This window comes from Kitasatospora sp. NPDC018058, assembly GCF_044327205.1.
Lineage (GTDB): Bacteria > Actinomycetota > Actinomycetes > Streptomycetales > Streptomycetaceae > Kitasatospora.
Map to the genome: position 1 here is coordinate 56,681 of NZ_JBIRFA010000017.1, position 53,576 is coordinate 110,256.

Genomic DNA, 53,576 nt, shown 5'->3' on the forward strand with positions numbered 1-53,576 from the left:
TTGGCGGCGATCAGCTCGGCGCTGACTCCCTGCGGGACCAGTCCGCCCGGGTAGCGGGCCGCGATCGAGGCGCCGAACGGGTCAGCCCCCGGCGGCACGTTGGACCACATCGGCACTCGGCTCATCGACTCGATCCCGCAGGCCACCACCACGTCGTACGCCCCGGCCGGCCATATTCGCCCCTGCTCGGGCCGCCCGCGCCACTCGCCGGGCGAGTGCTCGCTGGCCTCCACCTCGCCCCACGGCAGCAGCCGCTCCCCGCCGTCCGCCCCGACCAGCGCCAGCCCGCCCATGTGGACCCGCGCGGACCGCAGCCCGGGAGCGCGCCGCGGCCGCCCGTAACCGGTGGTGGCGAGCACCGCCGCGGCGGCCACCACAGGGGCGGGCCACCACTCGCCGAGCGCCAGGCAGAGCGCCTCCGCGAGGACCGCCGCCGCGGCGTCCGCCCAGGTCCGCGCCCGCCAGGGCATCGGCCGGAAGCCCCGGTGCACCCGCACCACCGGCCCGAGCGGCCCGAGCGACCCGGCCGGCCCGCGCCGGGCCTGGCCGCTCTCCGGCATGAGCGACCGCGCCCACACCGGCGACCACACCATCGCCACTCGGCCTCCTTGCCCTCGGTGGTCTCCCCAAGCGGAATCACGACTGTCGGAACACCGGCATCAACGCCCGACCGGCTCCGGGAACAGTGCCAATCGACACCTTTTGGCCCGAAACGGTCGGACCGTGTCCCGTTCCACCCCGAGAGGAGTCGATCAGCGCCCCGCCGCGCCGGCCCCGAGCTGCAGCCGCCGAAGCAGCGCCGTCCCGACCGCGTCCACCGACCGCCGGGTATTGACCAGTACCGCCACCCCCACCTGCTTCTCCGGATCGAACGCGACGAAGGAGCTGAACCCGCCCGTGCCCCCGTTGTGCCACAGCTGCAGATGGCCGCCCTGCCGGCTGTGCAGCCGGTGGCCGAGCCAGCCGAGGTGCGTCCAGGCGAACGGGTTGACCCGGTGCCGGGTCTCCCGGGTGAAGATGATCGCGGGCGCCAGCGGCCCGTCCGGCTCGCGCTCGGCGGACAGCTGGGCCCGCAGGAGCATCACGAGGTCGGCGGCCGTGGACCGGAGCCCGCCCATGCCCGGTATCGCCGCCAAGTCCCAGTACGGCACCGGCCGCCCGCCCGGTGTGTGCCCCCGCGCCAGCCGTCCGGACCGTTCCTCACCCGGCCGCAGGCAGGTGTCGGCCAGCCCCAGCGGCCCGCAGACCTCGCGCGCCACCAGCTCCCCGTACCCGGCGCCGACCCGCCGGGCGAGGGCCAGCCCGAGCAGTCCGGCCCCGAGGTTGGAGTAGCGGAAGCTGCGCCCGGGCACGGCCCGCAACCGCGTCCTGGCGAGCCCGTCCAACACCGCCTCCACGGTGCAACGGGCGTACGGATCAGGCTTGTTGGGTGTGAGCAGCGCCCGCACCGCCATGCCCCTCGGCAGCCGGGGGAGACCCGAGGTGTGGGTGGCGAGGTGCCGAAGGACGATCGGCTGCCCGCCCCGGACCGGGACGGCCACGGCGTCGTCGAGCACCTCCGCGAGCGGCTCGTCGAGCCGCACCGCGCCGTCGAGGGCCAACCGCGCGAGCAGGAGTGAGGTGAACACCTTGGTGACGGAACCGACTTCGAACAGGGTGTGCGGACCGGGCACACCGCCGCCCGGGCCGGTCCGCCCGGCGCCGCGGATCTCCACGTCGCCGTCGGCCAGCCCGGCGACCACCGCGCCGACGTGCTGGCCCGCGAGCCGGTCGGCGGCCTGTTGTACGAGACTGGCGAGTTCTTCCATGGCTGTGAGCCTAGGCCGCCCCGACCTGCGAAATCGTCCGCCCCGAAGCCGATTTCGACAGCCTCCCGCTGCTCCTCCGGGCGTACGGGGCGCTATCCTCCGCATCGTATGGACGTCGCAGCGTGCTCCTCGCCGGATCGGCGGAGGCGGGCTACGACTCCCCGAGCGCCGCCCGCAGCCGGGCCGCGACCTCCACCGCTACCGCCTCGTCCGGGTACTTCCCCCGCGGCCAGAAGAACCCGCGCAGCCCGTCCTTGGGGTTCCGCGGCACCACGTGGACGTGCAGATGCGGCACCGACTGGCTGATCCGGTTGTTCGCCGCCACGAAACTGCCCGCCGCGCCCAGCCCCCGCTCGACGGCCGCCGCCACCCGCTGCACCCGCAGGAAGAACGGTCCGACCTCGGCGGGCGGGAGGTCCGCCAGGGTCCGGTGGTGGGCACGCGGTACGACCAGCACATGGCCGGGGAACAGCGGCCGGCGGTCCAGGAAGGCCACCGCCGCCTCGTCGTCCAGCACCCGGTGCGCGGGCTCCTCGCCCGCCACCACCGCACAGAACACGCAGTCCATCCGTCCATTCAAGCGACCGGCGGAGGCCCCGGCACCCCCGCAGGCCCCGGGTCCGCCCGACGGCGCCCGTCCGGCCGCCGACCGGGTGCGCTCGCCCCCGCACCGGTACGCGCTCTCCCCACGCGTACCGCTACGCGCGCCCCTACTCGTACCGGTACAGCAGCGCCTCCCGCTCCGCCTGCTCGATCATCTCGATCGTCAGCGACTCGTCCCGCAGGTGCGACAGCGTGATCTCCGCCGAGCTCGGCTGCGCGTCCTTGGCCAGCCAGTTCCCCGGCTTCCACGCCGACCCGCGCAGGAGGGCCTTCGGGCAGTGCGCGTACACCTCCTCCACCGCCACCACGATCGCGCTGCGCGGCGGCTTGCCGACCGCCGTCAGCTGCCGCAGCAGCTCCGGGTCGGTCGAGACGCAGGCCCGTCCGTTGACCCGCAGGGTGGTGTCCCGACCCGGTACGACGAAGAGCAGCCCGACCCGGCCGTTCTCCAGGATGTTGTGCAGCGTGTCCAGGCGCTTGTTCCCGGTCGCGTCCGGTATGGCCAGGGTCTGCTCGTCGAGCACCGAGACCAGCCCGGCCGGCCCGCCGCGCGGGGAGACGTCGCAGCGCCCGGCGGCGTCGGAGCTGGCGACGAACACCAGCGAGGAGCACGCGATCAGCCGCTGCGCGGCCTCGTGCAGCCGGTCCACCTGCTTGCGGCGCGCGTGGTCACCCGGCTGCTCGTAGATCTCGCGCAGCTGGTCGGGGTTGGTGAGGGCCTCCGCGCTGAGGGCGGCGAACAGCCTGTTCGGCGTGGCCGTAGCGGTGGTTGACGGAACGGCAGCATCCGGTGTGGTGGTCATACCGGGAATCTACGGGACCCGGGGGAGCCGAGCCGGAGTCCTTCGCCACACCCCCGGCCCGCGGTCCGCGACCGGCTCCGTCCCGCACCGCCTCCCCGGCCGCTCCCCCCGGCTTCCCCAGCTCTTCGCGAAAGGGCCGCGGTACCCCTCCCCACCAGCGGTTTTCCGCTGATAATGGGGCCAGGGACTCCAGCCAGCCGGAGGTGGTGGTCGTGATCGTCAGAATCTGGACCGGGCAGGTCGTGTCCGATCGCTTCGAGGAGTTCTGCACGCACCTGACCTCTCAGCTGATTCCGCAGCTGGGGCGTACGGACGGCTGTCTCGGCGGCGAGCTGCTGCGCTCGGTGACCGAGGGAGGGCACCGGGTGCTCGTGGTGAGTCGCTGGCGGGATGAGGAGGCCCTGCGCGGGTACGCCGGGCCGATGTGGCGGATCCGGCCGGTCTGCTCGGAGGGCGAGATGTGCTTTCTCGCGCACCCCCCGGTGGTCACCCACTTCATGCCGATCACCGCACCCGCCATGCTCTGAACCGCCGGCCTCGGATACCGGGGCTCCGCGTACCGGGGCTTCACACCGGCCGAACGCCGGGGCCCTACGCCGACAACGGCACCGGGTGGATCTCGTCCGCCGGGTGCCCGGTACGGTCGTGGACCCGTAGCACCGCTTCCTTGGTCGGCGCCTCGGACAGGCAGTACACCGTGCCCGAGTCCGGGTCCGCCCACGCGTGCTCGAAGTGGACGCCTTCCTCGCCCTCGATCGCCAGGTCAGCGGCGTGGGCCGCCTTGAGCTGCTCCGCCGTGATCCCCTTCATCCCGTGGTGGGTGTCCATGAACTTCGCCATCGCCCTCGCCTCCGAACGTTCCGGTCCCCACCACCAGCCTCGTCCTCGGTGTGTGACGGCGCCACCAGGCGGCGTGGCCGCAGCGCCGGACGGGCCCCGCCACACCACGGGACCGGTCGGCCCGGAAGCAGCGTCCGTCACTGCGCGGCGCATTCCCCGCACCAATCGTGAAACAGGCCACAGTCGAAGACCCTCCCTGGACGCGCGTCGCTCGTGGCAGAATGACGTCAACAGCAGTGACGTTCAGCGCACTCCGGGGTCGGTGAAAATCCGAACCGGCGGTTACAGTCCGCGACCCGTCCGCAGCCAGCGGCCGGTTGACCAGGTGAAATTCCTGGACCGACGGTTAAAGTCCGGATGGGAGGCGTGCGCGGGCGGACGAAGAGCAGTACCCGTGGTCCATCGAAACCGGACCGGACCGCGGTCAGGTGAACGGCGGGAGAGGTGTCTCCCGGGCCGGGCGAGCGATCTCCCGGCGGCCCCCGGTACCCCGGCGACGGGTCGTGCCCACGGGTTCGTCCACCGTTGCCCGTCCGTGTCATCTCCCTCTGCCGCCCCGGAGTCCGCGCCCCAAGCGCGAGGAGACCCGGGTGTTCACCGGCATCATCGAAGAGCTCGGCGAGGTCGTGTCGATCGAGGAGATCGGCGACTCCTCGCGAATCCGCCTGCGCGGCCCGGTGGTCTGTTCCGGTGCGCGGCACGGCGACTCCATCGCGGTCAACGGCGTCTGCCTGACCGTCGTCGACAGCCCCGAGCAACTGGCCGCCGAGACCGGCGAGTTCAGCGCCGACGTGATGGCCGAGACGCTGCACCGTTCCAGCCTGGGCGAGTTGAAGCCCGGTTCCCGGGTCAACCTGGAGCGCGCCATGGCGCTCGGCGCCCGCCTCGGCGGCCACCTGGTGCAGGGCCATGTCGACGCCACCGGGCGGCTGTTGAGCCGCGAGCCCGGCGAGCGCGACGCGGACGGCAACCTGCGCTGGGAGGTGCTGCGCTTCTCGCTGCCGGAGTCCATCTCCCGCTACCTGGTGGAGAAGGGCTCGATCACGGTCGACGGCGTCAGCCTCACCGTGGTGGAGGCCGCTCGCGACAGCTTCACCGTCAGTCTCATCCCGGCCACCCTCGCGCTGACCACGCTCGGCGCCAAGACGGCTGGCGAGAGCGTCAACCTGGAGGTGGACGTGCTCGCCAAGTACGTGGAGCGGCTGCTCGAATCGCGCGCCCTCCCGACCCTGCCGAACCTCGATCACATCACGGGGGAGTCGAAGTGAGCTGGCTCAGCGGAGAGGCGTTCACCGTCCTCGGTGAACACGTGAAGTGGGCCGACATGATCGGCAACCTGCTCGGGTTCGGCGGCCTCGCGCTCGGCTGGCGCCGCTCGGTCTGGAGCTGGCCGGTGCAGCTCCTGTCCGGCGTCGTGCTGATCACCGCCTACCTCGGGGGCCACGTCCCCGGCCTGATCGGCAAGCAGCTGATCGTCATCGCCACCGCCGCCTGGGGCTGGGCGCAGTGGCGCCGCGGCCGCCGCGACACCGGTGCCATCGCCGTACGGTTCGCCAGCTGGCCCGAGCGGGCTGCCCTGGTGGCCGGCACCGCGGTCGGCACCGTCGCCCTGGCGACGCTGTTCACCGCCTACCCCAGCCTGTCCTGGAGCCCCTGGTCGGACGCCTACATCTTCGTCGGCACGCTCGCCGCGATGATCGCCCAGGCGCGCGGCTGGCTGGAGTTCTGGTTCGCCTGGATCGCCGTCGACGCGGTCGGCGTCCCCCTCGCCTTCAACAGCGGTTACACCTTCTCCGGCCTCACCTACTCGATCTACTTCGTCCTGGTGCTGCTCGGCCTGCGCTCCTGGTGGCTGAGCACCCGTGAGCCGCGAGTCACGTCCACCAACGTCCCGCAGGGAGTCACGGCATGACCGAGAACCAGACCTTCGAGAGCGGCGCCGGCGAAGAGCTGGTCCTCGACCCCGTCGAGCGGGCGATCGCCGACATCGCGCTCGGCCGCGCGGTGATCGTGGTCGACGACGAGGACCGCGAGAACGAGGGCGACATCGTCTTCGCCGCCTCCGCGGCCACCCCCGAGCTGATGGCCTTCACCATCCGCTACAGCTCCGGCGTGATCTGCGCCCCGATGACCGGGGAGGAGCTGGACCGCCTCAAGCTCCCGCCGATGACCCAGGTCAACGAGGACCGCAAGGGCACCGCCTACACCGTCTCGGTGGACGCCCGTGAGGGGGTCGACACCGGCATCTCCGCCGCCGACCGCGCCCGTACGGTACGGCTGCTCTCCTCGCCCGGCACCGAGCCCGGCGACCTCACCCGCCCCGGGCACGTCTTCCCGCTGCGCGCCGTCGAGGGCGGCGTGCTGGTGCGCCCCGGTCACACCGAGGCCGCCGTCGACCTGGCCCGTCTCGCCGGGCTGGCGCCGGCCGGCGCGATCGCCGAGGTGGTCAACGATGACGGCAGCATGGCCCGGCTTCCCGAACTGGTCGCCTTCGCCCGTGAGCACGGCCTCGCGATCATCTCCATCGAGGACCTGATCGCCTACCGCCGCCGCACCGAGCTGCACGTCGACCGGGCCGCCACCACCGCCCTGCCCACCGCGCACGGCGAGTTCACCGCGGTCGGCTACAAGGGCACCATCGACGGCGTCGAGCACATCGCCCTGGTGGCCGGCGGCCTCGGCGCCGACGGACACCTGCCGGACGGCGAGGACGTCCTGGTGCGGGTCCACTCCGAGTGCCTGACCGGCGACGTCTTCGGCTCGCTGCGCTGCGACTGCGGCCCGCAGCTGGAGGCCTCGCTGCAGCGGGTCGCCGAGGCCGGCCGCGGCGTGGTGCTCTACCTGCGCGGCCACGAGGGCCGGGGGATCGGCCTGGCCCACAAGCTGCGCGCGTACGAGCTGCAGGAGCAGGGGCGCGACACCGTCGACGCCAACCTGGACCTCGGCCTGCCCGCCGACGCCCGTGACTACAGCATCGCGGCGCAGATGCTGGTGGACCTCGGCGTCCGCTCGCTCACCCTGCTGACCAACAACCCGCAGAAGCTGACCGCGCTCACCGAGCACGGCCTCAAGGTCAAGGGGCGCGAGGCGGTCGAGATCGCGCCCGGCGAGCACAACCTGCGCTACCTGCGCACCAAGCGCGACCGGATGGGCCACGACCTGCCCGGCCTGGGCTCCTGAAGCACCCCACCAACCACAGGAAGTAGGAAGACATGAGCGGCCACGGAGCCCCCGAGCTGACCATCGACGGCGTCGCCGACCTCAAGGTCGCGGTCATCGCCGCCCAGTGGCACGACACGGTGATGAACGGCCTGCTGGACGGCGCCCACCGCGCGCTCAAGGAGCTGGGCATCGCCGAGCCGACCGTGCTGCGCGTCCCCGGCACCTTCGAGCTGCCGGTCGCCGCCAAGCGACTCGCCGACCGCGGCTACGACGCCGTGATCGCCCTGGGCGTGGTGATCCGCGGCGGCACCCCGCACTTCGACTACGTCTGCCAGGCGGCCACCGTCGGCCTCACCCAGGTCAGCGTCGACACCGGCGTCCCGGTCGGCTTCGGCGTGCTGACCTGCGACAACGAGGAGCAGGCCCTCGACCGGGCCGGTCTGCCGGGCTCCGCCGAGGACAAGGGCCACGAGGCCGTCACCGCCGCCGTCGCCACTGCCGCGGTGCTGCGCGCCGCGCGCTGACGGCAGCCCGCGCGGTCCCGGACCGTGGACGTCCACCGGACCGTCCACGGTCCGGGACCGTTTACCGTCCGTCCGCCCGCACGCCGTAAGGTGGCCCCATCATGGCTTCGAAGACATTCGAGGAGCTCTTCGCCGAGCTCCAGCAGAAGGCCGCCACCGGCGACCCCTCGTCCTCCCGTACCGCGCAGCTCGTCCAGCAGGGCGTCCATGCGATCGGCAAGAAGGTCGTCGAGGAGGCCGCCGAGGTCTGGATGGCCGCCGAGTTCCAGTCGGACGAGCAGACGGCTGAGGAGATCTCGCAGCTCCTGTACCACCTTCAGGTGATGATGATCGCCCGCGGGCTGACGCTCGACGACGTCTACAAGTACCTCTAAACCCTCAAGCTCCCCGAGCACACCCCTCCCAACAGGTAAGGAAGCAACCTCCCATGCTGCGCATCGCCGTCCCCAACAAGGGTTCTCTCTCGGGTCCCGCGGCGGAGATGCTCCATGAGGCCGGCTACCGCCAGCGGAAGGATCCCAAGGAGCTCGTACTCGTCGACCCGAACAACGACGTCGAGTTCTTCTTCCTGCGCCCGCGCGACATCGCCGTCTACGTCGGCTCCGGCCGTCTCGACGTCGGCATCACCGGCCGCGACCTGCTGCTGGACTCGCACTCCAACGCGGAGGAGGTGCTCGCCCTCGGCTTCGCCGGGTCGACCTTCCGCTTCGCCCGCCCCGAGGGCGTGGACGTCGAGGACGTGAAGGGCCTGGAGGGCCTGCGGATCGCGACCTCCTACACCGGTCTGGTCGAGCAGCACCTCGCCGACCACGGCGTGAAGGCGACGGTCACCAAGCTGGACGGCGCGGTCGAGACCGCGGTGCAGCTGGGCGTCGCCGACGTCATCGCCGACGTGGTGGAGACCGGCACCAGCCTGCGCAACGCGGGCCTGGAGGTCTTCGGCGACCCGATCCTGATCTCGGACGCCGTGGTGATCCGCCCCAAGGGCGCGGGCGAGGACCCGCGGGTGGAGCAGTTCCTGCGCCGCCTGCAGGGCGTGCTGGTGGCCCGCCGCTACGTGCTGATGGACTACGACATCCGCGCGGAGAAGGTCGGCGCCGCCGTGGCGCTCACCCCCGGCCTGGAGTCGCCGACGGTCTCCCCGCTGCACACCGAGGGCTGGGTGGCCGTCCGCTCGATGGTGCTCCGCAAGGAGGCCCAGCGGATCATGGACGACCTGTGGGGCATCGGTGCCCGGGCCATCCTGGTCACCAACATCCACGCCTGCCGCCTCTGACCTGCCCGAACGGGCCGTCCGGAAGGCGGGCCCGGACGACCTGCCCGTCAGGCCGCGAGTGAAGAACGGTTCAATAGGGGCGGGGACGCCGACCGGCGTCCCCGCCCTTCGCCGTCGGCACTCCGCGTGCCGCGCGCCGCCACCAGAACCACCGGAGACCCCACGTGTCCACGCCGCCCGTCCAGTTCCCCGTCACCTGGGCGCCCCGCCGCACCCGCGCGGTCCTGCTGCCGGTCTGCGCCCTGCTGGTGGTGCTGTTCGCCGTGCTGGCCCTGCTGCTCCCGGCGAACTGGCAGCTCAACGACCGGATCATGATGATCGTCAGCGGTGTGCTGTTCGCCTGCGTGGGGCTGATGCTGGCCCGCCCCCGGGTGACCGCGGACGCGGAGGGCGTGACGGTGGTCAACTTCGTCCGCAGCCGCCGGCTCGCCTGGGCCGAGATCGTCCGGATCAACTTCCGCCAGGGCGACCCGTGGGCCACCCTCGACCTCGCCGACGGCACCTCGCTCGCCGCGGTCGGCATCCAGTCCGGCGTCGGCAAGGCCCAGGCGATCGCGGACGCCCGCGCGCTGCGCGACCTGGTCGAGCACCACAGCCGGGTCTGAACCGGACCACGCCCCGGGCCGGACGACGATCCGCGCCGGACAGCACCGGGACCTGCGGTTCCGCGACCCGGCGGGTCCCGAACACGCTTCCTACCGTCGCCCCGGCATGGTCTACGCTGGTAAAAGCGGGGCAAAACTTCAGCCCTGCCCGCAGGTCGTCCGACAAGAGCCCGACCTGACTCGAACCGACCTGAGGAGTGACACTCCCCCTCGATGGACGATCCGTCCGGTAGTACCTGCGCCGCCTCGCTTCCGACGCCCGGAAGGCAGGCGGCACTGTGATCACCGCCTGGCTGCTGTTGTTCGCGGCCGTCCTCCTGATCCTCGCCAACGGCCTCTTCGTGGCCGCCGAGTTCGCCTTCGTGACCGCCGACCGCGGCGCGGTGGAACGTTCGGCCGAGGCCGGAGACGCCAAGTCCGGCCGGGTCGCCAGGGCCCTGCGGCACCTCTCCTTCGAACTCTCCGGCGCCCAGCTGGGCATCACCGTCACCTCGCTGGTGGTCGGCATGCTCGCCGAGCCGGCCCTGTCGACCCTGCTGCGGCCCGTGATGTCGGGCATCGGCGTGCCCGACCCGGTCGCCCGCGGCGCCGCCGTGGTGGTCGGCATGGTGCTGGCCACCGTCGTGCAGATGGTGATCGGCGAGCTGGTCCCGAAGAACTGGGCGATCGCCCGCCCGCTCCAGGTGGCCCGCTCGGTCGCCGCCCCACACATGGCCTTCTCCTTCGTCTGCCGCCCGCTGATCAGCTTCCTGAACGGCGCCGCCGACAGGACGGTCCGGGCCTTCGGCATCGAGCCGCAGGAGGAGCTGGACCACGCCCGGACCCCGGCCGAGCTGGTCTCGCTGGCCCGCCACTCGGCCAAGGCCGGCGCGATAGACGAGGAGTCGGCGACCCTGTTCGTCCGCACCCTCGGCCTCGGCGAGCTGACCGCCGAGTCCGTGATGACCCCGCGGGTCGACGTCTCCGCCCTTCAACGCGACGCCACCGCCTCCGACGTCGTCAACCTGACCCGGGCCACCGGCCTGTCCCGCTTCCCGGTCTACGCCGACAGCCTGGACGAGGTCACCGGCATCGTGACGCTCAAGGACGCCCTCGCCGTCCCGGCCGCCCGGCGCGGTCTGGTGAAGGTCGGCGCGCTGGCCTCGCCGCCGCTGCTGGTGCCCGAGACCCTGTCCGCCGAGCGGCTGCTCGACCGACTGCGCCGCCTCCAGCCGATGGCCATCGTGGTCGACGAGTACGGCGGCACCGCCGGCGTCGTCACCGTCGAGGACATCGTCGAGGAGATCGTCGGCGAGGTGCAGGACGAGCACGACCCGGCCGACCGCCCCGAGCTGCTCCCGCTGCCGACCGTCGGCGGCCTGCCCGCCTGGGAGGCCGACGGCCGCGCCCGGCTCGACCAGCTGGAGGCCATCGGCCTGAACGCCCCGGACGGCCCGTACGAGACCCTGGCCGGTCTGGTCGCCGACCTGCTCGGCAAGCTCCCCGACGTGGGCGAGCAGGCCGGACTGCCCGGCTGGCGGTTCACCGTGACCGGCGTCGACCGGCACCGCACCAGCCAGGTCCGGGTGGAGCGCACCTCCGCGCCCGCCGTGTTCGGCGAGGACGAGGAGGGCGCCCGATGATCGTGCTGCAACTGGGCCTCGCCATCCTGCTGCTGCTCGGCAACGCGTTCTTCGTCGGCGCCGAGTTCGCCGTCGTGTCGGTGCGCCGCAGCCAGATCGAGCCGCTCGCCGAGGCCGGCCACAAGCGCGCCCGCACCGTGCTGCACGCGCTGTCCAACGTCTCCGCGATGCTGGCCGCCGCCCAGCTGGGCATCACCGTCTGCTCGCTGGGCCTCGGCGCGCTCGCCGAGCCGACCATCGCCGTGCTGCTGGAGGGCCCGTTCCACGCGATCGGCGTCCCGTCCGCACTGATGCACCCGCTCTCGTACGGGATCTCGCTCGCCCTCGTGGTCTTCCTCCACATGGTGATGGGTGAGATGGTGCCGAAGAACATGGCCATGGCCGGCCCGGAGAAGGCCGCGCTCTGGCTCGGCCCGCCGCTGGACCGGCTGGCCCGCTGGCTCACCCCGGTGATCCGGCTGCTGAACGCCTTCGCCAACGGCGTGCTGAAGCTGTTCCGGGTCGAGGCCAAGGACGAGGTCGAGTCGGTGTTCACCACCGAGCAGCTGATGTACCTGCTGGTCGACTCCCGGGACGCCGGCCTGCTCGACGAGGAGCGCCAGGAGCGTCTAGAGGACGCCCTGGAGATGGGCCGCCGCCCGGTCACCGACGTGCTGCTGCGGCCCGAGGAACTGGTCACCGTGGACCCGAAGGCGACCGCCGCCGAGGTCGAGGAGCTCGCCCTGCGCACCGGTTTCTCGCGCTTCCCGGTCACCGACGGCGACCCGGCCGGCCGCGGCTACCTCGGTTACCTCCACCTCAAGGACATCCTCGACGTGGAGGACCCGTCGGCGCCCGTCCCCGCCCGGCTGTGGCGGCCGATCACGGTGCTGCGCGGTGGCCTCCCGCTGGACGACGCCCTCGGCGCGATGCGCCGGGCCACCTGCCACCTGGCCGCCGTGCTGGACCAGGACGGCCGCACGGTGGGCGTAGTGATGCTGGAGGACGTGCTGGAGGAGCTGGTCGGCGAGATGCACGACCCCGACCACCGCACCACCGCCTAGCACACCCCTGGTCGGGACACCTCCGGTCGGTACACCTCCGTTCGCTGACGGCGTGTCCGCCCGTGGCGATTCCGCCCAGAGCGTTCAGCGGTTCCCACGCCGGCCACCCTCGGAGCAGGCTGGTCGGCATGAGACTTCTCCTGCTGGGTGGAACGAAGTTCGTCGGACGCGCCATCGCCGAGGAGGCCCTCGCCCGCGGATGGGAGGTGACGGCCCTCAACCGCGGCACGCAGCCCGCGCCCGAGGGCGTGCGGGTGCTGGTGGGCGACCGTACGGCCGAGGACGGCCTCGCAGCGCTCGCCACGGGGGAGTGGGACGCGGTGGTGGACACCTGGTCCTGGGCCCCGGCGGCGGTGCGCGACAGCGCCCGGCAGCTGTCCGGCCGGGTCGGCCACTACGCGTACATCTCCAGCCGGTCGGTGTACGACTACCCGCTGCGCGCCGGGGCGGACGAGACGGCGCCGGTGGTCCCCTCCTCCCCGGACCTGACCGGCGAGGTGGCCTACGCCGAGGCCAAGCGCGGCGCCGAACTGGCCCTGGACGCGGAGTACGGCGGGCGCGCCCTGCTGGTGCGCGCCGGGCTGATCCTCGGCCCGTACGAGAACATCGGCCGACTGCCCTGGTGGCTCAACCGGATCGCCCGCGGCGGCCCGGTGCTCGCCCCCGGCCCGCGCGAGACGGCACTGCAGTACATCGACGGCCGCGACCTCGCGATCTGGACCCTGGACGCGGTCGCGGCCCGCCTGGCCGGCCCGTACAACGTGGTCAGCCCGGCCGGCCACACCACCATGGGCGGGCTGCTGGCGGCCTGCGTCTCGGCCACCGGTTCGGACGCCGAGCTGCGCTGGACCGACCCGGAGCGGATCATCGCGGCGGGCGTCGAGCCGTGGACCGAGCTGCCGATCTGGCTGGCGCCGGGCGAGCTCCACGACTTCCTGCACGGCGCCTCGGTCGCCCGCGCGGTCGCCGCCGGGCTGCGCTGCCGCCCGGTCACCGAGACGGTCGCGGACACCTGGGCCTGGCTGCGGTCCATCGGCGGCGACGCCCCGCAGCGCGCCGACCGGCCGAACCTCGGGCTCGACCCCGAGCGCGAGGCGAAGCTGCTGCAGGGGTGAGGGGGCGCGGGGAGCCGTTCGGGCCCGGTGTCCTGGGTTCTGTCGTCCTGGGTTCCGGCGGACCCGGCAAGGACCCGAGAGACAGCCCCCTAGCCCCGGCCGTCGATCAGCTCCCCGTAGGCCTGCACCAGGTCCGGCAGCCGCAGCGTGGCCAGGTCCTCCCGGCCCGGCGGCTCGCGCAGCAGCGACAGCCGCAGGTCCCGGTAGGCGCAGGACTTCTCGTACAGGGTGCGGATGAACCGGCCGTTGCCCAGCTCGTCGATCCAGCCCTCGCGCACCACGTGGGTGCAGATGCTGGCCAGCTCCTCGGCGGCGTCCTCGTCCCAGCCGTCGCCGTCCCGGCCGGCCAGCGCCGCGCCGATGGCGGTCAGCTCGTCGGGGCGGTAGCTCGGGAAGTCGACCCGGGTGGTGAAGCGGGAGTTGAGGCCGGGGTTGGTGGCGAGCAGCCGGTTCATCCCCTCGGGGTAGCCGGCCAGGATCACCACCAGCCGGTCCCGGTTGTCCTCGGCCCGCTTCAGCAGCACCTGGAGCGCCTCGTCGCCGTACGCGTCGCCCTTGGTGTAGCCGGAGTTGGAGAGGCTGTACGCCTCGTCGATGAACAGCACGCCGTCCAGCGCGGAGTCGATCAGGTCGTTCGCCTTGACGGCCGTCTGGCCGAGGAACTCGCCGACCAGGTCGGCTCTTTGAGCCTCCACCAGGTGGTCGCCGGAGAGCAGGCCGAGGGCGTGGAAGACCCGGCCGAGGATCCGGGCCACGGTGGTCTTTCCGGTGCCGGAGGGGCCGGAGAAGACGAAGTGCCGCTTCGGCGGCTGGACCGGAAGGCCCTGCTCGGCGCGCAGCCGGCTCATTCTCAACTGGGCCGAGAGCGCCCGCACTTGGCGCTTGACCGGCTCCAGGCCCACCATCAGCGAGAGTTCGGCCAGTGCGGCGTCCAACTCCCGCTCGTCACCCACCGGTTGGGCGGAGGCCGGGGCGGGCGCGCGGCGGGGCTGCGCCTCGCCGCGGACCGGCAGCGGCGCGGGTGCGGCGGGGCCGACCGGGGCGCCCGAACCGGACCGCTCCCCGGCCGCCTGCGACGCCCCGTCGGCCGTCGGCCCGCTCGGAGCGCCGTCCGACACGTCGTCCACCAGACTCGCGTCCACCGAGGGCCCTCCTCCCGACGCGGCGGCCCCAGCCCCGAACTCCTCGCCGTAGAGCGGCCCTTCGGCGTACCCGGTGTCGTTCTGGTATCCCGGGTCGCCGCCCGCCCCGGCGGTCTCCAGCCCGCCCGAGTGCCCGTCCGTCAGCAGCCCGTCCGCGAGCGCGTCCTCCGCCGCGATCGCCGCCAGTCGGGCCGCGGTGTCCATGAACGCCGGATCCGCCCGGTGCACCGCCCGGTACAGCGGAAGCGCCGCCGCGCTGCGCCCGGCCCCCTCGTACGCCCGGGCCAGCCAGTAGCGCAGCTCCTTGCGCTGCGGCTGCTCGGAGCGGCAGCGCGCCAGCGAGGCGGCCAGCGGGGCCTGCGCCTGGGCGCACATGTCCAGCCGCACCCGCGCCATCCCGGCGAACAGCCCGGCCTCGATGCCCAGCAGCGGGTCGTCCAGCAGGTGGTCGGTGTCCCGGATCAACTGCTCCCAGTCCTTGAGCAGGTAGGAGCGGCAGGCGTACAGGAACTGGGCGGACGGGTCCTCGCTGGGCGCCGGGCACTGCTCCAGCGCCCGGTCCAGCTCGGCCAGGTGGCGGCCGTCCAGCCAGTGCGAGGCGTGCGCCAGCGCGAGATCGCGGGCGTCCTCCAGGACGGGCTGCACCCACCAGCCCAGCCAGTACCAGGAGCTGAGCGGTCGCCGGTGCAGCCGCCGCTGTTCGCCGAAGCGCTTCTGGTGGCGGTACATGGCCAGCAGTGCCGCCGAGGTGTCGCTGCGCAGCGCGTGCAGGCCGAGCCAGGCGTCGGCCATGCCGGGGTCCAGCCGGACGGCGGCCCGGAACTCCTCCTCGGCCCGGGCGTAGGCGCCGGCCGTGTAGGCGTCCATGGCGCGCAGCCAGGCGCGGTCGGCGAGCCGGTCCGGGCCGCCCGCCGTACTGTCGGAACTGTCCACCGTCGTCACTCACGCCCCCCGCGGTGTGGCCCGGGGCTCGGCCGGCGGTTCGCCTGAGCGCGGCCGGGCCGGTGGTCGGTAGCCCCCGGGGCGCATATACGCCTGCCAGGAATCGTACCGGCGCAGGGCTGATCCGGAAGGGTGCCGCACAGGGTCAAATGCGATCGCCCGCACGGTCGTTGAGCGGTCGGATGGCTGAAAAACCGAGGTGTGCCGACGGCGGGACGCGCTGCGGGAGGGGACCGGGCGGCGCCCCCGGCTCACGGGGGAACAAGCCGGGGACGCCGGGTCCGAGGCGGCCGGAACGCTGCGTTCCGGCGGCTGAGGAGAACCTAGATCCTGGTGATGTCGCAGGTCAAGGGCTTGTTGAAGGTTCACCGACGGTGCCTGGGAGGATCCGCCCGGTCACCCCGTCCACGCGCGTAGCGGCGTACGGGCGGCTCGGGTCGGCGGCGAAGTGCGCCGCCTCCGCGCGCGCCCAGCCGGCCCAGAACTCAGCCAGTTCCGGACCGTCCCGCTCCTCACCCCGCCGACGGGCCGCGACGGCGTCCAGTTCCATCCAGATCACCCGCGCCAGCCGGGACCGAACGTCCCGGCGCCCGGCGCCGACCCCCTCCACCAGCACCACCGGGGCGGCCGGCACCGCGGCGGTGGTCGCGAAGCGGCGCAGCGTCCAGTCGTACACCCGGTACGCGGCGTCCCGGCCGGCCGCCAGCGGCTCCAGCACCTGCTCGTGCAGCCGCCCGGTCCACTCGAAGGGCTCGGTGTGGGTGGCCAGGTCGTCGAGGTGGACCACCGGAGCCCCGTCGAGCGCCGCCGCCAGCCGCCCGGCGAAGGTGGTCTTGCCGGAGCCCGCGTGCCCGTCCACCGCGACCAGCCGCACCGGCCCGCAGGACGGCGGCAGCGCCCGCAGCTCGGCGGCGAGCGAGGTCAGCGCGTCGCCGGTCGCGGGCGGACGGCGGGAGGGGAGGGTTCCGAAAACAGCCACAACGTCAACCCTACGGTGCCGTAGCCCACCACTGCGGACAGTTCATCTGTGCTGGTCGTGACGCCGGGGCGGGTTTCGGGCATACTCGCTTCGCCACGCCTGTGAACGGCCGTTCACCGCAACCCGGTGCCGGTCGGGCCGACCTGCCACACCCGCGCCGGACCAGCCGACACCCTCGGTCCGGCGCCCGATCGAGGAGGCGACCGCCGCCATGACCCCGTCCCCCGTGAAAGCCGTGGAGCGCCAGCTGCCGAGCGAGGAGGCCCGCGAGCTGTTGAGCCTCACCCGGGACCTGGTCCAGCGCGAACTGCAGCCGCGCGCCGCGGAGGACGAGGCCGCCGACCGCTTCCCCCGGGATGTCTTCCGCACCCTCGGCGAGGCCGGCCTGCTGTCCCTCCCGTACGACGAGAAGTACGGCGGCGGCGAGCAGCCCTACGAGGTGTACCTGCAGGTACTGGAGGAGCTCGCGGCCGGCTGGCTGGCGGTCGGCCTCGGCGTCAGCGTGCACACCCTGTCCTGCCACGCGCTGGCCACCTTCGGCACCGACGAGCAGCGCGACGAGTGGCTGCCCGGCATGCTCTCCGGTGAGCAGCTCGGCGCCTACTGCCTCTCCGAGCCGCAGTCCGGATCGGACGCGGCCGCCCTGCGCACCCGCGCCGACCTGGACGGCGACGAGTACGTCGTCAACGGCACCAAGGCATGGATCACCCACGGCGGACAGGCCGACTTCTACAGCGCCCTGGTGCGCACCGGCGTCGACGGCCCCAAGGGCATCAGCTGCCTGCTCGTCCCCGGTGACCAGCAGGGCCTGTCGGCCGCGCCGCCGGAGCACAAGATGGGCATGCGCTCCTCGCCGACCGCCCAGCTGCACTTCGACGGCGCCCGGGTCTCCCGCGACCGGCTGATCGGCGAGGAGGGGCAGGGCTTCCAGATCGCGCTCGCCGCGCTGGACTCCGGCCGCCTCGGCATCGCGGCCTGTGCGATAGGCGTCGCCCAGGCCGCGCTGGACCTCGCGGTGGACTACGCCCGCACCCGGCGCCAGTTCGGCCGTCCGATCGCCGAATTCCAGGGCCTGTCCTTCATGCTCGCCGACATGGCCACCCAGATCGAGGCCGGCCGCTCGCTCTACCTGGCCGCCGCGCGGCTGCGGGACGCGGGCCGGCCGTTCTCCAAGGAGGCGGCCATGGCCAAGCTGTTCTGCACCGACACCGTGATGCGGGTGACCACCGACGCCGTCCAGGTGCTCGGCGGCTACGGCTACACCCAGGACTTCCCGGCCGAGCGCTTCATGCGCGAGGCCAAGGTGCTGCAGATCGTCGAGGGCACCAACCAGGTCCAGCGCCTGGTGATCGGCCGCCACCTCACGAAGGCCTGACAGGCCTTCCCCGAATACGGCCTCCGGCCGTCACTCCAGGGTGCGGAGTGACGACCGGAGGCATTTCCGATCGAGCGTCAACTCGCCTGCGGCGAGCGGCGGTCAGTGCCGGACCAGCCGCCGGCGCTGCTCCGGGATGACCGGCTTGACCGGGGCGACCTGCCGCGCGGCCTGAGCCGGGACGGCCGCGGTCCGCGCCGGGCGGTGCACCAGCGCGTGCGAGAACGGCTGGGTGCGCCAGTCGAGTCCGCTCGGGAGCTTGAACAGCGCGCCGAACCCGGCCGGGCGGGAGTCCTCCGGGGCCTCCACCTCCGCCAGGTCGTCGGTCAGCGTGCCCGAACCCGGGCAGATCGCGGGGGCGAAGGGGTTCCAGGCGGTGGGCAGCAGGGCGTGCTGCGGGAGCCGCTCCTCATCCGCCACCAGGGCGATCGGACGGCGGCACTCGGGGCAGTGGACCCGGAAGATCTCCCAGGCCTCGGCGTCGCCGGGGTCGCTGTCCGGCGCGTGGTCGACCGCGAGGTCTTCGCGGCCGGTCATATCGTCGGTCTCGTCGGCGCCCAGCACGCGCTGGTCAGTAGCAGGCATGAGGATCCCCCTAGGATCGGGCCCGGCGTGGTCGCCCAGGGCCACAACCAGCACTTCCCTGCGATTCGGGCTCATAACCCTGCGGCGTTGTGCACCGTGATGCACCGGGTGTGTCCTTGGCCACACCGCTCGCCACATGCACCCGGCACTTGCCCGTGTGACACCTGCAATCCCTCCAGTGATCGCCCGCTCGCCTCCGTGCGCTCTTGACCAGGCGCCGACGTTCACCCTCCTTGCCCGCCCTCGGGCCGGAGCGGCCACCCTCCGGCGCTCGTTCCCCGTTCCCCGTTCCCCGCTCGCCGCTCGCCGTTCCCCGCTCGCCGTTCCCCGCTCGCCGCTCGCCGCTCGCCGTTCCCCGCTGGTCGCTCGTCGCTCGTCGCTCTCGGCGCCGGCGCACCCTTCGGCTCGGGCGGTGCGCCACCGTGTGAGCCCCCCGTGCGTTCGAGCGGGTAGGTTTGCGCACTGTGGAGGATCTCGACCAACGCATCGTCCAGCTGCTCCTTGAGGACGGCCGGATGAGCTACACGGACCTGGGCAAGGCCACCGGCCTGTCCACCTCGGCGGTGCACCAGCGGGTGCGCCGCCTCGAACAGCGCGGGGTGATCCGCGGCTACACCGCGATCATCGACCCCGACGCCGTCGACCTGGCGCTGACCGCGTTCATCTCGGTCAAGCCCTTCGACCCCAGCGCGCCCGACGACACCCCGGAGAGACTGGCCGGCCTGCCCGAGATCGAGGCCTGCCACAGCGTCGCCGGCGACGAGAACTACATCCTCAAGGTGCGCGTCGGCGCCCCCGGCGACCTGGAGGACCTGCTCGCCCGCATCCGCAGCGCCGCCGGCGTCTCCACCCGCACCACCGTCGTGCTCTCCACCCCGTACGAGGCCCGACCCCCGAAGCTCTGAAGGCCGGGCCGGACTTCTCGGCGTGAAAGCAAGGTGCAGACTTAGCGGCATGACCGAACGCACCCTCCCCCCTTGCCCGCCCTCGGGCAGGAGGGGCCCACGAACCGTCCTGCTGCGCGGCGGCGCCGTCTACAGCCCCGCCGACCCCTTCGCCACCGCGATGCTCGTGGAGGGCGAACACATCGCCTGGGTCGGCAGCGACGGCGCCGCCGAGGCGTACGCCGCCACCGCCGACGAGATCGTCGAGCTGGACGGTGCCCTGGTCACCCCCGCCTTCGTGGACGCCCACGTCCACGCCACCTCCACCGGCCTGGCGCTCACCGGCCTCGACCTCACCGGCAGCCCCTCGCTGGCCGCCACCCTGGCCGCCGTCACCGCCTTCGTCGAGGCCCGGCCCGAGCCCGGCGGGGTGCTGATCGGCCACGGCTGGGACGAGAGCGGCTGGCCCGAGGGCCGCCCGCCGACGCTCGCCGAACTCGACGCCGCCGCCCGCGGCGCCGCGCTCTACCTCTCCCGCACCGACGTGCACTCCGCGCTCGCCACCACCGCGCTGCGCACCCTCACCGAAGGCCTCACCGAGCGGCCCGGCTTCGACGCCGAGGGCCCGCTCACCAAGGACGCCCACCACGCCGTCCGGCAGACCGCGCTCGCCCACCTCACCCCCGAGCAGCGCCGCCGGGCCCAGCGCGCCATCCTCGACCGCGCCGCGGAACTCGGCATCGGGGCCCTGCACGAGTGCGCCGGCCCGGAGATCTCCTCGGAGGCCGACCTGGCCGCCCTGCTGGAGTTGGCCGCCACCGGCGACGGCCCCGAAGTCTTCGGCTACTGGGGCGAGTCGGGCGGAGTCGAGACGGCGCGCAGGCTCGGCGCCGTGGGCGCCGGCGGCGACCTCTTCGTGGACGGCGCGCTCGGCTCCCGCACCGCCTGCCTGCACACCCCGTACGCCGACGCCGAGCACACCGGCACCGCCTACCTGACCGCCGAGCAGGTCGCCGACCATGTCGTCGCCTGCACCGAGGCCGGGATCCAGGCCGGCTTCCACGCCATCGGCGACGCCGCCCTGGCAGCGGTCGTCGAGGGCGTCCGCGCGGCCGGCGAGCGGGTCGGCGCGGGCCGGGTCAAGGCCCTGCGCCACCGCGTCGAGCACGCCGAGGCGCTGGACGACAAGGCCATCGCCGCCTTCGCCGAACTCGGCCTCACCGCCTCCGTCCAGCCCGCCTTCGACGCCGCCTGGGGCGGCCCGGACGGCATGTACGTGCAGCGCCTCGGCGCCGAGCGGGCCGCCGCCCTCAACCCCTTCGCCGCGCTGCTGCGGGCCGGCGTCCCGCTGGCCTTCGGCTCGGACGCCCCGGTCACCCCGCTCGACCCCTGGGGCACCGTCCGCGCGGCCGCCTTCCACCAGACCCTGGAACACCGGATCTCCGTCCGCGCCGCCTTCACCGCCCACACCCGCGGCGGCTGGCGTGCGATCGGCCGCGACCAGGACGGTGTGCTGGTCCCCGGCGCGGTCGCCAGCTACGCGATCTGGGCCGCCGAGGAACTGGTCGTCCAGGCCCCCGACGCCCGGGTGGCCGGCTGGTCCACCGACCCGCGCTCCGGCACCCCCGGCCTGCCCGACCTCACCCCTGGCCGCGAACTGCCCGCCTGCCTGCGCACCGTGGTCCGCGGCCGCACCGTGCACCGGCGCTAGGACCTGCCCGGCACGATCCGCCGGACAGGCCCCCGACCGGACGCAGCGCTTAATCGGATGAAGGGGCGGGCCGCCGCGTCCTAGGTTGACCACCATGACGACCGAACCGCTGGTGCCCGCCGACTTCACCGTCCCGCGCGAGCTGCTCGCCCCGGAGTTCCGCCTGGAACCGCTGGGCGAGCAGTACAACGCCTCCGACCACGCCGCGTGGACCGGCAGCATCGACCACATCCGCGCCACCCCCGGCTGGGCCGGCCGCGGCTGGCCGCCCGTCGACGGGATGCCCCCGGAGCGGAACCTCGCCGACCTGCGCCGCCACGCCGCCGACTTCGAGGCCCGCACCGGCTTCACCTACACCGTCCTGGAACCGGACCGGGACGAGGTGATCGGCTGCGTCTACATCTACCTGGACCGCGAGGACCCGTCCGTGGTCTCGGTCAGCTCCTGGGTCCGCGCCGACCGTGCCGCGCTGGACGCCCCGCTGTACCGGGCCGTCTCCGCCTGACTCGCCGAGCACTGGCCGCTGGGCGAGGTCCGCTACGCCGAGCGCTGACCCGAGCGCTGACCCGGGCGCCGGTCGGGACGCGGGCAGGCCGGGCGAGGGGTGGCCGGGCGAGGGCCGGCCCCACCACCCTGACCTCCCGTCGCACTGACGTTCCGGGGTACCGTCTTCGGACAGCGTCCGAACAGCAAGCCCCAGGAAGATGGTGCGCCGGTGGCCATGCCCGTCACCCAGGAGCGGTCCGGGACCGCTCCCGAGCCGCAGGACCCGGCCCCCACGCCCGGCCGTGCCGCCCGCGCCCTCGCCAAGGTCCGCGCCGGGCTGCCCCGGACCGGCCTCGCCGCCCTGGCCGGCCTGCTGCTCGCGCTCGCCTTCCCGCCCTTCGACCTCTGGCCGCTGTCCCTGCTCGGCGTCGCCTCGCTCTCGCTGCTCACCCGCGGCCGCACCTTCCGCCAGGGCCTGTGGACGGGCTTCGCCTTCGGTGTGCCGTTCTTCCTGATGCTGCTCAGCTGGCTGCGGGTGGTCGGTTGGGACGCCACGATCGGCCTGTCCATCGTGGAGGCGCTGTTCCTGGCCCTGCTCGGCGGCGCGCTGGCGCTCACTTCCCGGCTGCCCGGCTGGCCGCTCTGGGGAGCCTGTCTGTGGATCACCCAGGAGTGGGCACGCGACCGGCTGCCGCTCGGCGGCTTCCCCTGGGGCCGGCTCGCCTTCGCCAACACCGCCACCCCGTACACCCCGCTGGCCGCGATCGGCGGCGCGCCGCTGGTGACCTTCGCCGTCGCCCTCTCCGGCGCCCTGCTGGCCTGGGCCGCGCTGCGCCTGCGCGGGCCGCGCAAGGCCCCGCAGGCGGCCGCGCTGGCGGCGCTCGGCGCGGTCGCCGCGCTGCTGGCCGGCTACCTCGTCCCGGTGCCCACCGCCGCGGACGACACCGTCAAGGTCGCCATCGTCCAGGGCAACGTGCCCAACCCGGGCATGGACTTCCTGGGCCGCCCGATGATGGTCCTGAACAACCACGCCTCGGCCACCGAGCGCCTCGCCGCCGACATCCAGGCGGGCAAGGTCGCGCGCCCCGACGTCGTGATCTGGCCGGAGAACTCCTCCGATCTGGACCCGTTCAGCGACCCGCTGGCCCGCCAGCGCATCGACGAGGCGGTCCGGGCCGTCGGCGTGCCCACCCTGGTCGGCACCCTGGTGGACGGCCCGGACGCGCAGCACGTCCAGAACGAGGGCATCGTCTGGGACCCGCAGACCGGCCCCGGTGCCTCCTACACCAAGCAGCACCCCGTCCCCTTCGGCGAGTACGTGCCCTTCCGCGCCCAGCTGATGAAGGTGATCACCCGCCTCCAGCGGGTCGCCCGGGACTTCTGGCCCGGCGACCACAACGGCGTCATGCAGCTCGGCCCGGCGAAGATCGGCGACGTGATCTGCTTCGAGGTGGCCTACGACGAGATCGTCCGGGACACCGTGGACAGCGGTGCCCGCGTCCTGGTGGTGCAGACCAACAACGCGACCTACGCCGAGACCGGCCAGCCCGAGCAGCAGCTCGCGATGAGCCGGCTGCGCGCGGTCGAGCACGGCCGGGCCGTCCTGATCGCCGCCACCAGCGGCATCAGCGCGGTGATCGCCCCGGACGGCACGGTCGAGCAGCGCACCCAGGAGCTGACCCCGGCCGAGCTGTCCGCGACCGTCCCGCTGCGCGACGGCACCACGGTGGCCGACCGGGTCGGCGCCGCCCCGGAGTGGACACTGGCGATCGGGGGCCTGCTGGCCTGCGGCGCCGCGGTGCTGGTCGGCCGACGCAAGAAGACCGCCGCCGGAACACCGGCCGCCGGGGAACCGTTGGACCAGGTGGTGCCGTAGCCGGCCCGGACCTTCCGTGCGGCGCGCAGAGCACCGCTTGGAGTGGATTCGTACCGTGACCCAGCAAGCTACCCCCACCCGTCCGGTCCCGCGTAGCAGGCTCCGCCGGGTGCTGCCGCTGCTGATCACCGCCTGGCTGGTGCTGGAGATCTGGCTGCTGGTCCAGGTGGGCTCGTGGCTGGGCGGCGGCACCGTCCTGCTGCTGCTCATAGCCGGCGCGGTGATCGGCGGCTCGCTGATCAAGCGGGCCGGGCTGAAGGCGCTGGCGGCGGCCGTCGAACAGAGCAAGAACCCGCAGTCCCAGCAGCCGCAGACCGGCACCAGCATGACCGTGCTGGCCGGCCTGCTGCTGATCGTCCCCGGCTTCCTGTCGGACCTGATCGCCCTGACACTGCTGTTCCCGCCCACCCGGGCGCTCTGGCGGGCCGCCGGGCGCCGGGTCGCGGACACCGCGCTGCGCAGCACCTCCGCCGTCGGCGCCGACCCGTTCGCGGACGCGGTGCGGCTGCAGGAGCAGATGCGCATCCACCGCCCGGACGGCAAGGTGATCCAGGGCGAGGTGGTCGAGCCGGACGCCGGCCCGCGCGGCCCGCAGGGCCCGGACACCACCTACCGTCCGCCGATCACCGGCTGACCCGGCTGACCCGTTCGGGGGCCGCCCGCCCGGGCGGCCCCCGGTCCGTCACTCGACTCCGTCCTGCGCGAGCTCCGGACGGCGCGAACGTCCCGGGCAACGCGAAAGGGACCCTGGTGACCAGGGTCCCTTTTCGCGTCCTCCCGCCCAGCGGCGGGAGCGAGGTGTGTCAGGCGCTCTTACGGGTGTCCCGCGGGTGCACCGCGAGGTTCATCCCGCCGGAGCGGAGCACGGCCAGCCGTTCGGCCAGCACCTCCTCCAGCTCCTCGCGCGTCCGGCGCTCCATCAGCATGTCCCAATGGGTGCGCGTGGGCTTGACCTTCTTCTCCTCCGGCTCGTCACCGTCGAGAAGTGTCGCTTCCTGGCCACAGAAGCGGCATTCCCAGGTCGGGGGGATCTCCGCCTCGACCGAGAAAGGAACCTCGAATCGGTGTCCGTTCTGACATGCGTACTCGACGGTCTGGCGGGGAGCCAGATCGATACCACGGTCGGTCTCGTAGCTAGTGGCCCCGAGTCGCGTGCCGCGGAGAGCTCGCTCGCTCATGAATCGTGCCTCCCGGGCTTATGGCCCACAGGACTAGTGGTCGCTGTTCTTCGTCGTTCGGTCAACGCTCGGCTTCCGACGAAGATTCCCGTCCCGGGACATGCGTCGTCTGTCGTGCCGCCCCTGTTTGTACCCACCAGCGCCCGATTTGTCACATCTGGCCGGTGATATCACCCCGAGTGTCACCTATTTCACATCCGGTGATCGGTCGGGCTTTCCATGTCGAGCGTACCGGGACGGGATTCGACGGCCGTCGCCGCCCCCGCCCCGGACGGTCAGGAGATCGGTCGGGAACGGATCATCGGCTCGGTCTTGCCGAGGTCGACCGGGTGGGCCGCCGGCGCCCCGTCGGCGGGGATCGTCGGCGCTCGCTCCGGACGGGGCGGGGCGGCGGGGGCCGCCTCGGTCCGGCTGTCGCGGTGCGGCAGCAGGGCGATCACCGCGTCCCGCAGCTGCGGCGGGGCCTCGTCGTCCAGCGGGTCGACGGTGGCGGGCACCTGGAGCCGGACCGGGGCGCCGTTGCCGATCCGGGCGTAGCCGCGGCCGATCGGGGCGTGGGCGGCGGGCACGATGTCCAGCGGCGCGCCGAGCGCGGCGTGGCCCTCGTCGGGCCCGGCCGGGCCGAGCAGTACCCGGGCCCGGGTGGTGGCGCGGACGGTCGGGGTGATCCGGTCCCGGGCCTCCAGGTCGTCGGCGATCACCACGGTGACCCGGGCGGCCCGGCCGTGCCGCAGCGGCAGCTCCAGCAGGTCCTGCGGGTCGGGGCGGCCCTCGGCGTGGGCGAGCTCGCTCAGCTCGGTCGGGTGGTCCAGCAGCAGCCACAACGGCCGGGTGGCGTCCGCGGGCGGGGCGGTGCCGGCGTGCCGGGCGGCGTTCAGCGCGGCCAGTCGGCGGTCGGTCTCGTGGGTGGCCCACTCCAGCGCGGCCAGGGCCCCGTGCAGGCTGGTCTCCACGGTGTGCACCCCGGGCCGGTTCACCAGGCAGGCGTGCTCCCCGGTGCCGGCGCCGTCGATCACCACCAGGTCGGCGTACGGGAGGGCCTGGAGCGCCACCGAGCGGAGCAGGCTGGAGGTGCCGTGGCCGGTGACCCCGAGGGCCAGCAGGTGCGGCTCGGAGGAGCGTGGGCCGGTGCGCCAGACCACGGGCGGCTGCTGGGTGGTGGTGCCGCCCTGACTGACCGGGATGGTGCGGGCGGTGCCGTCCTCGTCGGTGAAGCCGAGCACGATCTCGCCCGGGGCGGCCACGAAGCGCTGGGCCACGATGTCGGTGGGCAGCGGGGCCATCGCGGTGATCCGCAGCCGGTTGGACTCCTCGTCCCAGTCGAAGCGGTACTCCCGGGCCCGCCCGGCCTTGCCCTGGACGACCTGTTCGATCCGGGCCCGGGCGGTCGGTTCGGTGTCGGTGAAGTACGCCGGGTAGCCGAGCTCCAGCCGGCAGAGCCGGCCCTCGCCGTCGAACTCCCAGGAGCTGAAGGCGCTCTTGTAGCTGCCCTCGAAGTGGTACAGCGGGTTGGCGTCCTCGGGCCCGCACAGGTACGGGGTGAGCGCCGAGTAGAGGGCGCTCAGTTTGACGTCGGCGACGTCGGGCGCCGGCGGGGCGGGCGGCGCCTTGGGGGTCCGGCCGGCCCACGCCGCGCTGGCCATCAGGGCGATCAGCGCGAACAGCAGGCCGTGCGGCAGCAGGTAGATGCCGATCAACGTCGCGGCGGTGAGGAACAGCGTCGGGCCGCGGCGTTCCTGCGGGGTGGCCTGCCAGCGGGTCTTGGCCCAGCCGGCCTGGTGGCGCAGGCCCCGGCCGATCACGGCGAGCGGGGCGAACATGTCGGAGGCGTGGTCCCCGGCGGTTCGGGCGACCTCACGGCCCTTGCTGAGATGGCGGTGGAGCGGCATTCCGTGACTCCCCGGGCGAGTGGGACGGGTGGGGTGGGAGGGGACTGCTCGGGTAGCGACGGGGCCCGGGGCGGTGGGATCCGCGCCCGGGCCCGTACGGGGAGTGGCGGTCCTAGAACTTGATGCCGCCGAGCAGGCTCGCCAGGCTGGCGCCGCCTGCCGTGATGCTCGGGGCGATCGAGGAACCGGCGATGTAGAAGCCGAAGAGGGCGCAGACGATGGCGTGCGACATCTTCAGGCCGTCTCTGCGGAAAAACAGAAAGGCGACCGTGCCGAACAGGACGAGCGCGGAGACATTGAGGATCACGTTCTGCTCCTCGGGAGGGGGCGGGGGACAGTGTTACGTAAAGTGCCCCAATCGTGACAAAAAGTAATAGATGATGGAATGGCGCAAATGGGTGGTTCTGCCGTTCAATACCGCCCGGGAGAGCGGACGGGGGTATGCGAACCGGCCGGGGTGGGGGCCTTGTGTCGCAGGGATTCGGTGCGGCTGGGCATTCCCGGCGGGTGGGTGGGAAGTTTCCGGGGGGTCCGAAAGGTTCCCTCGAACGGCTGCGCAACCCGTACGGCCGCGTGTCGTTCCGGTGCGGAACGCCATCCGGAATCCGGACACCCGCTGGCCCGACTTCCCGTCGGCCGCTACGGTGCGGTACGCACGCTCCCCCGTCAGCTCTCAGGAAGGCAGCCCGCCATGACCGATGTCCCCGACGCCGAGGTGATCGCGCTCGCCGGGAAGCTCTTCGACGCCGCCCGGGCCGGTGACACCGCCACCCTGACCGCCGCCGTCGACGCGGGCGTCTCCGCGGACCTCACCAACGGCAGCGGCGACACCCTGGTCATGCTCGCCGCCTACCACGGCCACGCGGCCACCGTCGAGGCGCTGCTCGACCGCGGAGCCGACCCGAACCGGGCCAACGACAAGGGCCAGACCCCGCTGGCCGGGGCCGTCTTCAAGGGCACCGTGGACGTCGTCGACGCCCTGCTGGCCGGCGGCGCCGACCCCGGGGCCGGCTTCCCCTCCGCCGTCGACGCCGCCGCGATGTTCGGCAAGAGCGAGCTGCTCGCCCGGTTCGAGGGCCGCTGAGACGAGGTCGTAGGCTTTTCAACCATGGAGAGCACCGCCACCAAGGACACCGGCACCGTCGAGTTCCGCATCACCGGCTACGCCCACCCCGACGCCCAGGCCCTGTCGGCGGAGGTGCAGCAGGAGTACGTCCGCCGCTACGGGGACCCGGACGAGACCGTGATGCACCCCGAGGACTTCGACGCGCCCGCCGGACTGTTCATGATCGCCTACCTGGGCGGCCGCCCGGTCGCCTGCGGCGGCTGGCGGGCCAAGCAGGCCGGCCCGGACGGGCTGCGCGACGGTGACGCCGAGCTGAAGCGGATGTTCGTGATCCCCGACGTCCGCGGCCGCGGCCTGGCCCGGGCCGTGCTGCGCCGCCTGGAGCAGACCGCCGTCGAGGCCGGGCGCACCCGCTTCATCCTGGAGACCGGCACCGAGCAGCCCGAGGCCATCGCGCTGTACGAGTCCGAGGGCTACGTCGCGATCCGGAAGTTCGGCATCTACAAGGACCACCCGCTGAGCGTCTGCCTCGGCAAAGAGCTCGCCGCGGCGGTCTGATCGCCCGCCGCGCCGGGTAGGCTCCCCGTCGGCCGGAAGGGCCCTGGAGGGGGACGGATGAGCCACCAAGCGCCTGGAGCCGACCGGCTCCCCGACCTGACCCGGCGCGACGGGGAGCTGGACCGGCTGGTCCGGGACGGCGTGCGCACCGTCGGCGCGGGCGCCGTCTGGGCGGTCGGCGACGCCGACGGCACGCTCGGCGGCGGCAGCCACGGAGTGCTCGGGCAGGGCCCGTACGCGGAGTTCACGCCCGGGCCGGACACCCGGTACGACCTTGCCAGCCTCACCAAGATCGTCGCGCTCTGGCCCTGCGCCGGCGCGCTGTGGCAGTCCGGCCGGCTGCCGCTGGAGGAACCGCTCGGCCGCTGGTGGCAGCCCGCCACCGGGCACCCCGCCGGGGCGGTGACGGTCCGGCAACTCCTCGCGCACACCGCCGGAATGCTCCCGTACACCCGCTTCGAGCAGCTCTACGGGCGGGAGCCCGCCGCGATCCGGGCCGGGGTGGTCTCCGCCCCGCTGCACCGCCGACCGGGCACCGCCGTCGAGTACACCGACCGTGCCGCCGTGCTGATGACGTACCTGGTCGAGGACCTCGGCGGTGCGCCGCTGGACGAACTCGCCGTGCGCTGGGTCTGGCGGCCGCTGGGCATGGGCGACACCCGGTACGGGCCGCTCGGCGCCGCGGAGACCGCCCGTACCGCGCCCACCGAGTACGAGGAGTCGGTCGGCGCCCATCTGCGCGGCCTCGTGCACGACCCCTCGGCCCGGCTGCTCGGCGGGGTCTCCGGCAACGCCGGGGCCTTCTCCACCGCCCGCGACCTCGCCCGCTTCCTCACCGCCCTGCTCGCCCCGCCGCCCCGACTGCCCTGGGGCGAAGCGTGGATCACCGAATCACTGCGCGAGCAGACCGGCGGCCTGGCTCCCGCCCGCGGGCTGTCCTGGCTGTACGCCCCCGGCACCGAACCCGCCGAGGGCACCTTCGTCCACTACGGCTTCACCGGCACCGGCTTCTGGGTCTCCCGGCGGCTCGGCCGCTGGGCACTGCTGCTCACCAACAAGGTGCACCACGACCGGACCACCCAGCCGCTCACGGACCTGCGCAACGCCTTCCGGCGAGCGGTGTTCGGGTAGGGCCCGCCTCTCGGGTCCTTGCCCGATCCGACGGAACCCGAGGGACGGGCCCTGGCACTCGATCGGGTGGATCAGGTGCGAACCACCTTTGGTGCGGCGGTGATCGGGCACGGTGGCGGCGACAGGGCGGCACCCGGTGAAGGAGGCGCGATGACGGAGACCTGGACACTCTCGGAAGCGGAGTGGCTGTCCGGGCTGGTGCGCGCCTACATCGGGTGCAGCGTGCTGCTCACCGACGAGCAGGGCAAGGTCCTGCTGCTGAAGCCGGGTTACCGCGACCGGTGGCAGTTCCCCGGCGGCGGGATGGACCCCGGGGAGGCGCCTGCCGAGTGCGCCGCGCGGGAACTGCGCGAGGAGACCGGGCTGGTGGTGGGGGGCGGACTGCGGCTGCTGGTGGTGGAGTGGCGCGAGGCGATCCCCGATCAGGGCCGGTACGCCCACCCCGCCGTGCACTTCATGTTCGACGGCGGCACGGTCGGGGCGGATGCGATCGTCCGCCTCCAGCCCGAGGAGATCGCCGACCACGGCTACTTCACCCCCTCCAAGGCCGCCGCCCTGCTGCACCCCTGCGCGACGCGCCGACTCACCGGGGCCCTGGAGGTCCGGCGGACCGGCACCGCCGCGCTGTTGCACTCGGCGGGGTACGTGGGGTGACCGGGGATCAGATCAGGGTGCTCCAGTAGTACCAGAATCGGTTGAGGACCAGCAGCGCGATCACCGCCGCCCACAGCACCGGCAGCGCCCCGTGGTAGCGCGCCGCCTCCCGGACGACCGCCCGCATCCTCGGGCCGACCGGGATCACGCCCGTCCGCAGGTTGTGCAGGGTGGTGTACCAGAACAGCACCACCACCGTGGCCCACACCACCATGCAGTACGGGCACAGCGCGCCGATGTCGTACAGCGCCTGGTCGATCAGCCAGTGCGTGAAGACGACGCCCAACGCGGTCCCGGCGTGCAGGCCCAGCCAGAACCAGCGCCGGTACGCGGCGCCGGCCAGCAGCCCCGCGCCGATCGCCGCCAGCGCGCCGAAGGCGGCCAGGCCGAGCAGTGGGTTCGGGAAGCCGAACACCTCGGCCTGCTCGGTGCGCATCACCGAACCGCAGCTGATCACCGGGTTGACGTTGCAGCTGGGGACGTAGGACGGGTTCTCCAGGATGCGCAGCTTGTCGAAGGTCAGGACGGCCGAGGCGGCCAGTCCGATCAGCCCGCCGAGGAACAGCAGGACCGCGAACGCCCGGCCGGCGCCGATCGGGGCTCGGCCGGCGGCGTCGGGGGCGGGTTGGGAGAGGTGCACGGTGGTCGCGGCGGTCATGGGCAGCACACTCCGGTGGCTGGCTGGGAGGGGCCGGCCCGGCCGGGAGTTCGGCCGGGCCGGTGGTGCCGTGCGGTGCGAGCCGGGTGGGCCTACTGGAGGCCGGCGGCCTGCTTGACCTGCGCGGTGAACTGCTCCGGCGTCGCGGTGGCGTTGCCGGCGAACAGGTTGATCGGCTTGCCGTCGACCTTGACCGTCGGGGTGCCGGTCACCTGGCTGTTGTTGAACGCGTCGGCGACCTTCGCCGCCCACGGCGCGTAGGTCTTGTCGGTGACCGCCTTCACGAAGGCGTCCGTCTTCAGGCCGGGCACCTGGCCGGCCAGGTCCAGGATGTGGTCGACGTCGCCGAAGCCGTCCTCGCGCTCGTCCGGCTGGTTGGCGTACAGCACGTCGTGGAACGCCTTGAACTTGTCCACGCCCTCGTTCAGCGCGGCGCCGGCGGCGGCCAGCGCGGTGCGCGAGCCCTTGCCGCCGAGGTTCTTGTCCAGGAAGGCCGCCAGGTGGAACTCCACCTTGATCTGGCCGTCCTCGGTGAGCTGCTTGACGGTCTGGCCGTTCGCCGCCTCGAAGTGCTTGCAGACCGGGCAGCGGAAGTCCTCGTACACCTCCATGGTGTGCGGGGCGTCGGCCTTGCCGTAGGTGATCACCGTGCCGTCCGGGCCGGTGGCGTTGGCCGGGACGACCAGCTGGCCCGCGGAGGAGGCCGCGGAGGCCTTGTCGTCCTTCTTCGAACCGTTGACCGCGAGCGCGACACCGCCCGCGAGGGCGAGGACGACGACGGCGGAGACGGTCACGACGATCCGCTGACGGCGCTTGGCCGCCAGCTGCTCGCGGCGCTGGGCCTCCTGGATCCGCTCACGGGCACTGATTCGCTTGGGGGACTGAGCCATGGGGGAGTCAACTCCTGTACGCGGCGCGCGGGTGCGCGCGGGGAGCCGCACACGGGTGCGGCGGGGTCGGTGAACGCGGGAGTCGTGCGCACTGCCTGCGGGCGTACGGGGCCGGTCGGCCGGTACGCGTGTGATGCGGAACTGATCAGCAGGCAGGCGCGAAGGACGGCGGACCACGGCGGGGCGCCGGGCTCAGCACCACGTCCTCGCGGCGCGGCCGCGCACGGTCCGACACCGGCAGCGGCACCCGCAGCACCGGGCGCGCCGGGGCGGGGAGCAGCAGCAGGACCAGCGCCCGCAGCGGGCGGGTCAGCGACTGGCGCAGCGCGCGCAGCGCCCGGGCCAGGCCCGACAGCGCCGCGTCGCCCAGCCGAAGCCAGGCCGAGGCGGCCAGCGCGATCGCCAGGTGCACCACCAGGAGCAGCAGCTGGGTCGCGGCGGGCGCCAACTGCCCGGCGTGCCCCAGCGGGCCGCCCAGCAGTGAGCCGTCCATCGAACCGCCGCCGCAGACCAGCAGGTTCACCCCGCGCGCGGACACGTGCTCGGACAGGACCGGCCCACAGCCGGTCTGGCCCAGGTTGAAGGTGGTGTTGAGCAGCAGCTCGACCGGCACCATCACGGCGGAGATGTGCAGCAGCCGCCGCTCCCCGCCGGCCAGCGCGGCCGCGACCAGGAAGACGACGACACTCGTCGTGGCCACCAGCGACAGCGGTAGCGGGCGACCGGTGATGACCACCTGGCCCAACGCGGCCATCGGCACGGCGAGCGCGGTGAACACCGCGGCCCGCAGGGCCCTGGTCGCATGGGTGGAGGTCGTCACGCTCGGGAGTATGCCATGGCGCTTACACCCGGCACGAGGGCGCGTGGTCGTTCACGCCGGCATGACGCCCCCTCAGCGGCTCCGCGGACGCGACAGAGGCCGCCGCGCGACTAGCCTGGAAGGCGTTCCCGGCGACCCCGACGAGCCAGGCGACCCCGACAAGGGGGTGGACGCACATGGCGAGGCCCGAAACCACGGTGGGACAGGTGCTGCTCGACCGCATCGAGGCCCAGGCGGTGGTGCTGGCCGGACTGGACGACGCCGTCCGGGCGGACGAGCCCGACGCGGTCCACCGGATGCGGGTCGCCTGCCGACGGCTGCGCAGCGCCCTGCGGACCTTCCGCCGTCTCCTCGCCCCCGGCGCCGTCGACGGCCTGGTCGCCGACCTGCGCTGGCTGGGTGCCGCGCTGGGCCGCGCCCGGGACCGTGAGGTGCTCGCCGAGCGGCTGGTGGCCCAGGCCCGCGGGCTGCCGGCCGCGTGCGGACCGGAGCGGGTCGCGGGTGCGCTCCAGCGGTGGGGCGAGGCCGAGTACCGCCGGGTGTGGCCCGAGGTGGTCGCGGCCCTGGACAGCCCCCGTCGTCGGGTCCTGGCCGAGGCCCTGACCACGCTGTTGGCCGACCCGCCGCTGCGGCGCCGGGCCGCCCGCGCGGCCGTCCCCGAGCTGTCCCGGGTCGCCGCCCGCGAACAGCGCCGGACGGCCGAGCGTGTGCGCGCCGCGCTCGCGGCCGACCCGGAGGACCGGGACCGGGCCTTGCACGAGGCCCGCAAGGCCGCCAAGCAGGCCCGCTACGCCGGCGAGGTCGCCGAACCCGCGGTCGGCCCGGCGGCCGAGCGGTACGTGGAGCGGATGAAGGCCGTCCAGGAGGTGCTGGGCGAGCACCAGGACGCGGTGGTCGCCGCGGCGGCCCTCGCCGGCCAGGCGGACACCGGCGGCGAGCCCTTCGCCTACGGCGTGCTCTACGCGGGCCAGCTCGCCGTGGCGGAGACGGCGCGCGGGCGGCTGCCCGAGGTGTGGGCGGGCGCCCGGAAGCGGGAGCTGGCGCGGTTCGGCTAGGGCCGTCGTGCCCCGGCGCCGGACAGCGCCGGAGGCGGTCACCGGCGGCTACTCCGGCTCGGGGCTGAGCCCCGCCGAGAGCGCCGCGTCCCTGAGCAGGGCGCGTAGCATCGCCGTGGTCAGCCGACCGGTGTTGGTGTTGCGCGGGCTCACGTGGTAACAGCCGTAGAGCCGCAGGTCGGGGCCGCCGTCGCGGGCGGGGAGGGTGACCCGGGCGGCGTGGCCGAAGGCGGGGCGGGGGCGGGGGACCTGCCAGCCGGCGTCGGCGAGCACCGGGAGCATGGCCTGCCAGGCGAAGCCGCCGAGTGCGACGACCGTCCGGACGGTGGGGCGCAGCAGCTGCAGTTCGCGGGTGATCCAGGGGCGGCAGGTGTCGCGTTCCGCGGTGCTGGGCTTGTTGTCGGGCGGGGCGCAGCGGACCGGGTCGGTGATCCGTACGCCGTACAGTTCCAGGCCGTCGCCGTAGCGGACGGACTCGGGGCGGTTGGCGAGCCCGAGGTCGTAGAGGGCCGCGTAGAGCAGGTCGCCGGAGGGGTCGCCGGTGAAGATCCGGCCGGTGCGGTTGGCGCCGTGGGCGGCGGGGGCGAGGCCGACCAGGACGAGCGGGGCGTCGGGCGGGCCGAAGCCGGGGATGGGGCGGGCCCAGTAGTCCCAGTCCTGGTAGGCGCGGCGTTTGGTGCGGGCGGTCTCCTCGCGCCATGCGACCAGGCGGGGGCAGGCCCGGCAGCCGGTGACGACGCGGTCCAGCGCGGTGAGTCCGCCGGTTCGGGCCGCGGCCTCGGCGGGGTGGCGGGGGTGGCCCGGGTCGTCGGCGGGGGACTGCGGCATGCCCCCGATCCTAGGGTCTCCAGGCCGTGCACTTCGGTGTCAGCCGGGCAGGCGTAGCGTGGAACCAGTTGCTCCGGCGGCCCCCGGCCGGGCCGGGTCGGCGGTGGCCGGAGGCGCCGGTGTGCGCGGAGGCCGCGAGGAGGTCGCGATGATCGTCGATGCGGTGCTGGGGGCGCTCGGAGGGCTGGTGGGGTTGGGGGCGCTCTGGGCGGCCATGAGCATCAGAGTCGTCCAGCAGTTCCAGAAGGGCGTGGTGTTCCGCTTCGGGCGGGTGCGAGAGGAGGTCCGCCAGCCGGGGCTGGTCGCGCTGATGCCGATCGCGGACCGGCTGCGCCGGGTGAACGTGCAGATCGTGACGATGCCGATCCCGGCGCAGGAGGGCATCACCCGGGACAACGTGACCGTGCGGGTCGACGCGGTGGTCTACTTCCGGGTGCTGGACCCGGTGAAGGCGACGGTCAACGTGCAGGACTACACCTTCGCGATGTCCCAGGTCGCGCAGACCTCGCTGCGGTCGATCATCGGCAAGAGCGAGCTGGACGACCTGCTGGCCAACCGGGAACCGATCAACCAGGGGCTGGAGTTGATGATCGACAGCCCGGCGCTCGGCTGGGGCATCCAGATCGACCGGGTGGAGATCAAGGACGTCGCCCTGCCGGAGTCGATGAAGCGCTCGATCGCGCGCCAGGCGGAGGCCGAGCGTGAGCGGCGGGCCCGGATCATCACGGCGGACGGCGAGTACCAGGCCTCGGCCCGGCTGTCGGAGGCGGCCGCGGTGATGAGCGCGACCCCGGCGGCACTGCAGCTGCGGCTGCTGCAGACCGTGGTGGAGGTGGCGGCGGAGAAGAACTCGACGCTGGTGCTGCCGTTCCCGGTGGAGCTGCTGCGGTTCCTGGACAGCGCGACCGAGTCCCAGCAGCGCGATCTGCTGGCGGCCGCCGCGGTCGCCGCCGCGGCGAAGTCCGCGGAGCAGGCGGTGGAGAGCGGAGAGGTCCCCGAGGCCGAGCTCGACCGCGAGCCGCCCAAGCACGAACTGCCGCCGTTGGAGGAGCTGTTGTCCCACTCGCCGCTGGAGAGCGCGGACCTGGAGGGCGGGCGTGCGGAGGCGGACGGTCAGGTCGCCGAGTCAAAGGACCGTATGGAGCCGAAGACGACGTCCTGACGGGTGCCCGGTGGCGTGCGCCATCGGCCCGGACCAGGATGGACGAGGGGGAACAAGCCAGGTCAGGAGGCGGACCATGACCATAGCCAGCGACATCATGCACCCGGGCGCGGAGTGCATCCGCGAGCACGAGACGCTCGCGGCCGCCGCCCGGATCATGCGGGAACGGCATGTGGGCGCGCTGCCCATCTGCGGGGAGAACGACAAGCTGCTGGGGATCGTGACCGACCGCGACATCGTGCTGCGCTGCGTCGCCGAGGGGCGTGACCCGGCGAAGGTGACGGCGGGCGACCTGGCGCTGGGGCGGCCGATGACGGTCGAGGCGGACGAGGACTGCGAGCAGGTGCTGCGCGTGATGGAGCAGTACCAGGTCCGCCGGCTGCCGGTGATCAACCACCCGGAGCACAAGGTGGTCGGCATGATCAGCGAGGCCGACATCGCGCGCGGGCTGCCGCAGGCGCGGCTCGCGGAGTTCGTGGCGGCGGTGTGCGCGGAGGAGCCGCCCAAGAAGGAGGCGTTGCAGGCCTGACCCTCGGGTCGGGCTCGGACCGGGCCGGCCGGTAACTTTGGTTGTCAGAATCGCCATGGGTAACTAAAGTTGTCGCCATGACGATCGTGGAGATCACCCCTGAGGAGCAGGCGGGGCTGGCCGCGGCCCTGCTCGACGCGCTCAACCCCCTCGCCGCCGCCGTGCGCTCCCGCGTGACCGGGCTGCCCGAGGAGCGGATGTGGCACGCGGACCCGGCCGAGGTCGCGCTCTCCGTGCTGTCCGCCTGGAAGCTGGTGGACACCGAGGTCAAACGGCTCACCGCGATCGCGGCCGGCACCGCCGGCTCCTACGGCGCCAGCTACGAGCAGCTGGGCGCCGCCTGGGGCATCACCCGGCAGGGCGCCCGGAAGAAGTGGCCGGAGGCCGTCAGTCGCCCGTCCGTGCGGCCGGACTCGCTCGAACTGTTCGGCGGCACCGCCGAGTTGCTGCGGGACGAGACCGCCGAGGGCTGGCGCTGGACGGCCGTCGGCGCCGACGGGACGACCGGCGCGGCGGCCGCCGGCCACCCGACCCGGGAGGAGGCCGCGGCGCACGCCGGGGCCTTCCTCGCCGGGCACGCGTAGCTAATCCGAGGCCCGCAGCTCCCGGGCGATCAGCTCCGCCAGGTGCAGGGCCCGTCGGCCGTCGGCGAGTTGGGCGATCTGGGTACGGCAGCTGAAACCGTCCGCCAGCACCACCGTCTCCGGCCCGGCCGCCCGGACCTCCGGCAGCAGGACCCGCTCGGCGATCGCCTCGGACACCTCGAAGTGGCCGTCCTCGAAGCCGAAGTTGCCCGCCAGCCCGCAGCAGCCGGAGTCCAACACCCGGTTGTGCAGGCCCAGTCGGGCCTCGACCCGGCGGTCGGCGGCGCTGCCGAGCACCGCGTGCTGGTGGCAGTGGGTCTGGGTGACGGCGTCCAGCGGGATCCGGGGGAGCGGCGCGTCGGGGGCGTACTCGTCGATGAACTCGGCGAAGGTGCGGGTGCGTTCGGCCAGCGGGCGGCCGTCCGCGCCGAGCAGCCGGGGCAGGTCCTCGCGCAGGGTGGCGGTGCAGCTGGGGTCCAGGCCGACCACGGGGGTGTCGGCCGGGAGCCCGGCGGCCGCCAGCGTTTGCAGGCTGCGCCGCAACACCCGTCGGGCGGTGCCGAGTTGGCCGGTGGAGTACCAGGTGAGGCCGCAGCAGACCGGGCCCTCGGGCAGCCGGACGTCGAAGCCCAGGTGCTCCAGCACCTCCACGGCCGAGCGCAGCACGTTCGGCTGCAGGTGGTCGGAGAAGGTGTCCGGCCACAGCAGCACCGGCCGGCCGCCCGCCGGGGCCGGCCCGGCCGGGCCGATGCCGCCGGCGCGGTGGCGCCGGTACCAGCGGGTGAAGGTCTCGGGCGGGAAGACCGGCAGCACCCGGCGCCGGTCGATCCCGCCGAGCCGCTTGAGCAGGGCTCCGGCCGGGGAACGGACCAGGGAGTTGGCCGCGCCGGGCGCGAGCGCCACCGCGCGCAGCCACAGCGGCAGCCAGCCCATCGAGTAGTGCGACAGCGGGCGCGGCCGGTGCCGGTAGTGCTGGTACAGGAACTCGGTCTTGTAGGTCGCCATGTCGACGTGCACCGGGCAGTCGCTCGCGCAGCCCTTGCAGCTCAGGCAGAGGTCCAGTGCCTCCCGGACCTCCGCCGAGCGCCAGCCGTCCGGGATCGCTCCTCCGGCCTGACGGCCGGGAGGTGCCCCCATGCCTCGGAGCATCTCGGCGAGCAGCCGCGCCCGGCCCCGGGTGGAGTGCCGCTCCTCGCCGGTGGCCATGTAGCTCGGGCACATCACCCCGGTGGTCGGGTCCACGCACTTGGCGACGCCCACACAGCGGTGCACCGCCTTGGCCAGGCTGCCGTCGTCCTGCTCGTACGGCAGGGCCAGCGGCAGCGGGCGGTGCGGGGCGGTGACGAAGCGCAGGTCGGCGTCGAGCGGGCGAGGGTCGACCAGCGCGCCCGGGTTGAGCAGGTTCTCCGGGTCCCAGATCCGCTTGAACCCGCCGAAGAGGTCGATGACTTCGGGCGGGTACATGCGCGGCAGCAGCCCGGAGCGGGCCTGCCCGTCGCCGTGCTCGCCGGAGAGCGAACCACCGTACGACACCACCAGATCGGCCGCCTGCTCCAGGAACTCCCGGAACACCAGCACCCCTTGGGGCTCGTCCAACGGGAAGTCGATCCGCAGGTGCACACAGCCGTCGCCGAAGTGCCCGTACGGGACGCCGCGCAGGCTGTGCCGGCGCAGCAGGGCTCGCAGGTCCCGCAGGTAGTCGCCGAGCCGCTCGGGCGGGACGGCGGAGTCCTCCCAGCCGGGCCAGGCCTCGCCGCCTCCCGGCAGCCGGGTGACGATCCCGGCGCCTGCCTCCCGGACCGCCCACAGCTGGCGCTGCTCCACGGGGTCGGTGACCAGGGCGACGGCGGCCGAGGGCTCCCGACGCACCGCGTCGGCGAGCCGGCGGGCCGCCTGGTAGGCCTCCACGGCCGTGGCGCCGCCGGTCTCCAGGAACAGCCAGCACTCGCCCGCGGGCAGCCGGTCCAGCGCGGGCGGGCGCGGGCCGGCCGCGAGCAGTGCGGTGATCAGATCGGCCGCCATGCCCTCGGCGGTCAGCGGGCCCAGCGGCAGCAGCGCAGGGACCGCGTCGGCGGCCGCGCCCTCGTCGGGGTAGCCGGCCACCACCAGGGCGCGCGCGGGCGGCTCCTCGACCAGGCGGACGGTGGCGCCGAGCAGCAGCGCGCAGGTGCCCTCGGTGCCGGTCAGCGCCCGGGCGAGGTCGTGGCCGTGCTCGGGCAGCAGCGCGTCCAGCGGGTAGCCGGAGGTGCGGCGCGGCAGCTGCGGCATGCCCTGCCGGATGGTGGCCAGGTTGCGGTCGGTGAACTCCTGGAGTTCACGGTGCAGTTGACCGACCCGTCCGGGTGCGGAGCGCAGCGCTGTCCGCTCGGCGGCGGTGACCCGGCCGCCGACGGTCAGCTCGGTGCCGTCCGCGAGCAGCAGCTCCAGCCGCTCCACGTTGTCCGCGGTGCGCCCCCAGGCGAGCGAGTGGGAGCCGCAGGAGTCGTTGCCGATCATGCCGCCGATCGTGCAGCGGCTGTGCGTGGACGGGTCCGGGCCGAAGCGCAGCCCGTACGGCCTGGCGGCGCGTTGGAGGTCGTCCAGTACGGTGCCGGGCTGGACGCGCGCGGTGCGGGCCTGCGGGTCGATCTCCAGCACCGAGCCCAGGTGGCGGCGGAAGTCCAGCACCACCGCGCCCGGGCCGATCGCCTGCCCGCCGATGCTGGTCCCGGCCCCGCGCGGCACCACCGGCACCCGGTACTCGCGGCACAGCGCCAGCGCGGTGCGCACATCGTCCAGGTCGGCGGGCTTGACCACGCCGAGCGGCAACTGCCGGTAGTTGGAGGCGTCGTGGCTGTAGACGGTCCGCTCGGCGGCACCGAAGCGGACCTCCCCGAGCAGCACGGCGGCCAGCTCACGGGCCAGCTCGGCCCCGGGGACGGCGGACGGACGGCTCACCAGAGACCTCCCGGGCGGGTGCGGCAGCGGCTCCGCCGATGATCGCAGCCGCAGCGCCGTCCGGGTACCGGGCGCGACGGGGGTACCGCCATCGGGGTGTCATATGGCACCCTCGGCAGACGTGATCAACGAATCCACGGCCGCGGACCCGGCCGGCCCCGACGCCTACCTCGCCCGCTCCTGATCGGCGAGCGCCCGTCGGTCCCGACGGACGGTGCGTCGTCCTGGGACATCTTCCCGTACGAGGGCGAACTGACCGTCCGAGTGCTGCAGCCGCCCGTCCTGTCCGAGCCGCCCCGCCACGGTGAGGACGGACTCGAGAGCTGCAAGTAGTGTGCCCGCCCGGACTCCGACTTCCTCTGGACCGACGAGCACTGGCGCCTCTGCGCCACTGACGAGCCGACCGGCCTACCCGCCGCCCTGCTGATCCAGCTTCGTGCCCACCGCGGCCTGCTGGACCTGCCCGCCGAGCTGTCCGCACGGCTCGGCCCGATGCCCCGGCGCGCCGAGCGGGCCGTGCTGTCGCTCGGCGGCGTCGGCCGGGTCCATGTGAACCGCTGTGGATGGACGTGCTGCCGCCGCTGCCCGCCGGGGTGGCGGCCGAGCGAGCCGGCCGGATCGCCGCCGCGATGGCCGCGGACGGCGGCACCGCGCACGCCTGACGGGGCTACTTCCGGCCGGTGACGGTGCCGCGCGCGATGTGCGAGAGCTTGGCCACCTCGAAGGCCGGGTAGGCGCCGCCGGCCAGCAGCGAGAACTTGATCCCCTCGCGCCCGCCCGGCTTGCGGTGGCCGGGCGGCTGGAAGCGGCGGTGGTGCTCGGCGGCCCGGTGGAAGAACTGCGGGCGCTCGGCCCGCGAGACGCAGCCGGCGAGGTCGAAGACGAACAGGTAGTGCCGGATCATCCGGACGAACAGCGCGTCGCGCACCGCGTACAGGTGCGGCTTGTCCTCCAGCAGGGCGAAGCTGCGCTCGTACTGCTCGAACAGGTCGAAGACACTGCTGCCCGGGCCTCCGGCCGGGTGCACGGTCTCCCGGCGGCGCAGCTGGACGCACTCGCGCGGCAGCGCGGCGGCCTTCCGGGCGCCGAGCAGCGCCGCGTGGGCGACCGGGACCTCCTCGTACCTGCCGTCCGGGAAGGCGAGCTCCAGCTCCTCCCAGTGCCCGCGGCGGATCAGCCGGTCCCAGATCAGCGGCGGCGCGCCGAACAGCGCGGGCTGGTCGAAGGGGGCGAACGCCTCGGGGCCGGTCTCGGCGAGCAGCGCCTCGGCCCCGCCGGGCCAGTCGCGGCCGTTGTGGCGCCGGGTGTGGCCGAACAGCAGCACGTCCACCGGGCCGGTCTGCTGGAGCCGGTCGGCGAGCGTCTGGAGTGCGTCCGGGGGCAGCAGGTGGTCGGCGTCGAGGAACAGCAGGTACTCGCCGCCGGCCCGCGCCGCACCCGCGTTCCGGCTCACCCCGACGCCGACCGCCGCGTTCAGGTGCAGCGCCGACACCCGTGGATGCTGCTCCGCGTACGCGTCGGCGAGCCCGCCCGGGGTTTCGGGGGAGCGGTCGGCGACCACGATCACCTCGACGTCCGCCAGGGTCTGGGCGAGCAGCGAGTCCAGGCAGTCGGCGAGCTGTCCGTGCTGGTCGTAGGCGGGGAGCACGACGCTGATCAGGGGTGAGGGCATGACGCCGGAGCGTAAGAGGGCGCGCGAACCGTGGCAAAGCCCTGACGGTGCGTAACTCGGGGCAATGGCGGCAAACCGTCCTACCGTGCGCCATATCTTCACGCCGCCTTCTGGGCGTGCACACGTCGATCGGTCACGCGACACGGCCCGCGACGCGGGGTGCGTCGCGGGCCGGAGCGTGTACGGAGGGGCGCCGAGCGGGTTCGGCTTAGTACCAGTGGTGCGCCTGCCAGAACGACCACGCGGAGCAGGGGCTGCCGTAGCGGCTGTTCATGTAGTCCAGGCCCCACTTGATCTGGGTGGCCGGGTTGGTGCGCCAGTCGGAGCCGGCCGAGGCCATCTTGGAGCCCGGCAGGGCCTGGACCAGGCCGTAGGCGCCGGAGGAGGCGTTGACGGCCAGCGGGTTCCAGCTGCTCTCGCGGAACACGATGTTGCTGAAGCACTGCAGCTGGCCGGCCGGCACGATCTGCGCGGCGATCTGCTGCGGGGTGCCGGAGTAGCCGTTGAGGTCCTGGCGCTGCTGGGAGCGCGAGGCGGCGGCGTCGGCCTGGGCCTTGGCGTCCGCCTGGGCCTTCGCCTCGGCCTGGGCCTGGGCCTGCGCGGCGGCCTGGGCCTGCGCCTGGGCGGCCTGGGCGGCCTGCTGGGCGGCGGCAGCGGTGTCAGCCCGGGCCTGATCGCCGGCCGGCTTGCCGTCCACCGAGACGGCGGCCACCGGGGCCGCGGCCTCGGCGTTGTACGCGGTCTGCGGCATGGCGAGGGCGGCGGTGGCGGCGCCGGTGACCACGAGGGTGGCGACGCCGGTGATCAGGGAGTTGCGGCGGGCATGGCTGAGCTGCATGAAGCGGGCAATCCTTTTCCGTCGGGGACCGTGCCGGTGGCACTGGGCTCGGGCTTCGCGTGGGCTCCGGGTGAGCGGGGCCCGCGCGGCCGTCCGGGACGGCCGTGGCGCCCCGGCGGTGACGGCGGGGCGGGCGGGCTGCGGGGCGGACTGGGCCGGCCGGCGCTGCCTGGCGACGGGCCATTCTTGGCAGGGCCGAGGACGGGTGGCAAAGGTGCTCGCTACTACACCGAGTAGTGGCCGCGGGGCGGCTGCAGCACGGCCGCATGGGTGATTTGGGCCGATTTGTCCGAATTGGGCATCTGCGAGTCGTGGGCGGGCGGCTACGGCGGAACGCGAGGGCGTGAGGGCGGGTGGCCTGCGCGCTTCGGGCCGGGCGCGGCGACGACGGGCGCGGCCCGGGGGCGGTCGGGGCGGCGGGATGGGCGATGGGCCCGGCCCGTCCACTATCCGGGGTCGTAGATGCGAAACCCCCTGTGGGCGGGCTCACATGGTTGAAGCGCCGACTTCGGCGCAGTGTGACCGGGTCGTCGCGCGTCCGGTGCGTGGGGGCGCGGTGGTCGATCGGTGCCCTCCGTGGGGCGCGCGCATTGCCGCCGGGGGTCGCCGACGCCGCACCGTCCGGGTGCCGAGCGTGTCGGATCGGTCGCCGATGGTGACGGGGGGTGGTCGCCGGAACGTTGCGGGGAGCGCGGGTGGTGGCATCTACGGAGGCGCCAGCCGGGTTTCGGTCCTCTTCGGCACCATCGGCGGCAGCACCCCGAACCGGCGCGCCCCCGCCGGCTCCGTGCCCGGCTGCACCGGCTGAGCTGCCGGGACCCGTCCTGAGAACGGCAACCGGGCCCGGGAGCCTCCGCAACGGCTCCCGGGCCCGGCGTTCACGCGCGGTGCGGGCGGGTCAGGAGCCCGCCGCCACCGCAGCCCGCCGCCGTCGGCCCACCACGGCCGAGGCGCCGATCACGATCGCCGCGGCGACCAGCGACAGGTACATCTGCTTGCGCCCGTCGGCGTCGGTGAACATGTACGCCATCACGAAGCCGATCATGCCGATGGCGACCCAGGTCAGGTACGGGTACAGCCACATCCGGACGGTGTGCCGCTCGGGCATCTCCCGCTCGATGATCTTGCGCATCCGCAGCTGGGTGGCGCAGATCACCAGCCAGACGAACAGCGCGACCGCCCCGGAGGAGTTGAGCAGGAAGGCGAACACGGTGTCCGGCGAGGTGTAGTTGAAGAAGACGGCGATGAAGCCGAAGACCACCGAGGAGAGGATGGCCACCCGCGGCACGCCGCGGTCGGTCACGGTCGCGAAGATCTTCGGGGCGTCCCCGCGCTGGCCGAGCGAGAAGGCCATCCGGGAGGCGGTGTACATCCCGGAGTTGAGGCAGGAGAGCACGGCCGTCAGCACGATCACGTCCATCACCTGGCCGGCGTGCGGGATGCCCACGTGGTCCAGCACGGCCACGTACGGGCTGGCCTTGACCTCGGCCGAGTCCCAGGGCAGCAGGGTGACCACGAGCAGGATCGAGCCCAGGTAGAAGATGCCGATGCGCCAGATCACGCTGTTGGTGGCCTTGGTGACCGCCTTCTCCGGGTCCTCCGACTCGCCGGCGGCCAGGGTGACGATCTCGCTGCCCATGAAGGCGAAGACCACGGTGAGCATGCCGGTGAACACCGCGCCCACCCCGTGCGGCAGGAAGCCGCCGTGGCCGGTCAGGTTGCTGGTGCCGACCGCGTGGGTGCCCGGCAGCACGCCGAACGCGGCGAGGACGCCGATCACCAGGAACGCGGCGATCGCGACCACCTTGATGCCGGCGAACCAGAACTCGAACTCGCCGTAGGAGGAGACCGAGAACAGGTTGGTGGCGGTCAGCACCGCCATCACGATCAGCGCCCAGCCCCACTGCGGCACGCCGGGCACCCAGTTGTTGAGGATCTTGGCGCCGGCGGTCGCCTCGACCGCGAGCACGACGACCCAGAAGAACCAGTACAGCCAGCCGATGGTGAACCCGGCCCAGCGGCCCAGCGCGCGGTCCGCGTACGCCGAGAAGGAGCCGCTCTGCGGGTCGGCCGCCGCCATCTCGCCGAGCATCCGCATCACCAGCACGACCAGCACGCCGGCCAGGGTGTAGGAGAGCAGGATGCCGGGGCCGGTGGCCGCGATGCCCGCGCCGGAGCCCACGAACAGGCCGGCGCCGATCACGCCGCCGATGGCGATCATCGACAGGTGGCGGTTCTTGAGCCCGGCCTTCAGGTGGCCGTCGCCGCCGTGTCCGACCGGTCCCGACTGGTGGGGGGCCTTCGCGGCCGTCGCAGACTTGGTGCTGTCCGCACTCATAAAGGGGTGTCCTGTGCCTTTCCGGCGCGGTGTGACCCTCGGCTCGTCGTGCCGGAGGGTGGGGGACAGACCCGCGCATTGCGGTGAAACCTAACTTCTACGCCCGGGTATCGGAACAATCGTTTGATAACTGTTCGCTCACCGGACGCAAAGAGCCAGGTCAGAGTGGGTGCAGAGGTGGCGGGAAAAGCTCAAATCTGACCAGTCGTCAGGGTGGCGGAAGGTCGCCAAGCCCTGCGGGGGATCCGGAACTCAGACCGGGCGGAGCTCCAGGACGGTGATCAGTCCGGCGTCCGCCGGCCGCCCGGTGAGCCGGGCGGCCAGGATCCGGGGGATGTCGGACTCCTGGGAGTACCCGGGTATCAGCGCCACCTCGGCCCGCCGCACCCCGGCCTCGCCGCGCACGGAGTACACCGCCCGGTACACGGTCCGCTCCGGCGGCGGGGCCTGGCTCCGGCTGTGGCCGCTCCGGCTCCGGACGGTCATCGGCATCGACCTCCTCGGCCCATTGTGGGCATGGTGTGGCTGATCGCGGCAAACCAGGGCAGAGTGGGATTCTCGGGGCGAATTCGACACCGCTCGGCCGTTTCAGGAGCGACCCCATGCAGACCACCTGGAAGGGGACGATCAGCTTCGGGCTGGTCAGCATCCCCGTCCACCTCTACTCCGCGACCCAGGAGCACGACGTCCCGCTGCACCAGGTGCACGCCAAGGACGGCGGACGGGTGCGGATGAAGCGGTACTGCGAGCGGGAGGAGCAGGAGGTCCCGTACGCCGAGATCGCCAAGGGCTACGAGTCGCCGGACGGCCGGACCGTCACCCTCACCGACGAGGACCTCGCCGACCTGCCACTGCCCAGCAAGAAGATCATCGACGTGCTGGCCTTCGTGGACGCGGGCGAGATCGACCCGCTGATGTTCTCCAAGGCGTACTACGTGGGCGTCGCCGACAAGGCGGCCGCCAAGCCGTACGCGCTGCTGCGCGACGCGCTGGTGGAGTCCGGGCAGATCGCGGTCACCAAGATCGCGCTGCGCACCCGGGAATCGCCGGCCGTGCTGCGGGTGCACGACGGGACCCTGGTGCTGCAGACCTGCATCTGGCCCGACGAGGTCCGCCCGGCGGCCGGGATCGCGCCCGAGGGGAACGTCACCGTCCGGCCGCAGGAGCTCAAGATGGCGCGGTCGCTGATGGACACCCTCTCCGAGGACTTCGACCTGTCCCAGCTGCACGACGACTACCAGCAGGCGCTCCAGCAGGTGATCACCGCCCGGCTGGAGGGTGTCGAGCTCCCGCGCGAGGAGGAGCCCGGCCCGGCGCCGGACAACGTGATCGACCTGATGGAGGCGCTGCGCAGCAGCCTCAAGCAGGCGAAGGGCGGACGCGCGCCGGCCGCCGAGCCGGCGGAGAAGCCGGCGCCTCGCAAGCGCGCCCCGGCGAAGAAGACCGCCGGGGCCGCCGAGAAGTCCGCCCCGGCGAAGAAGACGCCCACCACCCGTAAGTCCACGGCTCCGCGCAAGGCCTCCTGACCCCCGAGCCAGGCGTTTTGTCCCGTCCAGCATTGGAGGCGATCCCGATGGACCTGCTCACCTACAAGGAAGCCGAGACCGGCCCCGAGGCCCCGCCGAATCCGAGCCTCGGGCACCGGGCCTGGCGCTGGCTGCTCAGCCTCAGCCCCACCGTCGTGACGTTCATGGTCGCGTTCTCGGTCGGCCTGGGCATGGTCGGTGCTCAGACTCCCAACATGACGGCGCTGGTGCTGATGGCGATCTTCTGGGGCCTGACCGTCATCGCGCTGGTCGGCGTCGTCGCCCGCTGGATGACGCCCGGCCGGGGCAGGCACCGGATGGCGGCCTCCTGACCCGGCCGGTGATGCGGCGTCCGGGAGGGCTCAGCCGATCCACACCGTGGTGACGTTGCAGAACTCCCGGATGCCGTGCCCGGACAGCTCCCGGCCGAAGCCCGAGCGCTTGACGCCGCCGAAGGGCAGCGCCGGGTGGGAGGCCGTCATGCCGTTGAAGAACACCCCGCCGGCCTGGATGTCGCGGACGAAGCGCTCCTGCTCGGTCCGGTCGTTCGTCCAGACGTTGGAGCTGAGCCCGAACGGGGTGTCGTTGGCGACCGCCACCGCCTCGTCCAGGTCGGCGACCCGGTAGACGGTGGCGACCGGGCCGAAGGTCTCCTCCTGGTGGATCCGCATCGCCGGGGTGATGCCGGTCAGTACGGTCGGCTCGTAGAAGTAGCCGGTGTCCCAGCCCATCGGGCGGTCGCCGCCGCACTCGACCCGGGCGCCGTGGGTGCGGGCGTCCTCGACCAGCTCCTCCAGGTCGTCCCGGCCCTGGCGGCTGGCCAGCGGGCCGACGTCGGTGCTCTCGTCCATCGGGTCGCCGACCCGCAGGGCACGCATCGCCTCGGTGAAGGCGGCGGTGAAGCGGTCGTAGACGTCGGTGTGCACGATGAAGCGCTTGGCCGCGATGCAGGACTGGCCGTTGTTCTGCACCCGGGCCCGGATGGCGGTGCCCACCGCCGCGTCCAGGTCGGCGCTCGGCATCACCACGTACGGGTCGCTGCCGCCCAGCTCCAGCACCGCCTTCTTCACCTCGTCCGCCGCGGCGGAGGCGACCGCCCGCCCGGCCGGCTCGCTGCCGGTGAGGGTGACGGCGGCGACCCGGCGGTCCCGGACCACGCCCTCGACCGCGCCCGAGCCGATCAGTAGGGTCTGGAAGCAGCCCTCGGGGAAGCCGGCCCGCTGGAACAGCTCCTCGATCGCCAGCGCCGTCCGCGGCACGTTCGAGGCGTGCTTGAGCAGGCCCACGTTGCCCGCCATCAGGGCGGGCGCGGCGAAGCGGATCACCTGCCAGAACGGGAAGTTCCACGGCATCACGGCGAGGACCGGGCCGATCGGGCGGTAGCGGACGTACGCGCGGGCGGCCCCGGAATCGGCCACGTCGGCCGGGGCCGGGTGCTCGTCGGCGAGCAGCTCCTCGGCGTTATCGGCGTACCAGCGCATCGCCTTGGCGCACTTGGCGGCCTCGGCCCGGGCGGCGACGAGCGGCTTGCCCATCTCCTCGGTCATGGTGCGGGCGACGGCTTCCTGGGCTTGGTCCAGTAGGTCGGCGGCCCGGCGCATCAGCTCGGCGCGGGTGGCGAAGGAGGTGTTGCGGTAGCTCTGGAAGGCGGCCTGGGCGCTGGCCAGCCGCCGCTCGATCCCGGCCGCGTCGAACGGTTCGAAGGTCTGGACGGTCTCGCCGGTCGCGGGGTTGACGCTGGCGATGGGCATGCGGGGCTCCCTGGGGGTCCGGGTCCGGTGCGTCTGCCCTCACACCCTCCCCGACGGCCCGCCCCCGGGCACGCCACCACCGCCCGGCGTGTCCCGCCGGGGCGCGTTCGGGTACCGGCGTCACTCCGGCAGCGACTCCACCCGGGCCGCCGCCTCCCGGGCCCGGGCCCCGGCCCTGGTCCGGGAGGCGGTCACCTGCCGGTTGGGGAAACGGTGCAGGTACTCGGCCTCCAGCTGGCCGGTGCGCAGCGTGTGCCGCTTCAGCGCCTCCTCCGAGCCGTACAGGAACGTCTCGTGGCGCGTGCGGTGCAGCTGCTCCAGCTCGTGCAGGAGGGTGTCGTTGCCCAGAGCGTGCGGGGAGATGCCCTCGGGCCGGATGTGCGTGTCGTCGGCGTGCCGCATCTCGGTACCTCCTCGGCGGAAGTCCCCTCCTACCGGGTGCCCGGTGCCCGGCGCCGGTACACCCGTTCGAGTCGGTGGTGGCGCACAAGAGAAGTTGCACAAGAGGTGTTGCAAAAGAGATATCGCACAAGAGCTCTTGTGGATATTCTCCGGGCATGGATGACCGCATGGATGACCGCATGGGCGACACCACGGACGAACCGCGCGGCACCTGGGAGATCTCCGACTCCCGGGTGCTCGCCGCCCTCACCCACCCGCTGCGCCGCCGCCTACTCGACCTGCTCAAGGTGCACGGCCCGGCCACCGTCGGGCAGCTCGCCGAGCGCACCGGGCAGGCGGTCGGCAACGTCAGCCACCACCTGAAGGTGCTGGCCGAGAGCGGACTGATCGCGGAGGCGCCCGAACTCGCCCGGGACCGGCGCGAACGGTGGTGGCGGCTCGCCGACAAGGACCTCAGCTGGACCAGGGCCGACTTCGACGGCGACCCGGTCGCCGAGGCCGTCGCGGACGCGGCCGGGTCGATCCTGCTGGAACGCCAGGTCGAGCTGGTCCGCGGATGGGCCGCCCGGCGCGGCGGGTACGGGTCCGACTGGCAGAACGGCTGCTCGGTGGCCACCCAGGCCTGGCTGCGGCTCACCCCGGACGAGGCCCGGGAACTGGCGGCCGACCTCCACGCGGTGATCCAGAAGTGGGCCGACCGGCCGGTACCCTCGGACGGGCGGGAGCGCGAGACCGTCCTCGCCTTCTCCCACAGCGTCCCGGCGCGGCCGTGACCACCGCGACCGCCCCGCCGGGGCCGCCCGAACTCCGTTCGCGCTGGGGCCTGTTCGCCCATCGCGAGTTCCGACTGCTGTGGGCCGGCGAGACCGTCAGCCGGCTCGGCAGCAGCATCACCTCCATCGCGCTGCCGTTGGTCGCGGTGCTCACCCTGGGCGCCGGGCCGATCGCGGCCGGCCTGCTGACCGGCGCCGTCTGGCTGCCCTGGCTGCTGTTCGGCCTGCCCGCCGGGGTCTGGGTCGGCCGGGTGTCCCGACGGGCCGTGATGATCGCCTGCAACCTGGGCTCGGCGGCACTGTTCGCGAGCGTGCCGGTGGCGGGCTGGCTCGGGGTGCTCACCCTGGCCCAGCTGCTGGCCGTCGCCCTCCTGAGCGGCGTCGCCTCGGTCTTCTTCGACGCGGCCTACCACGTCTACCTGACCGAACTCGTCCCGGCCGAGGACCTGATCGAGGGCAACGCCAAGCTGGAGGGCGGCGCCTCGGCCGCCGAGGTCGCCGGCCGCGGACTGGCCGGCCTGACCGTCCAACTGCTCGGCGCGACGGCCGGGTTGCTCGCCGACGCGGTGAGCTTCCTGATCGCGACCGTGACCCTGCTGCGGATCCGGACCACTCCCCGGCCGGTCACGGCCGAGCCAGCCGGGGACAGCCTGCCGCGACAGGTCCGGGAAGGGCTGGCCTTCCTGCTGCGCGACACCTACCTGCGCTCCTTCACCCTCTACGGCGCGGCGGTGAACTTCGCCCTCATGGGCTACCAGTCGATCACCGCGCTGTTCCTGGTCCGGGAGGCCGGGCTCGCCCCCGGCTGGGTCGGCGGGCTCGCCTCGGCCGGCGCGGTCGGCGGACTGCTCGGCGCGCTGGTGGCCCGGCCGCTCTGCAGGCGCCTGGGCAGCGCGCGCGGGGTGCGGATCGTGCTGGTGACCGCCTCGCCCTTCGGTCTGCTGATGCCGCTGGCCGGCCCGGGCCCCGGCACGGTGCTCTACCTGGTCGGGCTGCTCGCGGTCGTCGCCGCGGTGGTGTTCGTCAACATCGTGCTCGGCAGCTTCCGGCAGTCCTACACCCCGCCCGCGCTGCTCAGCCGGGTGAGCGCCACCTCGATGTTCGCCAACCACGCCACCATCCCGCTCGGCGCCCTGGCGGGCGGCGAGCTGGGCGCGGCGATCGGACTGCGGGCCACCATGTGGGTGATGACCGGCCTGCTGGCGCTGTGCGGCGCGCTCCCGCTGCTGTCGCCGCTACGCACCGTCCGGGAGCTGCCGACCGCGCCTCCGCAGCCGGGAAAGATCGTAGGATGAATTCCTCTGTACCTTCGGGCTCGCCCCACTACCTCCGGACAGATCGCTGATGCCGCTTCCCAAGGCCGAACTCCACCTGCACATCGAAGGCACTCTGGAGCCCGAACTCGCCTTCGCACTCGCCGAGCGCAACGCCGTCCAGCTCCCGTACGCCGACACCGAGGAGCTGCGGAAGGCGTACTCCTTCAGCGACCTGCAGTCCTTCCTGGACCTCTACTACGCGCTGATGGCCGTGCTGCGCACCGAGGAGGACTTCGCCGACCTCGCCGACGCGTACCTGGCCCGGGCCGCCGAGCAGGGCGTGCGGCACGCCGAGATCTTCTTCGACCCGCAGGCGCACACCGCCCGCGGCGTGCCGCTCGGTGTGGTGGTGGACGGGCTGACGCGGGCGCTGTCGCGCAGCGAGGAGCGGTACGGCATCAGCACCCAGCTGATCATGTGCTTCCTGCGCGACGAGTCCGCCGACTCGGCACTGGAGACCTTCGAGGCCGCCCGCCCGTACTTCGACCGGATCACCGGCATCGGCCTGGACTCGGCCGAGGTCGGCAACCCGCCGGCGAAGTTCCGCGAGGTCTACCGCCGCGCCGCCGAGGCCGGCCTACGGCGCGTCGCCCACGCGGGCGAGGAGGGCCCGGCCTCGTACATCACCGAGGCGCTGGACGTCCTCGGCGTGGAGCGGATCGACCACGGCCTGCGCTGCCTGGAGGACGGCGAACTCGTCGCCCGCCTGGTCCGCGAGCAGATCCCGCTCACCCTCTGCCCGCTCTCCAACGTCCGCCTGCGCTGCATCGACACCCTCGCCGACCACCCGCTGCGCGAGATGCTCGACGCCGGCCTGCTGGTCACCGTCAACTCCGACGACCCGGCCTACTTCGGCGGTTACGTCGAGGACAACTTCCGGGCCGTCCGTCAGGCCCTCGCCCTCGACCAGGAGACCGTCCGGCGACTGGCCGCCAACTCCTTCCGGGCCTCCTTCATCGACGACCGGCGCCGGGCCGAACTCCTCGCCGAGGTCGAGCGGTTCAGCTTCGCCCCGGCCGAGGGCTGACGGAACCGACGGACCCGACGGGCGCGGCCGAGGCCACCGCCGCGCCCGACCGTTCGAGGAGACGCCGCCGCCCCCGGCATCAGGACGGGGGCGGCGAACGGGGATCAGATCAGGGTGCTCCAGTAGTACCAGAACCGGTTGAGGACCAGCAGCGCGATCACCGCGTACCAGAGCGCCGGGACCACCCAGTGGTAGCGCGCGGCCTCCCGGACCACCGTCCGCATCCGCGGGCCCACCGGGATCACACCGCTGCGCAGGTTGTGCAGGGTGGTGTACCAGAACAGCGGGATCACCGCCGCCCAGACCACCATGCAGTACGGGCAGAGCGCGCCGATCCGGTACAGCGCCTGGTACATCAGCCAGGTCACGAAGCCGATCCCGAAGACCGTCCCGGCCTGCAGGCCGAGCCAGAACCAGCGCCGGTACGCCGCTCCGGCGAGCAGCCCGGCGCCGACCGCGACGACGACCCCGAAGCCGACCAGGCCGATCAGTGAGTTGGGGAAGCCGAAGGCCTCCGCCTGGCCGCTGCGCATGATCGAGCCGCAGCTGATGATCGGATTGATGTTGCAGTTGGGGACGTACGACGGGTCCTGCAGCAGCCGGATCTTGTCCAGGGTGAGGACCGTCGAGGCGAACAGCCCGACCGCACCGCCGATCAGCAGCAGCCACACGAACGGACGGCCCGCGCCGTGGGTCCGCGCGGCGGGGGCGGCGGCCGTCACCCGGTCACCTGCTTGACCATCGCGGTGAACTGCTCGGGGGAGGCGGCCTTGCCGTTGGTGAGGACGTCCAGCTTCTTGCCGTCCAGCTTGACGGTCGGGGTGCCGGTCACGTCGCTCTTGGTGAACTCCTCGTCGACCTTGGCCGCCCACGGAGCGTAGGTGCCGTCCTGGACGGCCTTGACGAAGGCGTCGGTCTTCAGGCCCGGCACCTGGCCGGCCAGGTCGAGGATGTGGTTGACGTCGCCGAAGGCGTCGCTGCGCTCGTCCGGCTGGTTGGCGTAGAGCACGTCGTGGAACTGCTTGAACTTGTCCACGCCCTCGTTGAGCGCGGCGCCGGCGGCGGCCAGCGCGGTGCGCGAGCCCTTGCCGCCGAGGTTCTTGTCCAGGAACGTCGCCAGGTGGTACTCGACCTTGTAGGTGCCGTTGTCGGCGAGCTGCTGGACGGTCGTGCCGGTGGTGGTCTCCAGCTGCTCGCAGAACGGGCAGCGGAAGTCCTCGTAGACCTCCAGGGTGTGCGGGGCGTCGGCCTTGCCGTAGGTGATCACGGTGCCGTCGGTGCCGGTCGCGTTGGCCGGGACGACCAGCGGGCCGTTGGCGCCGGCGTCCGAGGAGGAGCCGGAGGAGCCGCCGACGGCGAAGGCCACGCCCGCCGCGAGGGCGAGCACGGCGGCGGAGGCGGCGCCGACCACCACCCGGCGGCGGATCCGGTCGGAGCGCTCGGCCTGGGCGCGGGCGGTGTGCATGCGCTCGGTGGCGGTGGTCTTCCTGCCGGTCTTACGGGTGTTGCTCATGAGGTGTCGTCCTGTGCTCTCGTGTGCTCTCGGGCATGGGAGGTGTGGGCGCGACGGATCGGGGTCAGCGCCGGGGAGAGAGGAGCGGCCGAGCGAAGGGTCTGCTCAGACGGCCAGGGCGAACACCGGCGGACCGCGCCGGACGGCCGGACGGACGACCACGTCCTCGGCCGGGACCAGCGGGCGGCTGGCCGGGGGGAACGGCACCCGCGCCACCGGCCGGGCCGGGACGGGCGCGGCGAGCAGCAGCAGCCAGCGGGCGGCGGCCGGGAAGTGCCGGTGCAGGAACTCGCCCAGCATCCGGACGGCACGGACGAGGCCGGCCAACGCCGCGTCCGCGCGGCGCAGCCAGAACGCACCGGCCAGCGCGATCACCGTGTGCAGCAGCAGGAGCAGCAGGACGCCGGTCTGCGGGGAGACGCCGTGGCCGAGCAGGAACCCGCCCAGCGAGCCGCCGCCGCACAGCAACGGCTGGAAGCCGTGCGCGGCGCCGGGCGGCAGGGAGGGACAGGCGCTCTGCGCCAGGTCGAACAGCCCGCTGACACCCAGCTCCAGCGGCAGGAACACCGCCGCGACGGCCGGGTAGCCGCGCTCACGGCCGGCCAGCACGAAGGCGACGGCGAACACCGCGACCGAGGCCAGACACATCGTGCCGACCGGCAGCGCCCGGCCGGTGACCAGCACCTGGCCGAGCCCGGCGAGCAGCACGACCAGCGCGGCGAAGACCGCCGCGCGGAGCGCCCTGGTGACCGGCCCGATGTCCATGGCATCCGAGTCTGCCACAGGTCGAACGCGGAACGGTCGGGTGGACGGCGGGCTGTGAAGAGCCTCACCACCCTTGCTGAGCTGGGTTTATGTGACTCTTACGGGTGCTTGTGGGAGTCGCGCAGGTGGCCGTCGGCGGCGCTCACCCGGGCCTCGACCAGCTCCCGGAAGTGCTCCAGATCCCCGCGCACCGCCCGCTCGATAGCCCCGGCCTGGGCGAAGCCGCGCGGTCCGCCGAACTCGTGCTGCACCGCCTCCGGGTCGTACTCCACCCGGATCTGCAGCCGGGTGCGCCGGGCGTCGAGCGGCAGCAGCGCGAACGCACCGCTCAGATG

57 protein-coding genes and 1 riboswitch (2 of these 58 running past the window's edge) are annotated in these 53,576 nt (G+C 73.4%); of the genes, 30 read left to right on the forward strand and 27 right to left on the reverse strand.

Annotation, left to right across the window (positions count from 1 at the left end):
- From ACH4E7_RS24205 to ACH4E7_RS24220, 4 genes are all read right to left on the reverse strand, one after another.
- On the reverse strand, window positions 1-599 hold the start of the coding sequence (locus tag ACH4E7_RS24205) for a thiolase family protein (RefSeq protein ID WP_396251111.1). The gene continues 700 nt to the left of window position 1, outside the view; 599 of the gene's 1,299 nt are visible here — the first part of the coding sequence; its start codon is at window positions 597-599; its stop codon lies beyond the left edge, outside the window.
- 153 nt (window positions 600-752) lie between these two features.
- Window positions 753-1,808, reverse strand: a complete 1,056-nt coding sequence (locus tag ACH4E7_RS24210; protein ID WP_396251112.1) for a serine hydrolase domain-containing protein — start codon at window positions 1,806-1,808, stop codon at window positions 753-755.
- Window positions 1,809-1,959: 151 nt separating this feature from the next.
- Window positions 1,960-2,376: an HIT family protein gene (locus ACH4E7_RS24215; protein WP_396251113.1), complete on the reverse strand. Its 417-nt coding sequence runs from the start codon at window positions 2,374-2,376 to the stop codon at window positions 1,960-1,962.
- Window positions 2,377-2,518: 142 nt separating this feature from the next.
- Window positions 2,519-3,214 (reverse strand): MSMEG_1061 family FMN-dependent PPOX-type flavoprotein, encoded by a 696-nt coding sequence (locus tag ACH4E7_RS24220; RefSeq protein WP_396251114.1) that lies wholly within the window; start codon window positions 3,212-3,214, stop codon window positions 2,519-2,521.
- A gap of 212 nt (window positions 3,215-3,426) precedes the next feature.
- Between ACH4E7_RS24220 and ACH4E7_RS24225 the strand changes: the two genes are divergently transcribed.
- The gene (locus ACH4E7_RS24225) at window positions 3,427-3,741 is read left to right on the forward strand and encodes an antibiotic biosynthesis monooxygenase family protein (protein WP_396251115.1); all 315 of its coding nucleotides are present in this window, start codon (window positions 3,427-3,429) and stop codon (window positions 3,739-3,741) included.
- 64 nt (window positions 3,742-3,805) lie between these two features.
- Here the strand turns inward: ACH4E7_RS24225 and ACH4E7_RS24230 are convergent, their stop codons facing one another.
- Window positions 3,806-4,054, reverse strand: a complete 249-nt coding sequence (locus tag ACH4E7_RS24230) for an SCO4226 family nickel-binding protein (protein WP_396251116.1) — start codon at window positions 4,052-4,054, stop codon at window positions 3,806-3,808.
- Window positions 4,055-4,299: 245 nt separating this feature from the next.
- A riboswitch (FMN riboswitch) is annotated at window positions 4,300-4,427 on the forward strand.
- A 217-nt stretch (window positions 4,428-4,644) separates the two neighbouring features.
- On the opposite strand from ACH4E7_RS24230, the gene ACH4E7_RS24235 reads away from it, so the two are divergent.
- The 10 genes from ACH4E7_RS24235 to ACH4E7_RS24280 all read left to right on the forward strand — a co-directional run bounded on the left by ACH4E7_RS24235 (window position 4,645) and on the right by ACH4E7_RS24280 (window position 13,401).
- Window positions 4,645-5,322 carry a riboflavin synthase gene (locus ACH4E7_RS24235; protein ID WP_396251117.1) on the forward strand — a complete coding sequence of 226 codons (678 nt, stop codon included), beginning with the start codon at window positions 4,645-4,647 and terminating at the stop codon, window positions 5,320-5,322.
- Window positions 5,319-5,966: a nicotinamide riboside transporter PnuC gene (locus tag ACH4E7_RS24240; RefSeq protein ID WP_396251118.1), complete on the forward strand. Its 648-nt coding sequence runs from the start codon at window positions 5,319-5,321 to the stop codon at window positions 5,964-5,966. Before ACH4E7_RS24235 ends, ACH4E7_RS24240 begins: the two co-directional genes overlap by 4 nt.
- A complete protein-coding gene (locus ACH4E7_RS24245; protein ID WP_396251119.1) occupies window positions 5,963-7,234 on the forward strand; it encodes a bifunctional 3,4-dihydroxy-2-butanone-4-phosphate synthase/GTP cyclohydrolase II in 1,272 nt (423 codons plus the stop codon). The genes ACH4E7_RS24240 and ACH4E7_RS24245 overlap by 4 nt, the downstream gene beginning before the upstream one ends.
- A 32-nt stretch (window positions 7,235-7,266) precedes the next feature.
- A complete protein-coding gene (ribH, locus tag ACH4E7_RS24250) occupies window positions 7,267-7,740 on the forward strand; it encodes a 6,7-dimethyl-8-ribityllumazine synthase (protein WP_396251120.1) in 474 nt (157 codons plus the stop codon).
- Between the two features lie 101 nt (window positions 7,741-7,841).
- Window positions 7,842-8,114 carry a phosphoribosyl-ATP diphosphatase gene (locus ACH4E7_RS24255; RefSeq protein WP_097238956.1) on the forward strand — a complete coding sequence of 91 codons (273 nt, stop codon included), beginning with the start codon at window positions 7,842-7,844 and terminating at the stop codon, window positions 8,112-8,114.
- A 53-nt stretch (window positions 8,115-8,167) separates the two neighbouring features.
- Entirely contained in the window at window positions 8,168-9,016 is an 849-nt protein-coding gene (gene hisG, locus ACH4E7_RS24260; protein WP_355669201.1) for an ATP phosphoribosyltransferase, read from the forward strand.
- A 164-nt stretch (window positions 9,017-9,180) separates the two neighbouring features.
- A complete protein-coding gene (locus tag ACH4E7_RS24265) occupies window positions 9,181-9,621 on the forward strand; it encodes a PH domain-containing protein (RefSeq protein WP_396251121.1) in 441 nt (146 codons plus the stop codon).
- Window positions 9,622-9,899: 278 nt separating this feature from the next.
- Window positions 9,900-11,243, forward strand: a complete 1,344-nt coding sequence (locus ACH4E7_RS24270; RefSeq protein ID WP_396251122.1) for a hemolysin family protein — start codon at window positions 9,900-9,902, stop codon at window positions 11,241-11,243.
- Complete coding sequence (locus tag ACH4E7_RS24275; RefSeq protein WP_396251123.1) at window positions 11,240-12,286, forward strand: hemolysin family protein; 1,047 nt, start codon at window positions 11,240-11,242, stop codon at window positions 12,284-12,286. Before ACH4E7_RS24270 ends, ACH4E7_RS24275 begins: the two co-directional genes overlap by 4 nt.
- A gap of 128 nt (window positions 12,287-12,414) precedes the next feature.
- Window positions 12,415-13,401: an NAD-dependent epimerase/dehydratase family protein gene (locus ACH4E7_RS24280; RefSeq protein ID WP_396251124.1), complete on the forward strand. Its 987-nt coding sequence runs from the start codon at window positions 12,415-12,417 to the stop codon at window positions 13,399-13,401.
- An 89-nt stretch (window positions 13,402-13,490) separates the two neighbouring features.
- On the opposite strand, the gene ACH4E7_RS24285 is transcribed toward ACH4E7_RS24280, so the two are convergent.
- Both ACH4E7_RS24285 and ACH4E7_RS24290 read right to left on the reverse strand, forming a co-directional pair.
- The gene (locus ACH4E7_RS24285; RefSeq protein ID WP_396251251.1) at window positions 13,491-15,410 is read right to left on the reverse strand and encodes an AAA family ATPase; all 1,920 of its coding nucleotides are present in this window, start codon (window positions 15,408-15,410) and stop codon (window positions 13,491-13,493) included.
- 421 nt (window positions 15,411-15,831) lie between these two features.
- Window positions 15,832-16,464: a uridine kinase gene (locus ACH4E7_RS24290; RefSeq protein WP_396251125.1), complete on the reverse strand. Its 633-nt coding sequence runs from the start codon at window positions 16,462-16,464 to the stop codon at window positions 15,832-15,834.
- Window positions 16,465-16,675: 211 nt separating this feature from the next.
- Between ACH4E7_RS24290 and ACH4E7_RS24295 the strand changes: the two genes are divergently transcribed.
- Complete coding sequence (locus tag ACH4E7_RS24295) at window positions 16,676-17,839, forward strand: acyl-CoA dehydrogenase family protein (protein WP_396251126.1); 1,164 nt, start codon at window positions 16,676-16,678, stop codon at window positions 17,837-17,839.
- A gap of 102 nt (window positions 17,840-17,941) precedes the next feature.
- On the opposite strand, the gene ACH4E7_RS24300 is transcribed toward ACH4E7_RS24295, so the two are convergent.
- Window positions 17,942-18,424 (reverse strand): hypothetical protein, encoded by a 483-nt coding sequence (locus ACH4E7_RS24300; protein WP_396251127.1) that lies wholly within the window; start codon window positions 18,422-18,424, stop codon window positions 17,942-17,944.
- Window positions 18,425-18,888: 464 nt separating this feature from the next.
- Here ACH4E7_RS24300 and ACH4E7_RS24305 point away from each other — a divergent pair, with 464 nt between their 5' ends.
- The 5 genes from ACH4E7_RS24305 to fxsA all read left to right on the forward strand — a co-directional run bounded on the left by ACH4E7_RS24305 (window position 18,889) and on the right by fxsA (window position 24,015).
- A complete protein-coding gene (locus ACH4E7_RS24305; protein ID WP_045694655.1) occupies window positions 18,889-19,329 on the forward strand; it encodes an Lrp/AsnC family transcriptional regulator in 441 nt (146 codons plus the stop codon).
- Between the two features lie 49 nt (window positions 19,330-19,378).
- The gene (locus ACH4E7_RS24310) at window positions 19,379-21,019 is read left to right on the forward strand and encodes an amidohydrolase (protein WP_396251128.1); all 1,641 of its coding nucleotides are present in this window, start codon (window positions 19,379-19,381) and stop codon (window positions 21,017-21,019) included.
- Between the two features lie 94 nt (window positions 21,020-21,113).
- Window positions 21,114-21,524, forward strand: a complete 411-nt coding sequence (locus tag ACH4E7_RS24315) for an N-acetyltransferase (RefSeq protein ID WP_396251129.1) — start codon at window positions 21,114-21,116, stop codon at window positions 21,522-21,524.
- A gap of 216 nt (window positions 21,525-21,740) precedes the next feature.
- Entirely contained in the window at window positions 21,741-23,381 is a 1,641-nt protein-coding gene (lnt, locus tag ACH4E7_RS24320; RefSeq protein WP_396251130.1) for an apolipoprotein N-acyltransferase, read from the forward strand.
- Window positions 23,382-23,436: 55 nt separating this feature from the next.
- Window positions 23,437-24,015 (forward strand): FxsA family membrane protein, encoded by a 579-nt coding sequence (gene fxsA / locus ACH4E7_RS24325; protein ID WP_396251131.1) that lies wholly within the window; start codon window positions 23,437-23,439, stop codon window positions 24,013-24,015.
- Between the two features lie 169 nt (window positions 24,016-24,184).
- Here fxsA and ACH4E7_RS24330 read toward each other — a convergent pair whose 3' ends face one another.
- The 3 genes from ACH4E7_RS24330 to ACH4E7_RS24340 all read right to left on the reverse strand — a co-directional run bounded on the left by ACH4E7_RS24330 (window position 24,185) and on the right by ACH4E7_RS24340 (window position 26,755).
- Window positions 24,185-24,559, reverse strand: coding sequence for an RNA polymerase-binding protein RbpA (locus tag ACH4E7_RS24330; protein WP_396251132.1), 375 nt, complete (start codon window positions 24,557-24,559; stop codon window positions 24,185-24,187).
- 275 nt (window positions 24,560-24,834) lie between these two features.
- Window positions 24,835-26,448: a hypothetical protein gene (locus tag ACH4E7_RS24335; RefSeq protein ID WP_396251133.1), complete on the reverse strand. Its 1,614-nt coding sequence runs from the start codon at window positions 26,446-26,448 to the stop codon at window positions 24,835-24,837.
- Between the two features lie 112 nt (window positions 26,449-26,560).
- Window positions 26,561-26,755 (reverse strand): hypothetical protein, encoded by a 195-nt coding sequence (locus ACH4E7_RS24340; RefSeq protein WP_355669189.1) that lies wholly within the window; start codon window positions 26,753-26,755, stop codon window positions 26,561-26,563.
- Between the two features lie 384 nt (window positions 26,756-27,139).
- On the opposite strand from ACH4E7_RS24340, the gene ACH4E7_RS24345 reads away from it, so the two are divergent.
- The 4 genes from ACH4E7_RS24345 to ACH4E7_RS24360 all read left to right on the forward strand — a co-directional run bounded on the left by ACH4E7_RS24345 (window position 27,140) and on the right by ACH4E7_RS24360 (window position 29,857).
- The gene (locus ACH4E7_RS24345) at window positions 27,140-27,532 is read left to right on the forward strand and encodes an ankyrin repeat domain-containing protein (protein ID WP_396251134.1); all 393 of its coding nucleotides are present in this window, start codon (window positions 27,140-27,142) and stop codon (window positions 27,530-27,532) included.
- Between the two features lie 24 nt (window positions 27,533-27,556).
- Window positions 27,557-28,072 carry a GNAT family N-acetyltransferase gene (locus tag ACH4E7_RS24350; protein ID WP_396251135.1) on the forward strand — a complete coding sequence of 172 codons (516 nt, stop codon included), beginning with the start codon at window positions 27,557-27,559 and terminating at the stop codon, window positions 28,070-28,072.
- 57 nt (window positions 28,073-28,129) lie between these two features.
- Window positions 28,130-29,203: a serine hydrolase domain-containing protein gene (locus tag ACH4E7_RS24355; RefSeq protein ID WP_396251136.1), complete on the forward strand. Its 1,074-nt coding sequence runs from the start codon at window positions 28,130-28,132 to the stop codon at window positions 29,201-29,203.
- 150 nt (window positions 29,204-29,353) lie between these two features.
- Window positions 29,354-29,857: an NUDIX domain-containing protein gene (locus ACH4E7_RS24360; RefSeq protein ID WP_396251137.1), complete on the forward strand. Its 504-nt coding sequence runs from the start codon at window positions 29,354-29,356 to the stop codon at window positions 29,855-29,857.
- 7 nt (window positions 29,858-29,864) lie between these two features.
- Here the strand turns inward: ACH4E7_RS24360 and ACH4E7_RS24365 are convergent, their stop codons facing one another.
- From ACH4E7_RS24365 to ACH4E7_RS24375, 3 genes are all read right to left on the reverse strand, one after another.
- Window positions 29,865-30,515 carry a vitamin K epoxide reductase family protein gene (locus ACH4E7_RS24365; RefSeq protein WP_396251138.1) on the reverse strand — a complete coding sequence of 217 codons (651 nt, stop codon included), beginning with the start codon at window positions 30,513-30,515 and terminating at the stop codon, window positions 29,865-29,867.
- Window positions 30,516-30,607: 92 nt separating this feature from the next.
- Window positions 30,608-31,405: a DsbA family protein gene (locus tag ACH4E7_RS24370; protein ID WP_396251139.1), complete on the reverse strand. Its 798-nt coding sequence runs from the start codon at window positions 31,403-31,405 to the stop codon at window positions 30,608-30,610.
- A gap of 145 nt (window positions 31,406-31,550) precedes the next feature.
- Window positions 31,551-32,225: a hypothetical protein gene (locus ACH4E7_RS24375; protein ID WP_396251140.1), complete on the reverse strand. Its 675-nt coding sequence runs from the start codon at window positions 32,223-32,225 to the stop codon at window positions 31,551-31,553.
- Window positions 32,226-32,401: 176 nt separating this feature from the next.
- Between ACH4E7_RS24375 and ACH4E7_RS24380 the strand changes: the two genes are divergently transcribed.
- Window positions 32,402-33,280, forward strand: coding sequence for a CHAD domain-containing protein (locus tag ACH4E7_RS24380; protein ID WP_396251141.1), 879 nt, complete (start codon window positions 32,402-32,404; stop codon window positions 33,278-33,280).
- Window positions 33,281-33,328: 48 nt separating this feature from the next.
- Here the strand turns inward: ACH4E7_RS24380 and ACH4E7_RS24385 are convergent, their stop codons facing one another.
- Window positions 33,329-34,108: a uracil-DNA glycosylase gene (locus ACH4E7_RS24385; protein WP_396251142.1), complete on the reverse strand. Its 780-nt coding sequence runs from the start codon at window positions 34,106-34,108 to the stop codon at window positions 33,329-33,331.
- A 148-nt stretch (window positions 34,109-34,256) separates the two neighbouring features.
- On the opposite strand from ACH4E7_RS24385, the gene ACH4E7_RS24390 reads away from it, so the two are divergent.
- The 3 genes from ACH4E7_RS24390 (at window position 34,257) to ACH4E7_RS24400 (ending at window position 36,383) form a co-directional block, all read left to right on the forward strand.
- Complete coding sequence (locus tag ACH4E7_RS24390; RefSeq protein WP_396251143.1) at window positions 34,257-35,270, forward strand: SPFH domain-containing protein; 1,014 nt, start codon at window positions 34,257-34,259, stop codon at window positions 35,268-35,270.
- A gap of 76 nt (window positions 35,271-35,346) precedes the next feature.
- The gene (locus ACH4E7_RS24395) at window positions 35,347-35,799 is read left to right on the forward strand and encodes a CBS domain-containing protein (RefSeq protein ID WP_355669178.1); all 453 of its coding nucleotides are present in this window, start codon (window positions 35,347-35,349) and stop codon (window positions 35,797-35,799) included.
- A gap of 77 nt (window positions 35,800-35,876) precedes the next feature.
- Window positions 35,877-36,383, forward strand: coding sequence for a hypothetical protein (locus ACH4E7_RS24400; protein ID WP_396251144.1), 507 nt, complete (start codon window positions 35,877-35,879; stop codon window positions 36,381-36,383).
- Here the strand turns inward: ACH4E7_RS24400 and ACH4E7_RS24405 are convergent, their stop codons facing one another.
- The 6 genes from ACH4E7_RS24405 to ACH4E7_RS24430 form a co-directional block, all read right to left on the reverse strand.
- On the reverse strand, window positions 36,384-39,320 hold the full coding sequence (locus ACH4E7_RS24405; protein WP_396251145.1) for an FAD-binding and (Fe-S)-binding domain-containing protein: 2,937 nt from the start codon (window positions 39,318-39,320) through the stop codon (window positions 36,384-36,386).
- Between the two features lie 408 nt (window positions 39,321-39,728).
- Window positions 39,729-39,869, reverse strand: coding sequence for a hypothetical protein (locus ACH4E7_RS24410; RefSeq protein WP_396251146.1), 141 nt, complete (start codon window positions 39,867-39,869; stop codon window positions 39,729-39,731).
- A gap of 118 nt (window positions 39,870-39,987) precedes the next feature.
- On the reverse strand, window positions 39,988-40,992 hold the full coding sequence (locus tag ACH4E7_RS24415; RefSeq protein WP_396251147.1) for a glycosyltransferase family 2 protein: 1,005 nt from the start codon (window positions 40,990-40,992) through the stop codon (window positions 39,988-39,990).
- Between the two features lie 208 nt (window positions 40,993-41,200).
- The gene (locus tag ACH4E7_RS24420) at window positions 41,201-41,830 is read right to left on the reverse strand and encodes a transglycosylase SLT domain-containing protein (protein WP_396251148.1); all 630 of its coding nucleotides are present in this window, start codon (window positions 41,828-41,830) and stop codon (window positions 41,201-41,203) included.
- An 898-nt stretch (window positions 41,831-42,728) separates the two neighbouring features.
- A complete protein-coding gene (locus ACH4E7_RS24425; protein WP_396251149.1) occupies window positions 42,729-44,168 on the reverse strand; it encodes an amino acid permease in 1,440 nt (479 codons plus the stop codon).
- A gap of 252 nt (window positions 44,169-44,420) precedes the next feature.
- Window positions 44,421-44,654, reverse strand: a complete 234-nt coding sequence (locus ACH4E7_RS24430) for a hypothetical protein (protein ID WP_396251150.1) — start codon at window positions 44,652-44,654, stop codon at window positions 44,421-44,423.
- A gap of 116 nt (window positions 44,655-44,770) precedes the next feature.
- Here ACH4E7_RS24430 and ACH4E7_RS24435 point away from each other — a divergent pair, with 116 nt between their 5' ends.
- Both ACH4E7_RS24435 and ACH4E7_RS24440 read left to right on the forward strand, forming a co-directional pair.
- Entirely contained in the window at window positions 44,771-45,694 is a 924-nt protein-coding gene (locus ACH4E7_RS24435) for a Ku protein (RefSeq protein WP_396251151.1), read from the forward strand.
- Between the two features lie 47 nt (window positions 45,695-45,741).
- Window positions 45,742-46,026, forward strand: a complete 285-nt coding sequence (locus ACH4E7_RS24440) for a hypothetical protein (RefSeq protein ID WP_396251152.1) — start codon at window positions 45,742-45,744, stop codon at window positions 46,024-46,026.
- Window positions 46,027-46,056: 30 nt separating this feature from the next.
- Here the strand turns inward: ACH4E7_RS24440 and ACH4E7_RS24445 are convergent, their stop codons facing one another.
- Together ACH4E7_RS24445 and ACH4E7_RS24450 are read right to left on the reverse strand one after the other, a co-directional pair.
- The gene (locus tag ACH4E7_RS24445; protein WP_396251153.1) at window positions 46,057-47,445 is read right to left on the reverse strand and encodes an NADP-dependent succinic semialdehyde dehydrogenase; all 1,389 of its coding nucleotides are present in this window, start codon (window positions 47,443-47,445) and stop codon (window positions 46,057-46,059) included.
- A 120-nt stretch (window positions 47,446-47,565) separates the two neighbouring features.
- A complete protein-coding gene (locus ACH4E7_RS24450) occupies window positions 47,566-47,847 on the reverse strand; it encodes a DUF6158 family protein (protein ID WP_396251154.1) in 282 nt (93 codons plus the stop codon).
- Window positions 47,848-48,014: 167 nt separating this feature from the next.
- On the opposite strand from ACH4E7_RS24450, the gene ACH4E7_RS24455 reads away from it, so the two are divergent.
- From ACH4E7_RS24455 to ACH4E7_RS24465, 3 genes are read left to right on the forward strand one after another with little or no spacing between them, the layout of a single operon-like run.
- A complete protein-coding gene (locus tag ACH4E7_RS24455; RefSeq protein WP_396251155.1) occupies window positions 48,015-48,620 on the forward strand; it encodes an ArsR/SmtB family transcription factor in 606 nt (201 codons plus the stop codon).
- Window positions 48,617-49,915: an MFS transporter gene (locus ACH4E7_RS24460; RefSeq protein ID WP_396251156.1), complete on the forward strand. Its 1,299-nt coding sequence runs from the start codon at window positions 48,617-48,619 to the stop codon at window positions 49,913-49,915. The genes ACH4E7_RS24455 and ACH4E7_RS24460 overlap by 4 nt, the downstream gene beginning before the upstream one ends.
- A 49-nt stretch (window positions 49,916-49,964) precedes the next feature.
- Window positions 49,965-50,963, forward strand: a complete 999-nt coding sequence (locus ACH4E7_RS24465) for an adenosine deaminase (protein WP_396251157.1) — start codon at window positions 49,965-49,967, stop codon at window positions 50,961-50,963.
- A 104-nt stretch (window positions 50,964-51,067) separates the two neighbouring features.
- On the opposite strand, the gene ACH4E7_RS24470 is transcribed toward ACH4E7_RS24465, so the two are convergent.
- From ACH4E7_RS24470 to ACH4E7_RS24485, 4 genes are all read right to left on the reverse strand, one after another.
- Complete coding sequence (locus ACH4E7_RS24470; RefSeq protein ID WP_396251158.1) at window positions 51,068-51,685, reverse strand: vitamin K epoxide reductase family protein; 618 nt, start codon at window positions 51,683-51,685, stop codon at window positions 51,068-51,070.
- Entirely contained in the window at window positions 51,682-52,476 is a 795-nt protein-coding gene (locus tag ACH4E7_RS24475; protein WP_396251159.1) for a thioredoxin domain-containing protein, read from the reverse strand. The genes ACH4E7_RS24470 and ACH4E7_RS24475 overlap by 4 nt, the downstream gene beginning before the upstream one ends.
- 105 nt (window positions 52,477-52,581) lie before the next feature.
- Window positions 52,582-53,241, reverse strand: a complete 660-nt coding sequence (locus ACH4E7_RS24480) for a hypothetical protein (protein WP_396251160.1) — start codon at window positions 53,239-53,241, stop codon at window positions 52,582-52,584.
- A gap of 98 nt (window positions 53,242-53,339) precedes the next feature.
- Window positions 53,340-53,576, reverse strand: the 3' portion of a protein-coding gene (locus tag ACH4E7_RS24485) for an SRPBCC family protein (protein ID WP_396251161.1). It continues 237 nt past the right edge of the window; only the last 237 of its 474 coding nucleotides appear in the window; its start codon lies beyond the right edge, outside the window — the gene reads right to left on this strand; its stop codon occupies window positions 53,340-53,342.

Excerpts from the sequence above, each read along its gene's own strand:
- ACH4E7_RS24285 (WP_396251251.1), bottom strand. The coding sequence starts at position 15,410 with ATGGACGCCTACACGGCCGGCGCCTACGCCCGGGCCGAGGAGGAGTTC.
- ACH4E7_RS24230 (WP_396251116.1), bottom strand. The coding sequence starts at position 4,054 with ATGGCGAAGTTCATGGACACCCACCACGGGATGAAGGGGATCACGGCG.
- ACH4E7_RS24300 (WP_396251127.1), bottom strand. The coding sequence starts at position 18,424 with ATGCCTGCTACTGACCAGCGCGTGCTGGGCGCCGACGAGACCGACGAT.
- ACH4E7_RS24215 (WP_396251113.1), bottom strand. The coding sequence starts at position 2,376 with ATGGACTGCGTGTTCTGTGCGGTGGTGGCGGGCGAGGAGCCCGCGCAC.
- ACH4E7_RS24410 (WP_396251146.1), bottom strand. The coding sequence starts at position 39,869 with ATGGACCCGGCCGACGCCGCCGAGCGACAGCACGGCCCGCTCGGCGCG.
- ACH4E7_RS24425 (WP_396251149.1), bottom strand. The coding sequence starts at position 44,168 with ATGAGTGCGGACAGCACCAAGTCTGCGACGGCCGCGAAGGCCCCCCAC.
- ACH4E7_RS24315 (WP_396251129.1), top strand. The coding sequence starts at position 21,114 with ATGACGACCGAACCGCTGGTGCCCGCCGACTTCACCGTCCCGCGCGAG.
- ACH4E7_RS24450 (WP_396251154.1), bottom strand. The coding sequence starts at position 47,847 with ATGCGGCACGCCGACGACACGCACATCCGGCCCGAGGGCATCTCCCCG.
- ACH4E7_RS24395 (WP_355669178.1), top strand. The coding sequence starts at position 35,347 with ATGACCATAGCCAGCGACATCATGCACCCGGGCGCGGAGTGCATCCGC.
- ACH4E7_RS24245 (WP_396251119.1), top strand. The coding sequence starts at position 5,963 with ATGACCGAGAACCAGACCTTCGAGAGCGGCGCCGGCGAAGAGCTGGTC.
- ACH4E7_RS24415 (WP_396251147.1), bottom strand. The coding sequence starts at position 40,992 with ATGCCCTCACCCCTGATCAGCGTCGTGCTCCCCGCCTACGACCAGCAC.
- ACH4E7_RS24355 (WP_396251136.1), top strand. The coding sequence starts at position 28,130 with ATGAGCCACCAAGCGCCTGGAGCCGACCGGCTCCCCGACCTGACCCGG.
- ACH4E7_RS24335 (WP_396251133.1), bottom strand. The coding sequence starts at position 26,448 with ATGCCGCTCCACCGCCATCTCAGCAAGGGCCGTGAGGTCGCCCGAACC.
- ACH4E7_RS24345 (WP_396251134.1), top strand. The coding sequence starts at position 27,140 with ATGACCGATGTCCCCGACGCCGAGGTGATCGCGCTCGCCGGGAAGCTC.
- ACH4E7_RS24275 (WP_396251123.1), top strand. The coding sequence starts at position 11,240 with ATGATCGTGCTGCAACTGGGCCTCGCCATCCTGCTGCTGCTCGGCAAC.
- ACH4E7_RS24440 (WP_396251152.1), top strand. The coding sequence starts at position 45,742 with ATGGACCTGCTCACCTACAAGGAAGCCGAGACCGGCCCCGAGGCCCCG.
- ACH4E7_RS24430 (WP_396251150.1), bottom strand. The coding sequence starts at position 44,654 with ATGACCGTCCGGAGCCGGAGCGGCCACAGCCGGAGCCAGGCCCCGCCG.
- ACH4E7_RS24210 (WP_396251112.1), bottom strand. The coding sequence starts at position 1,808 with ATGGAAGAACTCGCCAGTCTCGTACAACAGGCCGCCGACCGGCTCGCG.
- ACH4E7_RS24480 (WP_396251160.1), bottom strand. The coding sequence starts at position 53,241 with ATGGACATCGGGCCGGTCACCAGGGCGCTCCGCGCGGCGGTCTTCGCC.
- ACH4E7_RS24220 (WP_396251114.1), bottom strand. The coding sequence starts at position 3,214 with ATGACCACCACACCGGATGCTGCCGTTCCGTCAACCACCGCTACGGCC.
- ACH4E7_RS24400 (WP_396251144.1), top strand. The coding sequence starts at position 35,877 with ATGACGATCGTGGAGATCACCCCTGAGGAGCAGGCGGGGCTGGCCGCG.
- ACH4E7_RS24360 (WP_396251137.1), top strand. The coding sequence starts at position 29,354 with ATGACGGAGACCTGGACACTCTCGGAAGCGGAGTGGCTGTCCGGGCTG.
- ACH4E7_RS24370 (WP_396251139.1), bottom strand. The coding sequence starts at position 31,405 with ATGGCTCAGTCCCCCAAGCGAATCAGTGCCCGTGAGCGGATCCAGGAG.
- ACH4E7_RS24365 (WP_396251138.1), bottom strand. The coding sequence starts at position 30,515 with ATGACCGCCGCGACCACCGTGCACCTCTCCCAACCCGCCCCCGACGCC.
- ACH4E7_RS24330 (WP_396251132.1), bottom strand. The coding sequence starts at position 24,559 with ATGAGCGAGCGAGCTCTCCGCGGCACGCGACTCGGGGCCACTAGCTAC.
- ACH4E7_RS24380 (WP_396251141.1), top strand. The coding sequence starts at position 32,402 with ATGGCGAGGCCCGAAACCACGGTGGGACAGGTGCTGCTCGACCGCATC.
- hisG (WP_355669201.1), top strand. The coding sequence starts at position 8,168 with ATGCTGCGCATCGCCGTCCCCAACAAGGGTTCTCTCTCGGGTCCCGCG.
- ACH4E7_RS24385 (WP_396251142.1), bottom strand. The coding sequence starts at position 34,108 with ATGCCGCAGTCCCCCGCCGACGACCCGGGCCACCCCCGCCACCCCGCC.
- ACH4E7_RS24255 (WP_097238956.1), top strand. The coding sequence starts at position 7,842 with ATGGCTTCGAAGACATTCGAGGAGCTCTTCGCCGAGCTCCAGCAGAAG.
- ACH4E7_RS24280 (WP_396251124.1), top strand. The coding sequence starts at position 12,415 with ATGAGACTTCTCCTGCTGGGTGGAACGAAGTTCGTCGGACGCGCCATC.
- ACH4E7_RS24465 (WP_396251157.1), top strand. The coding sequence starts at position 49,965 with ATGCCGCTTCCCAAGGCCGAACTCCACCTGCACATCGAAGGCACTCTG.
- ACH4E7_RS24390 (WP_396251143.1), top strand. The coding sequence starts at position 34,257 with ATGATCGTCGATGCGGTGCTGGGGGCGCTCGGAGGGCTGGTGGGGTTG.
- ACH4E7_RS24435 (WP_396251151.1), top strand. The coding sequence starts at position 44,771 with ATGCAGACCACCTGGAAGGGGACGATCAGCTTCGGGCTGGTCAGCATC.
- ACH4E7_RS24420 (WP_396251148.1), bottom strand. The coding sequence starts at position 41,830 with ATGCAGCTCAGCCATGCCCGCCGCAACTCCCTGATCACCGGCGTCGCC.
- ACH4E7_RS24475 (WP_396251159.1), bottom strand. The coding sequence starts at position 52,476 with ATGAGCAACACCCGTAAGACCGGCAGGAAGACCACCGCCACCGAGCGC.
- lnt (WP_396251130.1), top strand. The coding sequence starts at position 21,741 with ATGCCCGTCACCCAGGAGCGGTCCGGGACCGCTCCCGAGCCGCAGGAC.
- ACH4E7_RS24310 (WP_396251128.1), top strand. The coding sequence starts at position 19,379 with ATGACCGAACGCACCCTCCCCCCTTGCCCGCCCTCGGGCAGGAGGGGC.
- ACH4E7_RS24445 (WP_396251153.1), bottom strand. The coding sequence starts at position 47,445 with ATGCCCATCGCCAGCGTCAACCCCGCGACCGGCGAGACCGTCCAGACC.
- ACH4E7_RS24295 (WP_396251126.1), top strand. The coding sequence starts at position 16,676 with ATGACCCCGTCCCCCGTGAAAGCCGTGGAGCGCCAGCTGCCGAGCGAG.
- ACH4E7_RS24350 (WP_396251135.1), top strand. The coding sequence starts at position 27,557 with ATGGAGAGCACCGCCACCAAGGACACCGGCACCGTCGAGTTCCGCATC.
- ribH (WP_396251120.1), top strand. The coding sequence starts at position 7,267 with ATGAGCGGCCACGGAGCCCCCGAGCTGACCATCGACGGCGTCGCCGAC.
- ACH4E7_RS24455 (WP_396251155.1), top strand. The coding sequence starts at position 48,015 with ATGGATGACCGCATGGGCGACACCACGGACGAACCGCGCGGCACCTGG.